This window comes from Ketobacter sp. (genome assembly GCF_003671495.1).
In the GTDB taxonomy this organism is placed as follows: domain Bacteria; phylum Pseudomonadota; class Gammaproteobacteria; order Pseudomonadales; family Ketobacteraceae; genus Ketobacter.
Map to the genome: position 1 here is coordinate 1 of NZ_RCHN01000038.1, position 57,671 is coordinate 57,671.

The 57,671-nt window shown below is 58.4% G+C and carries 48 protein-coding genes; 25 read left to right on the plus strand and 23 right to left on the minus strand.

Translation table 11 applies throughout. From position 1 onward, the window contains the following. Positions 1–527: 527 nt before the first annotated feature. The 3 genes from D9N14_RS17845 to D9N14_RS17855 all read right to left on the minus strand — a co-directional run bounded on the left by D9N14_RS17845 (position 528) and on the right by D9N14_RS17855 (position 5,084). Positions 528–860, minus strand: coding sequence for an Imm3 family immunity protein (locus D9N14_RS17845; protein ID WP_290582246.1), 333 nt, complete (start codon positions 858–860; stop codon positions 528–530). A 2-nt stretch (positions 861–862) separates the two neighbouring features. Next, positions 863–4,159, minus strand: a complete 3,297-nt coding sequence (gene tssI / locus D9N14_RS17850) for a type VI secretion system tip protein TssI/VgrG (RefSeq protein ID WP_290582248.1) — start codon at positions 4,157–4,159, stop codon at positions 863–865. A 148-nt stretch (positions 4,160–4,307) separates the two neighbouring features. Further along, positions 4,308–5,084 carry an alpha/beta fold hydrolase gene (locus D9N14_RS17855; RefSeq protein WP_290582251.1) on the minus strand — a complete coding sequence of 259 codons (777 nt, stop codon included), beginning with the start codon at positions 5,082–5,084 and terminating at the stop codon, positions 4,308–4,310. 276 nt (positions 5,085–5,360) lie between these two features. On the opposite strand from D9N14_RS17855, the gene D9N14_RS17860 reads away from it, so the two are divergent. From D9N14_RS17860 to D9N14_RS17900, 9 genes are all read left to right on the plus strand, one after another. Then, entirely contained in the window at positions 5,361–5,765 is a 405-nt protein-coding gene (locus D9N14_RS17860; protein ID WP_290582253.1) for a hypothetical protein, read from the plus strand. 84 nt (positions 5,766–5,849) lie between these two features. Beyond that, positions 5,850–7,040, plus strand: coding sequence for a GGDEF domain-containing protein (locus D9N14_RS17865; RefSeq protein WP_290582255.1), 1,191 nt, complete (start codon positions 5,850–5,852; stop codon positions 7,038–7,040). A gap of 144 nt (positions 7,041–7,184) precedes the next feature. Beyond that, positions 7,185–9,152, plus strand: coding sequence for a diguanylate cyclase (locus tag D9N14_RS17870; RefSeq protein WP_290582257.1), 1,968 nt, complete (start codon positions 7,185–7,187; stop codon positions 9,150–9,152). 73 nt (positions 9,153–9,225) lie between these two features. Further along, positions 9,226–9,867 (plus strand): TetR/AcrR family transcriptional regulator, encoded by a 642-nt coding sequence (locus tag D9N14_RS17875; protein ID WP_290582259.1) that lies wholly within the window; start codon positions 9,226–9,228, stop codon positions 9,865–9,867. Next, positions 9,864–11,567, plus strand: coding sequence for an acyl-CoA dehydrogenase family protein (locus D9N14_RS17880; RefSeq protein WP_290582261.1), 1,704 nt, complete (start codon positions 9,864–9,866; stop codon positions 11,565–11,567). The genes D9N14_RS17875 and D9N14_RS17880 overlap by 4 nt, the downstream gene beginning before the upstream one ends. Beyond that, the gene (locus D9N14_RS17885) at positions 11,564–11,992 is read left to right on the plus strand and encodes a PaaI family thioesterase (protein ID WP_290582263.1); all 429 of its coding nucleotides are present in this window, start codon (positions 11,564–11,566) and stop codon (positions 11,990–11,992) included. The genes D9N14_RS17880 and D9N14_RS17885 overlap by 4 nt, the downstream gene beginning before the upstream one ends. A gap of 135 nt (positions 11,993–12,127) precedes the next feature. Next, entirely contained in the window at positions 12,128–12,610 is a 483-nt protein-coding gene (locus D9N14_RS17890; protein ID WP_290582265.1) for a DUF3015 domain-containing protein, read from the plus strand. A 71-nt stretch (positions 12,611–12,681) separates the two neighbouring features. Beyond that, positions 12,682–14,565, plus strand: coding sequence for a DUF4105 domain-containing protein (locus tag D9N14_RS17895; RefSeq protein WP_290582267.1), 1,884 nt, complete (start codon positions 12,682–12,684; stop codon positions 14,563–14,565). After that, the gene (locus D9N14_RS17900; protein WP_290582269.1) at positions 14,531–15,499 is read left to right on the plus strand and encodes an alpha/beta hydrolase; all 969 of its coding nucleotides are present in this window, start codon (positions 14,531–14,533) and stop codon (positions 15,497–15,499) included. Before D9N14_RS17895 ends, D9N14_RS17900 begins: the two co-directional genes overlap by 35 nt. Here the strand turns inward: D9N14_RS17900 and D9N14_RS17905 are convergent. Then, on the minus strand, positions 15,444–16,088 hold the full coding sequence (locus tag D9N14_RS17905) for an MBL fold metallo-hydrolase (RefSeq protein WP_317622643.1): 645 nt from the start codon (positions 16,086–16,088) through the stop codon (positions 15,444–15,446). The two genes, D9N14_RS17900 and D9N14_RS17905, sit on opposite strands and share 56 nt — an antisense overlap. A 138-nt stretch (positions 16,089–16,226) precedes the next feature. Here D9N14_RS17905 and D9N14_RS17910 point away from each other — a divergent pair, with 138 nt between their 5' ends. The 7 genes from D9N14_RS17910 to D9N14_RS17940 all read left to right on the plus strand — a co-directional run bounded on the left by D9N14_RS17910 (position 16,227) and on the right by D9N14_RS17940 (position 21,230). Beyond that, positions 16,227–16,820, plus strand: a complete 594-nt coding sequence (locus D9N14_RS17910; RefSeq protein WP_290582271.1) for a DUF4136 domain-containing protein — start codon at positions 16,227–16,229, stop codon at positions 16,818–16,820. Positions 16,821–16,825: 5 nt separating this feature from the next. Beyond that, a complete protein-coding gene (locus tag D9N14_RS17915; RefSeq protein WP_290582273.1) occupies positions 16,826–18,013 on the plus strand; it encodes a M48 family metallopeptidase in 1,188 nt (395 codons plus the stop codon). Further along, positions 18,010–18,672: a TIGR00266 family protein gene (locus tag D9N14_RS17920; protein ID WP_290582275.1), complete on the plus strand. Its 663-nt coding sequence runs from the start codon at positions 18,010–18,012 to the stop codon at positions 18,670–18,672. The genes D9N14_RS17915 and D9N14_RS17920 overlap by 4 nt, the downstream gene beginning before the upstream one ends. Positions 18,673–18,683: 11 nt before the next feature. Then, entirely contained in the window at positions 18,684–19,367 is a 684-nt protein-coding gene (locus tag D9N14_RS17925) for a TIGR00266 family protein (protein WP_290582277.1), read from the plus strand. A gap of 8 nt (positions 19,368–19,375) precedes the next feature. After that, positions 19,376–20,389, plus strand: coding sequence for a TIGR00266 family protein (locus tag D9N14_RS17930; RefSeq protein ID WP_290582279.1), 1,014 nt, complete (start codon positions 19,376–19,378; stop codon positions 20,387–20,389). A 106-nt stretch (positions 20,390–20,495) separates the two neighbouring features. Beyond that, positions 20,496–20,879 carry a hypothetical protein gene (locus tag D9N14_RS17935; protein WP_290582281.1) on the plus strand — a complete coding sequence of 128 codons (384 nt, stop codon included), beginning with the start codon at positions 20,496–20,498 and terminating at the stop codon, positions 20,877–20,879. A gap of 156 nt (positions 20,880–21,035) precedes the next feature. Continuing rightward, positions 21,036–21,230 (plus strand): PA3496 family putative envelope integrity protein, encoded by a 195-nt coding sequence (locus D9N14_RS17940; protein ID WP_290582283.1) that lies wholly within the window; start codon positions 21,036–21,038, stop codon positions 21,228–21,230. Between the two features lie 14 nt (positions 21,231–21,244). Here the strand turns inward: D9N14_RS17940 and D9N14_RS17945 are convergent, their stop codons facing one another. Continuing rightward, entirely contained in the window at positions 21,245–22,090 is an 846-nt protein-coding gene (locus tag D9N14_RS17945) for a LysR family transcriptional regulator (protein WP_290582285.1), read from the minus strand. Between the two features lie 173 nt (positions 22,091–22,263). Here D9N14_RS17945 and D9N14_RS17950 point away from each other — a divergent pair, with 173 nt between their 5' ends. The 7 genes from D9N14_RS17950 (at position 22,264) to D9N14_RS17980 (ending at position 29,752) form a co-directional block, all read left to right on the plus strand. Next, complete coding sequence (locus tag D9N14_RS17950) at positions 22,264–23,169, plus strand: DMT family transporter (protein WP_290582287.1); 906 nt, start codon at positions 22,264–22,266, stop codon at positions 23,167–23,169. Positions 23,170–23,180: 11 nt separating this feature from the next. Beyond that, a complete protein-coding gene (locus D9N14_RS17955) occupies positions 23,181–23,381 on the plus strand; it encodes a SlyX family protein (protein WP_290582289.1) in 201 nt (66 codons plus the stop codon). 41 nt (positions 23,382–23,422) lie between these two features. Further along, a complete protein-coding gene (locus D9N14_RS17960) occupies positions 23,423–24,274 on the plus strand; it encodes an N-acyl homoserine lactonase family protein (RefSeq protein WP_290582291.1) in 852 nt (283 codons plus the stop codon). A 29-nt stretch (positions 24,275–24,303) separates the two neighbouring features. Continuing rightward, positions 24,304–25,782, plus strand: a complete 1,479-nt coding sequence (locus tag D9N14_RS17965; RefSeq protein WP_290582293.1) for an alkaline phosphatase D family protein — start codon at positions 24,304–24,306, stop codon at positions 25,780–25,782. A gap of 20 nt (positions 25,783–25,802) precedes the next feature. Next, positions 25,803–26,138, plus strand: coding sequence for a DUF3302 domain-containing protein (locus tag D9N14_RS17970; RefSeq protein WP_290582295.1), 336 nt, complete (start codon positions 25,803–25,805; stop codon positions 26,136–26,138). Further along, a complete protein-coding gene (locus D9N14_RS17975) occupies positions 26,138–27,091 on the plus strand; it encodes an HlyD family secretion protein (RefSeq protein WP_290582297.1) in 954 nt (317 codons plus the stop codon). The genes D9N14_RS17970 and D9N14_RS17975 overlap by 1 nt, the downstream gene beginning before the upstream one ends. A gap of 123 nt (positions 27,092–27,214) precedes the next feature. Continuing rightward, entirely contained in the window at positions 27,215–29,752 is a 2,538-nt protein-coding gene (locus D9N14_RS17980) for an acylase (RefSeq protein WP_290582299.1), read from the plus strand. A gap of 13 nt (positions 29,753–29,765) precedes the next feature. Here D9N14_RS17980 and D9N14_RS17985 read toward each other — a convergent pair whose 3' ends face one another. The 5 genes from D9N14_RS17985 to D9N14_RS18005 form a co-directional block, all read right to left on the minus strand. Beyond that, complete coding sequence (locus D9N14_RS17985) at positions 29,766–30,941, minus strand: GGDEF domain-containing protein (RefSeq protein WP_290582301.1); 1,176 nt, start codon at positions 30,939–30,941, stop codon at positions 29,766–29,768. A gap of 50 nt (positions 30,942–30,991) precedes the next feature. Continuing rightward, positions 30,992–32,143 carry a sensor domain-containing diguanylate cyclase gene (locus D9N14_RS17990; RefSeq protein ID WP_290582303.1) on the minus strand — a complete coding sequence of 384 codons (1,152 nt, stop codon included), beginning with the start codon at positions 32,141–32,143 and terminating at the stop codon, positions 30,992–30,994. Positions 32,144–32,303: 160 nt separating this feature from the next. Beyond that, positions 32,304–33,764 (minus strand): alpha/beta hydrolase, encoded by a 1,461-nt coding sequence (locus D9N14_RS17995; RefSeq protein WP_290582305.1) that lies wholly within the window; start codon positions 33,762–33,764, stop codon positions 32,304–32,306. A 57-nt stretch (positions 33,765–33,821) separates the two neighbouring features. Further along, entirely contained in the window at positions 33,822–34,298 is a 477-nt protein-coding gene (locus D9N14_RS18000; RefSeq protein WP_290582307.1) for a VOC family protein, read from the minus strand. Positions 34,299–34,412: 114 nt separating this feature from the next. Then, positions 34,413–35,195: a queuosine precursor transporter gene (locus D9N14_RS18005; RefSeq protein WP_290582309.1), complete on the minus strand. Its 783-nt coding sequence runs from the start codon at positions 35,193–35,195 to the stop codon at positions 34,413–34,415. Between the two features lie 178 nt (positions 35,196–35,373). On the opposite strand from D9N14_RS18005, the gene D9N14_RS18010 reads away from it, so the two are divergent. Continuing rightward, a complete protein-coding gene (locus D9N14_RS18010; protein ID WP_290582311.1) occupies positions 35,374–38,673 on the plus strand; it encodes an acetyl-CoA carboxylase family protein in 3,300 nt (1,099 codons plus the stop codon). A gap of 30 nt (positions 38,674–38,703) precedes the next feature. Here D9N14_RS18010 and D9N14_RS18015 read toward each other — a convergent pair whose 3' ends face one another. From D9N14_RS18015 to D9N14_RS18065, 11 genes are read right to left on the minus strand one after another with little or no spacing between them, the layout of a single operon-like run. Then, complete coding sequence (locus tag D9N14_RS18015) at positions 38,704–39,318, minus strand: hypothetical protein (protein WP_290582313.1); 615 nt, start codon at positions 39,316–39,318, stop codon at positions 38,704–38,706. Further along, a complete protein-coding gene (locus tag D9N14_RS18020; RefSeq protein ID WP_290582315.1) occupies positions 39,315–39,803 on the minus strand; it encodes a hypothetical protein in 489 nt (162 codons plus the stop codon). The genes D9N14_RS18015 and D9N14_RS18020 overlap by 4 nt, the downstream gene beginning before the upstream one ends. Before the next feature lie 5 nt (positions 39,804–39,808). Then, positions 39,809–40,558, minus strand: a complete 750-nt coding sequence (locus tag D9N14_RS18025) for a hypothetical protein (RefSeq protein WP_290582317.1) — start codon at positions 40,556–40,558, stop codon at positions 39,809–39,811. A gap of 34 nt (positions 40,559–40,592) precedes the next feature. Further along, positions 40,593–42,146 (minus strand): SUMF1/EgtB/PvdO family nonheme iron enzyme, encoded by a 1,554-nt coding sequence (locus D9N14_RS18030; RefSeq protein ID WP_290582319.1) that lies wholly within the window; start codon positions 42,144–42,146, stop codon positions 40,593–40,595. Next, entirely contained in the window at positions 42,103–43,335 is a 1,233-nt protein-coding gene (locus D9N14_RS18035; RefSeq protein ID WP_290582321.1) for an ABC transporter permease, read from the minus strand. Before D9N14_RS18035 ends, D9N14_RS18030 begins: the two co-directional genes overlap by 44 nt. Then, the gene (locus D9N14_RS18040; RefSeq protein WP_290582347.1) at positions 43,336–44,049 is read right to left on the minus strand and encodes an ABC transporter ATP-binding protein; all 714 of its coding nucleotides are present in this window, start codon (positions 44,047–44,049) and stop codon (positions 43,336–43,338) included. 3 nt (positions 44,050–44,052) lie between these two features. Then, positions 44,053–46,104: a vWA domain-containing protein gene (locus D9N14_RS18045; RefSeq protein WP_411267957.1), complete on the minus strand. Its 2,052-nt coding sequence runs from the start codon at positions 46,102–46,104 to the stop codon at positions 44,053–44,055. A gap of 41 nt (positions 46,105–46,145) precedes the next feature. Continuing rightward, positions 46,146–47,177 (minus strand): hypothetical protein, encoded by a 1,032-nt coding sequence (locus D9N14_RS18050; RefSeq protein ID WP_290582325.1) that lies wholly within the window; start codon positions 47,175–47,177, stop codon positions 46,146–46,148. Positions 47,178–47,194: 17 nt separating this feature from the next. Next, positions 47,195–49,903 (minus strand): putative virulence factor, encoded by a 2,709-nt coding sequence (locus tag D9N14_RS18055; RefSeq protein ID WP_290582327.1) that lies wholly within the window; start codon positions 49,901–49,903, stop codon positions 47,195–47,197. Then, positions 49,900–52,860, minus strand: coding sequence for a virulence factor SrfB (locus D9N14_RS18060; RefSeq protein WP_290582329.1), 2,961 nt, complete (start codon positions 52,858–52,860; stop codon positions 49,900–49,902). The genes D9N14_RS18055 and D9N14_RS18060 overlap by 4 nt, the downstream gene beginning before the upstream one ends. A 20-nt stretch (positions 52,861–52,880) precedes the next feature. Next, positions 52,881–54,260, minus strand: a complete 1,380-nt coding sequence (locus D9N14_RS18065; RefSeq protein WP_317622644.1) for an SrfA family protein — start codon at positions 54,258–54,260, stop codon at positions 52,881–52,883. 159 nt (positions 54,261–54,419) lie between these two features. Here D9N14_RS18065 and D9N14_RS18070 point away from each other — a divergent pair, with 159 nt between their 5' ends. After that, on the plus strand, positions 54,420–56,003 hold the full coding sequence (locus tag D9N14_RS18070) for a hypothetical protein (RefSeq protein WP_290582333.1): 1,584 nt from the start codon (positions 54,420–54,422) through the stop codon (positions 56,001–56,003). Positions 56,004–56,011: 8 nt separating this feature from the next. Here D9N14_RS18070 and D9N14_RS18075 read toward each other — a convergent pair whose 3' ends face one another. Then, positions 56,012–57,262: a hypothetical protein gene (locus D9N14_RS18075; RefSeq protein ID WP_290582335.1), complete on the minus strand. Its 1,251-nt coding sequence runs from the start codon at positions 57,260–57,262 to the stop codon at positions 56,012–56,014. A 145-nt stretch (positions 57,263–57,407) separates the two neighbouring features. Beyond that, the gene (locus D9N14_RS18080; protein ID WP_290582337.1) at positions 57,408–57,644 is read right to left on the minus strand and encodes a hypothetical protein; all 237 of its coding nucleotides are present in this window, start codon (positions 57,642–57,644) and stop codon (positions 57,408–57,410) included. Between the last annotated feature and the right edge of the window lie 27 nt (positions 57,645–57,671).

Below are 57,671 nucleotides of genomic sequence, written 5' to 3' on the forward strand. Positions count from 1 at the left end.
GACTCACCCGATTCAGAACTGGAACCTGACGCTGTCACAGCTCACAATCCACTTCCCGGACCGGCTGGAGAAATACATCAGCTTATGACGCCTCTAGGCTGACACAGAATTTTGAACACCCTCGAACTGGAACCTGACGCTGTCACAGCTCACAATCCACTTCCCGGACCGGCTGGAGAAATACATCAGCTTATGACGCCTCTAGGCTGACACAGAATTTTGAACACCCTCTGAAAAGGTAGTGTTCAGAATTCTGTGTCATTTCTTTATCATTAGACCAAAAGGAATGACACAGAATTCTGAACACTACCCAAATTTGGCCATCACACATAGATATCATCTACAGTTGTTTCAAACTCAGTGCCCCTTGCTTCCAGCTTATATGGTAGCTGCCAATAAGGTAGCATTACCATCGCCTGCAGCTCTGCAGACACATCTGTACGACGCGCATATTTACCAGTTGATGATTGAGTAGAAACTGAATCAACACTGCCTAGAACAACAAAACTGCCATTAGCGGGTTAACTTTATGACAGTAGAGATAATGTACGCTTTATATCATCTCTTAGCTTAAGCCGCTCCTCATCACTAAGTTGTTGATCACAATACCCAAGATCGATTCGCCCCAACAATTCCTGCGTTTGCTCTTTGATATCATCCCTGAGAAATCCATGCTTCACGCCTTCTTCACACAAAGCCATATAGATAATTAGCTTTTCTAGCTCACTCTCCTTTATTGACTTCGCATACTCAACTTGCACACGTGAAGACGCCTGTCGAATATCGAGCCCATCCCCCAAAAACTCTTCAATATCCTCAAGGATAAATTCTTGTAGTTCTTTGTACGACCATTTATCCACGATTATTCTCCCGCAAACACGTTCAGCTGAATATTAGGGTATCGATCTTTAAAGTCGAATATAACGTCTGTACAACTGGTACAAGTCAACCTTTCTGTAAACAGGTTTATAGAACCTGCTGCATTTCGATTATTTCCAAGTCTTAAAGCCACATCATTCAGAATCTTGAACTCAGTATCCCATTGCCTTGTATATGCATCCGGTGTACCCACCCTAACATTGTCAGGATCGACTGCCTTCGGTTTAAAAATCCAATCAGATTCGTCGGCCAAATGCACGAACCCATCAGCATCTTTATCAGTAGGGTAGTTAATGCGGCTATGAGCTTTCAACTCAGTAGGCAATCCCGGTATATCAAGCTGAGCAACTCCCACGTTGCCGCTACCTCGAAGTTTCTTAGGTAGCCCCACACGAACATCATCGACCCGGGTTTGTAGCGCTTGCTGGATCTCTAGCCTTTCAGCTTTGGTCAACACTTTCGTGTTTGGTACACCCCTCCCAACACCCCGCACCGCCCCCACCACAGGAGCACCACTCAACACCAACCCACCCGTATCCAGCAACAACTCATCCAGCGCCGCATCTTTCAACGCCGCTGACATCTTAGCATTATTCACGGTGAGAATATTATTGGCCTGGCGGGCGCCTTCGGAGAGGCCCGCCACCAAGCCGGGGCCGCCGCCGTAGGCGCTGCCTTCCGGATCAGCAATCGCCGATTCCAGGTTGTCGGTGTAGGCTTTGACTGCCGGATGATCCTGAATATAGGCACGGGCATTGGCTTCGCCTTCGGCCACCGCATCGCTGATCACCATCTGTTGGGCGCCGCTGTCGATATTGTGAGTCAGCGTCTCTGCGGTTTCCTCCGAGATAAAATACCCGGTCTGGCGGAACACCGTATCCTGTTTCTGCTCCCGGGTTAAGCCGCTCAGGTCCACCACGGTATCATCGCTGCCCGCCCCCAGCTCGCGCAGTTGGGCGGCCTCGTCGCGGGCGCCGCTGTGGCGGCTCATCTGTCCCCCAAAGCCCCGCCCTGACAGCAACTGATCAATCCGCTCAGGGCTGAATACCTTGCCTGCCGGATCTGCCTCGCCCTGCTGCACCCGCGCCAGACTGGCGGTCAGCGCCGTCACGGCAGGCGCCACTGACGGGATCTTGTTGGCCTGGTTACTGTTGGCCTGGTTACTGCTGGCATGGCTTTTAGACGGCGCTGCCGAAGCAGAACCGTGCACAAAGGTTTTTTCCAGCGTCTTCACGGCGCTAGCATCCAAGGCCCGCCCCTTGCTTTCATCAAACTCCACCGGCTGTTGCTTGAAGCGGGCGCTGGCTCCCAGGGCCGGCATGGTGGCACCGGGGTTGCCGGGGTCCACTGCTTTTGGTGGCTGCGGGGCCGTGGGTGAGGCGCTTTTGGCGGAACCGGCGCCACCGCCACTGTTGATTCTGACCATGGTTCCGGTGATGGCCACGCCGGACGGATTCAACACGATGGTACCGCCCCCGGCTTTGAGGGTGACCGACATGCCAGCATCCAACACCACGCTGGTACCGGCCTTCATGCTGCATTCGTTGCCCACCTGCTGCAGCCAGTTCTGCCCGGCCTTTTGCTGCACGTTGCCACCCACCGTCTGGGACAGGGTCTGACCAATTTTGAGGTTGCGATTGGCGCCGGTTTTATTGCTGTAGTCCTGGCCAACTTTCTCTTTGGCGGCGGCGATCACGATGCGGTGACGGTCATGATCGATGCTGTCCATGCGATCGTTCTTCACATACAGCTCCACATCTTTCTGGCCGTGAATAAAGATCTGCTCACTGCCCTTTTTATCGTCCAGGCGCAGCTCGTTATAGCCACCGGCGCCAGGGCTGCTCTGGGATTTGAGCGTGGTCCGGGTTTTGTTGGCCGGCAGGTTGTAAGGGGGTTGGGTGGTGGCGTTGTAGAGGGCTCCAGTCACCAGGGGGCGATCCGGATCGCCGTTCAGAAAGCTCACAATCACTTCCTGGCCAATGCGGGGCAACGCCTGCGCGCCCCATTGATTGCCGGCCCAGGCCTGGCTCAGCCGCAGCCAGCAACTGCTGTTCTCATTACGCTTGCCCTCGCGATCCCAATGGAACTGCACTTTGATGCGGCCATGTTGATCGGTATAGATTTCTTCCCCTTTGGGACCGGTCACAAACGCGGTCTGCACGCCGCTGATGCGGGGGCGCTGTTGGGTTGGATTCTGTTGGGTGGGGCAGGGCCGATAGGGGGTTTGAGCGGGTATGGCCTGGGCCCGCACACCAAAGTGACTGCCCTCCTCGGAGGCACCCTCTTCCAACACCTGGGGCTGGCGGCCTTCCACCTGCAGCGAGGAGACCACGTATTCCTGGTTAAACGCCTGGGTGCCGTGTTGGCTCAGGCTAAAACGTCGCCCCACCGCCAGGCGCACACAGTCCGATTCCAGCGTCACGGAGGCCCGTTGAGCCTGGTGACCCTGCAATTGTGCCTGCCCGAACGCGCGCCCCTGGGCCGGGCTCTGAAAACGTCCGGGATAACGGTAGTGTTGCAGCTCGTCAAAGTCGCTCGCGCTGGCACTGCCCTCCAGACTGTTGGCAGGTTTTTGAAAACCGTAGTCCCGCAGCGTCACCGCGCCGCTTTGCAGCTGCTGTTGACTATGGAACTCATAGATCGACTCTTCCCCACTGACCAGGCCACTGCGGCTGCGATAGGGCAACACGGCCCGGCCGGGCAGCGGCTGAAACACGCTGTTGCTGTCGGCAATCACCAGCACATGGCCCGACAGGCTGTGTTCGAAGTGGTAGAACAGCCCTTCCTCAACCAGCAGGCGTTGGACAAAATCCAGATCGGTTTCCCGGTACTGGACACAATATTCCCGCTGCAGCGGTGGCGACTGGATCTGCCAGCGCACCTGCTGGTCGGTGATGCCTGCATCCTTCAACACCTGGGTGATGATCTGCCGGGCGGTCTTGTCCTGAAAGATGCGCATGCCACTGCGCAGCCCCAGCAGGCTGATTTTAGGCCGCAACAGCATGCGGTATGACGTGAAACGTTTACCGATGGCGCCCTGGGTCAGCTGCACCAGCTCGCCGTGAATGTGACGGGGATGCCTGGCATCGAACAGGGTCAACACACCGCTCTTGCCGAGCAGATCCGCCAACGGCAGGTCGCGGCGTTCACAGGCGACATCCAGCCAGCACTCAAAGGGCGTGGACAGTGCACCCTGATACTGGAACGACACCACCCGCACCTCATCATCCAGGGCGGGAACCTGCAGGGCAAAACGGCTGTGGTTGGCGGGGGAAGACATGGCACTCCCTGTCTGTGGTATTTAGGCCTTCTACATAGACAGGGAGCGCGCAGATTTTCGCGTGGTTTTCAGGTGGTCTTATCTATTATGCACCTAATTCCAGGCACGTAATTACAGCCACCTGTTTTCAGGAGCCTGCTTTGGCCACTTAATGGGTGCCCCGCAGAATGACGTGGCTCACCAGCCCGGGGGCATCCCACATGGGCACATGGCCACAGCCGGGCAGGCGCACCCAGTGGGTATGGGCCGGGGCCCGACTGCGGTCGCGGGTGCCCAGGGGGAACACCATGTCCAGGTCACCAAAGGCGATGGTACAGGGCACCGACACCTCGGCGGCCCGGGCAAACGGTGGGCGGAAGGCGTCGAACACCGCGTCAAAGTGATGGGATTGCGCAAACATGCGGGCGGAGCGGATGGCGTCCCGGGCCGGCATTTTCCAGCCACGGGCCGACACCGCGCCCGCCATGATGAGGGTGCGACCCACCGAGGTTTTCAACAATTGGTCGGTCAGGCCCGGCGCCACCTGATAGGCCTTACGCATGGCGCCGAACAGGGGCTCCAGGTGACCGGGCCCGGTTTCCCGCCACAATCCGGCCGGCGAGATCCCCACCACGGAGCGCGCCAGGCCCTCTGCGGCGGCGTCCAGCATGATGCGCCCCCCCAGGGAATTGCCCACCATGTCCACCGGCTCGTCGATGCCCATCTTCCTCAAACTCTGGCCCAGGCTCTCCACCATGGCCTCGGAGCCGGGCTCCCGCCCCTCGATGCCCGGCGTTTGGCCAAAGCCTGGGATATCAAAGGCAATGACCCGACGCTGCACCGCCAATCGGTCCATCACCGGCGCCCAGGCTTCACTGTTCATGCCAATACCGTGCAGAAGGATTAGGGGGCGCCCGTGGCCCTTCTCGATGTGATGCCAGATCATACGTTCCTCTCACTAAATCAGTTTGTTTTTGTTCAACCAGCCTGCATTAACCGAATCGCACGCCCAAATTAAATCACATGGCTTAATTGAGCTCGAGGATACCACGCCAGCCAGGCCGATGGATTTGCCCGGGGGACGCAGGCTGACGGCGGCGCGCCCTGTACCTTCACCGTACCTTCATAACCAAACGGGGTTTTGCGACGGTATGTTATTGGACGCTCAAGGGGAGATTGACTATGTTGAGGGGACGTATTGACGTCACCACAGGTCAGGCAGATGGAACCTATTAACAGCAACAGCTCCACCACGCTGATTCAGCCTAAAACCAATGCCGAAAAGCAGGGTCGGGATGCGGCGCAGGCCGAAACTCAGAATCAGACCCAGCGGGCGGCGGAAGACCGTTTCAGCAGCAGCAACCCGGTGAGCGAGCTGCAACTGCAGCGCAGCCAGGTGGTGGAAAGCCTGGGCCAATCCCAGCAGAGTGACCTGGACGGGGTCCAAACCAGCGGGGAGGCCGAATTCCCGGCCGCCGCCAACCGTGACATTCAGACCGAACAACAGGCCGCTGCCGCTACTGACGCCCTGCGGCAACGCATCAGCGAACAACCGGGCAATGCCCTGCAAGCGCAGGCGGATCAGGCCAGCCGGGATGCGGCGCTCACCCTGTTCCAGCAAAGCTGAGGCCCGTGGCAAACCGCGCCCGGTTTCGCTTAATGGATTAATTAGTTGCTATACTGACACTAATTAATTTCGTGTATTGGTGAAATGCCAGAGTTCGACTCGGATCTACAAAAGTACGATAGGCAACTCGCAAAAGGATTCAAGTCTCTTACCTTCTCGGATGAGTTGGAATCGGAGTTCCGCACTTTTTTTCACGCCCGCAATGTGGTCAAACAGCGGGGCGCGATCATTGTGGGCATTCTGCTGTTGCTGCTCCTGATTCCACTGGATATGGCTCATCTGAATGGCGAGATTCGTGAGTTCTATCTGATCGCCCGTGCCTGGATCACCATCCCGATTCTGGTGCTGGCCCTGGTGTTCACCTTTCGCGAAGGCTTTCGCCGTTACTTCTCTGTATTCAGTTTTCTCATCATCACCTTTATCGGCATCACCACCAACATCCAGGTTGTGTACGGCTTGCAGGCCGGGGTTTATGCGCCCTATGAAGGCGCCATGCTGTTGATCATGGTGGCCTTTTTTCTGGGTGGCATGTACTTCCGCCAATCCCTTGCCTGCATCATCCTGGTGGCGTTGAGTTACCTCATCCTCAGTGAAACGTACCTGGGGCCACACCCGTCCAAATTGCACCAGTACTTTTTTATCTTCGCCACCTGTCTGATCGGCGGTGTCAGCGCCTACACCCTGGAATATCAGGTGCGTATCTCGTTTTTGCAGCGGGGTGCACTGAAATCGCTGGCCAAGACCGATCCCTTGACGGGGCTATACAATCGCGGCGCACTCAACCAGAAACTCACTCACCTCACCGAGTACGCATTCCGTGAAAAGAAACCCATTACCCTGTTGCTGGTGGATGTGGATTTTTTCAAAAACTTCAATGATCAGTATGGCCATATCAAAGGCGATCAATGTCTGGTGGAAGTGGCCGCTGCGCTGGCCAAGAACTGCCAGCGACCGCTGGATTTTGCCGGGCGCTATGGTGGCGAGGAATTCCTGCTGATGTGGTTCGATGCCGCTCCCAATGAAGCGCGCACCTTTGCTGAAAAAACCAAACGCAGCGTGGACTTATTGCAACTGGCCCACGAAGCATCCGCCATCAGCAACACCGTCACCCTCTCCGGCGGCATGGTAACCGGCATTCCCACCCGCCCGGATCAGGCAGAAGCCATCGTGCATCAGGCGGATCAGAATCTGTATCGAGCCAAGGACAGCGGCCGCAACCGCATCATCATTCAGGATCTTGGGGATGAGCACAACATCGCAGACATCGTGAAGTAATCGCACGTAACAAAACGTATTGCCTAAACCTCTTTTGTTATTATTTGAAACCGGACACTTTTTCTGCCCACCAGGGTCTAAACTGAGTACGTAAGCAAGCGATTCAGATCTCGATCGCTCACTGAAGTAACGGAAGGCCCCTGTTTGAGCACATTGACCCGATTACCCCTGCTCCTGCTCTTATTGCTCGCCAGCACCCTGGCCCGGGCAGCTGATACGTTGTTGATATCCGATCACACCGACCGGCTCAACCTGCTGCCTTATCTGGAGTACCTGCCGGATTCCGCCCACACCCTGTCATTCGATGACGCCCGCCGGAACGCCGACCGCTGGCGGGATGCACCGCGCCATCGGGAGAGCCTGAATTTCGGTTACACCGACGACGTGTACTGGTTTCGTTTCAAGGTCAAGAACACCGCCAATTCCACCCAGTCCGCCAATATTGAAATCGGCTATACCGTGCTGGACAACGTGGATGTGTACGTTGAGCAGGCCGACCGCGAAACCCTGCTGTATGAGCTGGGGGACAAACACCCCTTCCATGATCGCCTGGTTGAGCATCGTAATTTTGTCGTGCCGCTGAACCTGGAGGCCAACAGTGCCGCCACCTATTACCTGCGCATACAGACCACTAGCTCCATGCAGGTGCCCCTGTTCCTGTGGCGGGATGCCAGCCTGCTGAAGAACAGCCAGGCGGAAATGCTCGGCCTGGGCATTTACTTCGGCACCATGGGGGTAATGGTGCTCTACAACCTGTTTGTGTTTTTCTCCGTGCGGGAATCCAATTACCTGTACTACGTTCTGTACGTGGCCAGCGTGTCGCTGTTCTTTGCCAGCCTGAGTGGCATCTCCTTCCAGTACCTGTGGCCCAACAACACCTGGTGGAATGATCAGAGCATTGTGTTCTTCCTGGCCTGCGTGGTGCTGTTCGCAGCCCTGTTCACCATTCGGTTTTTACGCATCGAAGAAACTTTTCCGCGCCTGCACCATGTGGGCACGGCGGTGGTGCTCATCAGTGCCCTGATCGCGGCATCCACGTTGCTGTTTGATTATCGCACCATGATTGCCGTGGTCATCACCTGGGCCATCATCGGCATCACCCTGGCGCTGGGGGTGGGCATGTATCGCTGGGTGCTGGGGGATTCCTCCGCCAAGTACTATTGCATTTCCTGGTTCACCTTTCTGATCGGCGGCATCATTCTGGCATTGAATAAGTTCGATGTGATTCCCCGCAATTTTCTCACGGAAAACGCCACCCAGTTCGGCTCCGCCATGGAAGTGATCCTGTTGTCCTTTGCGTTGGCGGATCGCCTCAACATCGAGAAGCGCCGCCGCTTTGAAGCTCAGCTGCACGCCCTGGAAAATGAACGGGTGGCACGACTGGCGCAAGCAGAAGCCCTGCAACAGGAGAAGAACGCGCGCAAGGCCCAGGAGCAGGCGCTGGTGCACGAACGGGAGGCCCGGGAAGCCCAGGCCGCCGCGCTGGCGGTACAACGTCAGGCCACCGAAACCCTGGAACACAAGGTGCGCGAGCGCACCCACGAGCTGGAGATCGCCAACCAACGGCTGGAAGAACTCACCTATACCGACGGCCTCACCGGAATTCGCAACCGGCGCTATCTGAACCGGGCACTGGAACGGGAGTTCTCCCGGGCCCGGCGGGAAAAATCCCCGGTGGCCACGCTCCTCATCGACATTGATCACTTCAAACAATTCAACGATACCCACGGCCACCTGGTGGGTGATGACTGCCTGCGGGAAGTGGCGCAAACCATCCAGCAGTGCGCATTGCGGGAGAACGATGTGGTGGCCCGTTATGGTGGTGAGGAGTTCTGCATCCTGCTGCCCAACACCGACCAGCCGGGTGCCATGCGGGTGGCCGACCAGGTGTGCGAGGCCATCCGCGATATCCTTTTCGATGTGGAAGGCCAGCGGGTCATGATCACCGCCAGTATCGGAGTCACCTCCTGCATTCCCGAGCGACACCAGGATGTGGACCGCTTCATCGCCGCCGCCGACAGCGCCCTGTACGCCTCCAAGGCCAACGGCCGCAATCAGGTCAATTTCGCCCTGCCCAATTTTTCCTCTCCCCTGAATCAGCACAACGGCTGACCCGGGCTCCGCTCTTGACCGGAACCCACCGCCGTGCTTTACTGAAACCAAGAAATGAACATGGATTCACTTTATGGCATACCGGGCTACCGAGTTCACCGAACAGCGCAAGGCCCAGACCCGGGCCAGACTGCTGAAGGAGGCCAAAAAACTGGTTTCCGCCGGCGGTTTTCGCAGCCTCTCCATCGCTGAAGTGGCTCGTCGCAGCGCCATTGCCACCGGCACGGTGTATCGTTATTTCCCGTCCAAATCCGAACTCTGTGTTGCCGTTTTTGAAGCCGCCACCCAGCGGGAGATCGAGGCCGTGTCCCATGCCGGCCTGGATGCCGGGGATGCAGTGCAACAACTGCAGCAAGCGTTGGAATGCTTCATCCAGCGGGCCATGCGCAATCCCAACCTGGCCTATGCCCTGATCGCCGAACCGGTGGACCCGGAGCTGGAGCAGACCCGTCTGAACTACCGGGCCCAATGGGCAGAGGTGTTTGCGCAACGGCTGGAACAGGGCATGCAGCAGGGCGTATTCATTTCGCAACCGGCCACGTTGTGTGCCACCGCACTGGTAGGTGCCATGGCGGAAACCGTGATCCTGCCCCTGCAGCAGGCCCGCTCGCAAAACCCAACCTATGCCACCAATCACCCCCTGAACCAGGACCACTGCTTGCACATCATTGCATTCTGCCTGCGGGCTGTGGTGAAACCGGAGAACCACCGATGAACCCACGCAACCCGTCTTTTCAACCCTCACCCGAGACCCCATCGGCGCACACCCTGGCGGACACCCACACCGTGGAAAACCAGTCCTACGCGCTGGAAGATTACAACCTGTATCTGGCCGACGTGGCCCTGCAGGAGGCGGTGAAACGGGAAGGCGCCGCTGCGTCGCACATGGACCTCACCGCGTTCGGCCAGCTCACCGGCTCCGCCCAGGTGATCCAGTGGGGATTTCAGGCCAACAAAGTCAAACCGGAATTCCGCAGCCACGACCGATTCGGCCGCCGGGTGGACCTCATTGAATTTCACCCGGCCTATCACAAACTGATGGAAACGGCGATCGTCAACGGCATCCACTCGATTCCCTGGTGCGACCCGCGCCCCGGCAGCAATGTCTATCGCGCTGCCCTGTTTTACCTGCAGTCCCAGGTGGAGGCGGGCCATGGCTGCCCCATCACCATGACCTTTGCCTCAATCCCCACCATCCGCAAGCAGGCCTCCATCGCCAGTGTGTGGGAGCCCCTGATCACCAGCCGCCACTACGACCCCCGCAATGTGCCGGTGGCCGAAAAATCCGGGGTCACCATCGGCATGGCCATGACCGAAAAGCAGGGGGGCTCCGATGTGCGCGCCAACACCACCCGCGCCTATCCGGTGGGTCAATGGGGTGCTGGCGAAATCTATGAACTGGTGGGCCACAAGTATTTTGTCTCTGCCCCCATGTGTGATGCTTTTCTGGTTCTGGCGCAGGCAGAAGGCGGTATTTCCTGTTTTCTGGTGCCCCGCTGGCGCCCGGACGGCAGCAAGAATCCGCTGCAGATTCAGCAGCTGAAAAACAAAATGGGTAACGTGTCCAACGCCTCGTCGGAGACAGAATTGCGCGGCGCCATGGGTTGGCTCATCGGCGATGAAGGCCGTGGTATCGCCAACATTCTGGAGATGGTGGCATTGACCCGATTCGATTGCATGATCGGCTCGTCCTCTGGCATGCGCCAGGCCATGGCGCAGATTCTTCATCACTGCAGCCAGCGCAAAGCCTTTGGCAAATTACTGACCGATCAACCCTTGATGCAAAACGTGCTGGCGGATCTGGCCATTGAAAGCGAAGCCGCCATGGCGCTGACCCTGCGCATGGCCCGGGCGCTGGACAACCCGGAAGACGAACACGAAAAACTCGTAGCCCGCATCGGCACCGCCATCGGCAAGTACTGGATCTGCAAGCGCACGCCGGGGCACGCCTACGAGGCCATGGAGTGCATTGGCGGCAGTGCCGTTATGGAGGACAGCATCATGCCGCGCCTGTATCGGGAAGCGCCGGTCAATGCCATCTGGGAAGGCAGCGGCAATGTGCAGTGCCTGGACATGCTGCGGGCCATGAGCCGCACCCCGGGATCGTTGGAAGCGTTGTTTGCTGAAATCGACGAAGCCAAAGGTTTGCATCCGGCCTTTGACCGGTTTGTCTCCACCACCAAAAATCTGTTCGCCGATTTATCCGATGTGGAATTCCAGGCCCGCGTATTGGTGGAGCATCTGGCACTGTCACTGCAGGCCAGCGTCTTGTTGCGAGCAGACAACGCAGCGGTAGCCGATGCGTTTTGCGCTACCCGCCTGCAAAGCGGCAGTCATCACATGTACGGCACCATGCCCAAAGGCGTCGACTGCCAGAGCATTATCCAACGGGCACAGCCACAGGTGGGTGTATGACGGTAACCACACTGACCCCGAACCAGGTGCAAACCTACCTGGCGGAAATCTTCCCACAGTTTGACGCCACCATCACCCACATCGATCGTGACGGCGCCACCCTGGAATTGCCCACTAATGAACGCCATCTGCGCCCCGGTGGCACCGTCTCCGGACCCACGTTGATGGCATTGGCAGACGCCGCCATGTACGTGGCCATTCTGGGTAACCTGGGCAAAGTGGCCCTGGCGGTGACCACTAACCTCAATATCAACTTCTATCGTAAACCACTGCCCGGTCGCTTGCGGGCCGAAGCCCGCATCCTGAAAATGGGCGCGCGTCTGGCGGTGGGGGATGTGCTGATCTACAGCGAGGGACTGGACGATTCTGTGGCTCACGTCACCCTCACTTACTCCATTCCACCGAATTCCGAAGCCACAGATTAAGGGTGGACATTTTTCTGAAATATCCTTTACTTACAAGGATGTTTCGATCAATATCGGGGATGTTATTGTTTGCGGTGCAGTACCGATACGGATACCGAGACATACCAAAACCAACAATATTGGAGATCAATGGATATGAAAAAGTTACTAATCGGCGCAGTATTAATGGGTTCCACTACCATCGCCATGGCAGAAGCGCCCGGCGGCCCGGACTGCGGTTGGGGTAACATGCTGTTTGAAGGCCAGAGCGGCCTGGGTCCCCACTTTCTGGCTTCCTGGACCAACGGTACTTCAGGCAACGCCACTTTTGGTATGACTACCGGAACCAACGGTTGCTCCTCCAACGGCACCCTGACCTATGGCGGCCAGTCTCTGGTGAACCTGACTCAGGTTATGGATGAATTCGTGGCCGACGCCGCCAAAGGTGAAGGCGAAGCCATGACTGCGGTTGCCGTTTCCATGGGTATTGCACCGGAAGATCGTGCTCATTTCGCCGATGCCATCCACAGCAATTTCTCCAGCATTTTTGTATCCGCTGACGCCACAGCAGAAGACGTGCTGAACAACATCGTCAGCGTAATGAAAGCAGACCAGCGTCTGTCCAAGTACGTAGCGTAATTCAGCCACGCTGAACAAAAGGGGGCACTGCCCCCTTTTTATTTGATCATCCAGATAATATTCCCACCACCATGACATCACCTTTGCGCTTTGCAGCGGTCTGCTGGCTGCTTTTCGTTTGCGTCACGAGCCCGGCCCAGGCCCTTGAGCTGGACGCTCAACAGAGCACATCACTGTCTGAATCCACAACCTGGCAGCGCCTACTTCATTATGAACCCACCTATGGCCAACAGCGTGTTGAGAGCCAGGTGGACGACGACGAATTTTTTCTGGCTGCCAATGGCAAAACCGATCCCGCCGCAGAATTGAACGCCACCCTGGCCGCGTTTTACCAACCGGTAGACGATGCCGACCAGCATCCGGTGTGCCGCTTTCCGGCCCGCTGGCATTTTCTGAATTCAGAACTCGAGTTACCGGAGCCACCGCTCACACCACCGCACTGCCCCGAATTCAACCAGTGGATGGGCACGTTGAAACCGCACAGTGCCAGCCTGGTATTTGCGTCCTCCTATCTGAACAGCCCCTCCTCCATGTTCGGCCATACGTTCCTCCGCATTGACCCCGAAAATGTGGAGGAGGGCTCCACCTGGTTATCGTACGCGGTCAATTTCGGCGCGGAGTTAAACGCGGAAGACAATTCCATTTTATACGCCTACAAAGGCCTGTTCGGTGGCTACCCCGGTTTTTTCAGCGTCATCAAATATTACGAGAAGATCAAGGAATACAGCCGCATCGAAAACCGTGACCTGTGGGAATACAACCTGAATCTGACACCGCAGGAAACCCGGCGCATGACCACCCATTTGTGGGAACTGCGTAATGTGGACTTTGAATATTATTTCTTTGACGAGAACTGTTCATACCGGCTCTTGGAACTGCTGGAGTTTGCCCGTCCGGGCAGCTCGTTGCGGGATGAGTTTGGTGTACGCGCCATTCCCATCGACACTGTGCGGGCGGTGATCGACGGCGACTTCGTTGCAAGCACCACCTACCGGCCCTCAGTGGCCACCCAACTGGAATTCAACGTTAATCAGCTGAGTGATGAACACCAACAGCTTACCTGGCAGTTGGCACGCCGCGAAATCACTCTGGATGACGCTCGCTTGACGGCACTGACGCCGGAGCAGCAAGGCCGCATCGTTGCCGCCGCTTACGAATATCTGCGCTATCTGGAACTGGACCAGCCCCGCACCGCAGAGGGCGCCCGCTACAGCCTGCAACTGTTGCAGCGGGTCAGCCAGTTACCGGTACAGCAAAGCGTGGTGCCCACACCGGAACACTCCCCCGAACAGGGCCACAAAACCTTGCTGCTGGGACTCACCGGTGGCCAGTCAGACAGCACCGGCTTTGCCGATCTGCGCCTGCGCATGAGTTACCACGATCTGGCGGACAACCGCATCGGTTATCTGGACGGCGCGGCCATCAACCTGTTTGAATTGCGCCTGCGCCAGCAGGAAAACGATTCCCTGCAGATTGAGCAGATCAATTTTGTGGACATCAACTCCCACGCACCCCGCAACCGCTTCCTGAAGCCCATCACCTGGCGGGTGCAGGCAGGTTTTGAGCGGTTGTATGCCCACGACGACGATGATCTGGTGGCCCAGGTGCACGGCGGCGCCGGGGTGACCTACGGTGTTGACGTGAATGGCCAGGGCGCGGATATTCTGCTGTACACCATGGCCATGGGCCGACTGGAATACAACGAACTGCTGGAGCACAACTGGGCGGTGGGCGCCGGCGCACTGGTGGGGGCATTAGCCTATCTGCCCTTCGGCACCCTGCAGCTGGAATCCGATTATTATCAGTTCAGTGACGGACTGGAGCGTTACCAGCATCAGTTGATCCAGAATATTCCCATCGGCCGGGATAATGCCGTACGATTGTTTGCCACCCATCGTAAAGAAGTGGATACCCTGATCGATGAAGTCAGCCTGGAATTCCGCCACTATTTTTAACGTCCTGAAATCGAGGGTACTGATCTACGGTGCCCTGAGCCTGTTTCTGGTGACGCAGATGAGCGCCTGTTCAAGCTATTTTTTCTATCCGTCAAAAAAGATTCTGCACACACCGGATGAGGGCGGGCTGGTGTATGAGGATGTGGTGGTGAAAACCCGGGATCACCTGAGCATTCACGGCTGGCTGCTGCCGGCCCAACAGCCCAAGGGCATCGTCTTTTTTCTCCATGGCAACGCGGAGAACATCAGCACCCACATTAACAGCGTTTACTGGTTGCCGGAGCAGGGCTATGACGTTTTGCTGATGGACTACCGGGGTTACGGCCGCTCACAGGGATCGCCGGATTTTCCTGACGTGTTTCTGGATGTGGATGCCATGTACCGCTGGCTGGAAGCCTATGCCCGGGACAAACAGTTACCGGTTTACGTGCTGGGCCAGAGCCTGGGGGCCGCCATCTCCAGCGTTTATTTCAGTCAACTGCCGCCGGACCAGCGTATCTATCGGGCGGTAGCACTGGATGCGGTGTTCGCCGGGCACCGGGACATTGCCAAAGACGTGCTCGATCGCCATGTGATCACCTGGCCCCTGCAATTCATCGTGCCCTGGTTTTTGCCCACGGAATATAACCCCAAGGACCACGTGGCGGATTTCAGTCCGGTGCCGTTGCTGTTCATCCACAGCCCGGAAGATCAGATCATCCCCTTTGCCCAGGGCCAGACGGTGTTTGAACAGGCACAGGCACCGAAATATTGGGTGACCAGTCACGGCCCCCACATTGCCACCTTCGGGCATCCCCGCTATCGCCGCATCCTGCTCAATTTTCTGGAGGACCCGGCGCAGGACCCCATGCGCGATCTGGAATCCAGCCGCTCCGAATCTAGCCCCACTGGCCCCGCACAAACGGATTCGTCTTCTTCTCGTAACCAAAAGTAGACATGGGACCATGGCCGGGAATGAATTCCACATCGTCCCCCAGGGAGAACAGCTTGTCTTTGATGGAGCTGATCAGGGTGGCGTGATCCCCGCCGGGAAAGTCGGTGCGGCCGATGGAGCCGTTGAACAGAACGTCCCCCACAATCGCCAGTTTGCTCACCGGATCAAAGAACACCACGTGGCCGGGGGTATGCCCCGGGCAATGCAGCACACTCAGAGTCACATTACCCACCTGGACCGACTCCCCGTCCTGCAGCCAATGGGTGGGCTCAAACACCCGGGCCGCTTTGAAGCCGAACATTTTTCCCTGCTCCGGCAAGCCCTGAATCCAGAAATCATCCCCCTGATGGGGGCCGATAATGGGCAGGGAATGTTCTTCAGACAGGTCCGCGGTGGCGCCGGCATGATCGATATGGGCGTGGGTCAGCAGAATCTTGTCCAGCGTCACCCCCTCGGCCTGCACCGCCGCATACACCCGGTCCAGGTCCCCGCCGGGGTCCACCACCGCCGCCTTCAGGGTTTCATCACACCAGATCAGGGAACAGTTCTGGTCAAAGGGGGTCACAGGAATAATTCTATATTTCAACATGCTAGACTCTCTTTCACAGGCCACGAGGAAGGCACATGTCCTACATCAATCGACAATAAGATCCGTATCATATCACTTCCCGATCGCCGACCCTAAACTGCCACAGACCGAGAGACCCGATCCCCAGTGAGGACCAGAATGCAGACATCCTACTTCATGCGCACAATTTGTCCGGCTGCCCTTATATGCCTGAGCCTGCTGAGCGGCGGCTGCGTGACCGAGCCCGTTGAGCAGAGCATCAATCCGGCCCTGCGCCAGACCTCGGTGGTGTCCACCAGTGCCCCGGAGTTCGCCCCTCAGCAAGGGGAAACCCTGGCCTGGAAGGACGCCATCAGTGTGCACGCCCCCGATGGCATGACGGTGCCGCAAAAGCTGGTGGACGACCTGAAAGCCAAAATCGACACCCGCCTGGTGGCCAAGGGTTATGCCTTCACCCCCATGGGCCAGCAACCGGACTACCTGATTCACGGCCTGATCGTTATGGGCAACGAGTTGAACGAACACCAGCTGCGGGACGTGCTGGGCTTTGAACCCGGACTGGTGAGCAGCAGCCAAAAATACGAAAAAGGCAGCCTGCTGCTGATGCTGGTGGACCCCAACACCCAGTACACGGACTGGCGGGCGGTGGTGCAGGTGTTCACGTCCCAGGAGCTGAGCGACGAAGAGCGGGATCAACGCTTTGACTACATCATCCGCAGCCTGCTGCGCCCCCTGCCTGACCTGAAACGCTGAACCCCATGAGTCAGTCATCCGACAACCTGGCGCGCTACGCCGGTCAGGCCTTCCACGAGTCCTTCCGCAACGGCAAGGCCTCCGGTGAGATCAGCCTCACTGACGTGCATGTGCAGTTCCACAACGACCAGGGCCAGGTGCGTTTCAGCATCCGGGGTGCCCGCTTTACGTTAGGGGGCGCCAGCGACCGTCTGTTGTTCATCAGCCACCCCTCACAGCCGGACTGGAACCTGTACACCAGCGACCTCAGCATCCTCAAACACCCGGCCCTGCAGAACGACCCCGAGGTACAGCAGCAGGTACGGCAGGCCCGCAATACCAAACGCTGGGCCTGGGGGGTGTTTGGCTCGATGGGTGCCCTGATCATTGCCATTCCCCTGTGCATCCTTCTGTTCATGGACAGCATTACGGGGCTGCTGGCACCCCAGGTGCCGGTGGAATGGGAGACCTCCATGGGGGAGAAAGCCTTTGAGCGATACACCCTGGGCCAGGAACTGTTGGACCCAGAAGCCACCGACACCCTGTTGATGCCCTTGGTGCAGCCACTGCTGCAGCACCTGGACGATGACCGCTATGAGTACCGTTTTCACATCAGCCGCGATGAGCAGGTCAACGCCTTCGCCCTCCCCGGCGGCTTTATCATCATCAACAGCGGCCTGATCCTGAAAGCCGATTCCGCCGCCGAAGTGCTGGGGGTTGTCGCCCATGAAATCGCCCACGTCGCCGAGCAGCACAGCGTGCGCAACATCATGGGCACCGCCGGCGTCTACATCACCGTCAATGCGTTGCTGGGGGACATGACCGGCCTGCTGTCGGTGATGGTCAGCGCAGCTCCCCTGCTGTTGAACCAGAGTTATTCCCGGGGCTTTGAATCCGAGGCTGATGAGCTGGGGCTGGCGCTGCTGCACCGGGCCGCCATTGACCCGGAGGGGCTGATCACGTTCTTTGAAAAATTGCGTGCGCTGGAACAGAAGCAATTGCAGGAGATGGCCGGTGAGGACACCCGTGACACGGTGGAAACCACTCTGCAGTTTCTCAGCACCCACCCTGCCACGGACAAGCGCATCAAAAACCTGCGCGAACGCATCGACGCCTTGCCCCACCAAAGGCACCGGGATCTGCAAACCGAATTTGAAGCATTACAGGAACGGGTCAAACTGTTCGTAGCCGAAGAGGACCAACCATCATCATGAAAACGGAAATCAAGGGCCAACCGGCCTTCTCCTACATCGACGTTGAACTGGAGCCGGGAGAAACCATCACCACCGAGGCCGACGCCATGTCCAGCATGGACGCCGATCTGGAATTGCGCTCCCGTTTCAACGGCGGCTTCTTTGTCGGCCTGTTGCGCAAGTTTCTGGGGGGCGAAACCCTGTTCATCAACGACTTCAGCAATCACAGCGACGGCCCCCGCCGCATGACCATCGTGCAACCCACCCCCGGCGAGGTACGCGAACTGGCATTGCAGGATGAAACGCTGTACATGCAACCGGGCGCATTCCTGGCCTGCACCGAAGGCGTCAAGGTCGGGGTCAAGTTCGCCGGGATCATTTCCTGGATTGCGCGGGAAGGCCTGTTCCGCATCGCCGTCAGCGGCACCGGCAAGGTCTGGTACGGAGCCTTCGGCGCCCTGCTGGACCGGGAAGTGGACGGCGAATACATCGTGGACACCAGCCACCTGGTGGCCTATGACCCCGGTATCAAACTCAAACTGCAGCTGGCCGGCGGCCTCTTCTCCAGCCTGTTCGGCGGCGAAGGCCTGGTCACCCGGGTGGTGGGCAAAGGCAAGATTGTCATTCAGTCCCGCAGCATTTCCGGCATCGCCAGCTGGATCAACCCCCGCCTGCCATAAGGAGCCCGACCATGGACATTGAATTGGTGAACCGCCCCGGCAACACGGCGGCCAAAGTGTTGTTGCAACCCGGGGAAACCTGTACCGCGGAATCCGGCGCCATGATCGCCATGAGCGGCCACATGGACATCACCACCAGCACGCACAAGAAGAAAAGCGGCAGCTTCATGAAAGCCATCAAGCGCATGGTGGCCGGCGAATCCCTGTTCCTGAACCACTTCGAGCCCAAGGGCAAGGCCGGCGAGGTCTGGCTGGGCACTGCCCTGGCGGGGGACATGGAAGTGATGGAGCTGGATCAGGACAGCCTGATTGCGCAGGGCAGTTCCTTTCTGGCGTGTGAGGAAGGCGTCGACATCGACCTGGGCTGGCAGGGCTTTAAATCCGTGTTCTCCGGCGAACGGGTGTTCTGGGTCAACCTGAAGGGCAAAGGCAAGGTCATTGTCTCCTCCTTCGGTGCTATTTACCCGGTGCAGGTGAACGGCGAGTACATCGTCGACACCGGCCACATTGTGGCCTTCAACGAAACCCTGAATTTCAGCATCACCAAGGCCGGTTCCAGCTGGCTGCACTCCATGCTGGGCGGAGAAGGCCTGGTCTGCAAATTCAGTGGCCAGGGCACCGTGTGGTGCCAATCCCACAACCCCATCAGCTTCGGCCAGTCCCTCACCAGCGGACTGCGCCCGCGCCGCGTTTAGGAGCCCACATGACTACATACAACGTCAGCGTCACCGGCGAAATCAGCCCCTACGCCCAACGCGAGAGCGTGATCCAGGCCTTCGCCAAAATGGCCAAAATCGATGTCGAAAAAGCAGAGGCCATCTTCAGCAATGGCCCCGTGGCCATCAAGAAAGGCGTGGATGAAGACACCGCGGTGAAATTCCAGCAAGCCCTGCAGCAGATCGGGGCCATCGCCGTGATAGATCCCCCCCTGGCCGAGGCCATCTCCCTCAGCTTTGACGAGCCCGAGTCGTTGGCGGCGGACTCTGCAACGCCCGTGGCTTCCTCCGAACCTACACCCCAGCCGCAACGCCAGGAGCCGGACCCACGGGGTTATCGTTTCAGTATCGAGGGCCGGCCGGACTACGCATTCCTCACCGTGCAGGTACCGGCCAATGAAACCCTGAAGGTGGAAGCCTCCTCCATGGCCACCATGGACACCCACATGAAGATGAAGACCAAATTCCGCGGCGGCTTCAGCCGATTTCTGTCCGGGGAATCCATCTTCATCAACGAGTTCACCGCCGAAGGCGGCCCCGGCGAAATCGGCATCGCCCCCGGCTCCCCCGGCGACATGACCCATCTGTATCTGGACAACAACATCGTCTATCTGCAGAACTCCGCCTTCGTGGCCAGCACCATGGGCGTGGCGATCGAAACCAAGTGGCAGGGCTTCACCAAAGGCTTCTTCTCCGGCGAAAGCCTGTTCCTGATCCGCGCCAGCGGCCAGGGGGATCTGTGGTTCAACACCTACGGGGCATTGATCGAGATTGATGTGGAAGAGGACTACGTGGTGGACACCGGCAACATCGTGGCCTTCACCGACGGCCTGGACTACAGCATCACCAAGGTGGGGGGCTACAAATCCCTGTTCTTCTCCGGTGAAGGCTTTGTCTGCCGCTTCAAGGGCCAGGGCAAGGTCTGGATTCAGACCCGCGGGGTGTCGGCCTTTGCCTGGTGGGCCCACTGGTACCGCCCGGTGGAGAAATCCAGCGGCTAGGCTCATCATCAAAAATTATTGAATCTCACGAATGGGGTTTTTTGATACACATACCCGGGGTCAGCGTCCAGAATGAATACAAAGCTGTACCCCGTGGAGTCCTGTCGTGCTGCGTTTGCGTTTTACCCTGTTGTTCCTGCTGACACTGATCTGCTGCCGGCCGCTGCTGGCCAACGAGCCGGACTATGAAGAGCCTGTGTACGAGGATGCCTATCAGGAAGAGTCGTACACTGAGCAAACCTATCAGGAACAGACCTACCAGGAAGAGACGTTCACCGAGGAGTACTACGCCGAGGAGCCCCAGGAGCAAGACGAGGCCCCAGTGTACAACGAGCCCGCTTACCAGGACCTGCCACTGGACAACGAGCAGGCGGCCATGGTGAAGGAGGCCCGCACCAGTTGCCAGCAATGGGCTCAGGAGTCCGGCCTGGAAGGGGAAGACAAAACCCTGTTTGTGGAAGACTGCGTGTACAGCCAGACCGGCCTTTGAGCCGGCAATCCGTTCAATATCCTTTTACCTCAGAGCAAATATTTTTTGCTGTTCTTATGCCGCGGGCGTGTTTTCTAATGCGCATGTCTGCAGCGGCCCCGGGGCACGCCTGCACCTTTACCGAATGATTACGCCTTTTTGTCATTGAGGTTACACATGAGCAATCCGGCCACCAGCGACTGGGATGACGACCTCTTCGAAGACGACGATTCCTCGTCTGTCTCCAACCTGGACGACTCCCAATCCTCTCGCAAACAGAAACTGGATATCCGCCGTAAACTGGAAGACCGCATGGAAATGAAACGCCTGCGGGCAGAGATCGACGACCTGGACCTGTCCTGGCTGGATTAAGCCGGCCGCTCCCGCTATACCGCCAGCGGCTTCAGCAGGTGCACCACTTCTTCCACGATATCCCGGCGGTCACTGGACGCCCGATACACCGCATATAACGGACGGGAAAACGTGGGCACCCCCTGGATCTGATGCAGGGGCCGCGGGTGCTCCTGTTCCAGCACACTGTGCGGTAGATAGGCGGCGCCATCCAGGTGCTGCAGATAGTCCAGCGCGATGGCACCCATGTTGGTGTGCAACACCGGCTTGGGCAGATCCCCGAAACGCTTGGCGTGAAACATCTCAAACGACACGCCCCAATCCACATACACATAACCGGATTGCAATGCGGTTTTGTGATTCAGCTCCGGATCATTACTCACCAGCACCAGCTTGACCTGACCGATCTTGTCGGCCCGGAAATCCGCCAGGGTGGGCGGCTCCAACAGAAACGCCACATCCAGCGTGCGCTCCACCAGCATACGGGTCAGCAGATCGGAAGGATGGGAGATGGCGCGGATGGCCGCCGTGGGCAGCAGTTGAAACAGTTTTGAAAGCTGCTTGTGCAAACCGAAACTCCACAGGCTGTGGGTGGTGCCCACGTTCACCTGCTGCTCCTGATCGTTCTTCAGCGACACATCCTGCAGCGCCCGTGACCAGGACAACAACATGGTTTCCGCATGGGGCAGCAGGCGCTCCCCTTCCAGGGTCAACTGGATGTTATTGCGGGTGCGGATGAACAACTCCACCCCCAGGGTCTGCTCCAGCTGGCGCACCCGGGCACTGACCGCCGCCGGGGTCAGGTACAGGTTATCCGCCGCCCGACCAAAGTGGCGGGTCTTGTTCACTTCCAAAAACGTTTTAAGTAAGTCGATGTCCATCCGAAGGGTGCCTGCAGCTGTGACCCCGGCAGCTTAGGGCAATGATCCAGCGGAAAGCAAGCACTCCCCAAGGGGTCTGTGGTACTGTAGTGGCCTTTTTTTAATTGCCCGGCGCACAGCAGGAGCCTGCCTCATGGGGTTTGAAGTTTATCCAATCATTGCGGAAGGTGACGGTGAGCAAGCGCATTGACCGCACCCTGTTATCCGACAGCCTGTTGCTGGTGGTCACCGTCCTGGCCGCCCTGGGCTGGATATTCTCCAAGGAAGCCTTGCAGGGCATCGCCCCGTTGTCGTTCCTGGGCATCCGCTTCCTGCTGGCCGGCCTGTTGCTGGGCTGCCTGTGCCTGCCCCAGCTGCGCCGCATGAGCGGGGCCCACTGGCGCCTCGCCCTGGCCATGGGGGCACTGTTCTCCCTGGCGCTGATGCTGTGGGTGAACGGACTGTTCCTGAGTACCCATGTGGGGGAAGGAGCATTCATCACCAGCCTGGGCGTGGTGCTGGTGCCGGTGGTGGCGACCCTGATTTTTCGCGATACGCCGGAGGGCAGCACCTGGCTGGCACTGCCGGTGGCGGTGGCCGGATTGGCCTGCCTGTCTCTGGGCAACACCCGGGGCAACGGCTTCCATTTTGAACAGGCTCAGATCCTGTTCATTGTGGCTGCGACAATGTTCGCGGTCCACTTCAATCTGATCAGCAAGGCCCTGGCGAAAATTCCCGCGTTCGCCCTCACCGCCATCCAACTGTTCATGGTGGGGGCGGTGTCGCTGCTGGTGGCCATGCTTCGGGAACCCTGGCCACCGCAGATCAGCCCAGACATCTGGGGCTGGATCCTGGCCAGTGCCCTGTTGGCCAGCGCGGCCCGTTTCCTGATCCAGGCCTATGCCCAGTCCATGGCCAGTGCCAGTCACGCCGCCATCATCATGGTGCTGGAGCCCCTGTGGGCCTCCCTGCTGGCGGCCTTCTGGTTCGACGAATCCATGAACCTGCAGCAACTGCTCGGTTGCTCGCTTATTTTTATCGCCCTATTAATCAACCGCTGGCGGGCATTGCGCCAACTGTTGAAAAGCCGGTTGCCCTGAGGAGAACAACAATGGAAGACAAAATTGTGGACATTGAAACCCGCCTGGCCTTTCAGGATGATACCATCCAGCAATTGAGTGACATCATTTACCGGCAACAGCAGCAAATCGACCAGTTGGACAAAACCGTCAAAATGCTGGTGGAGCGAATGCAGGATGTGATGCACGCGTTGCCCGGGAAAATTGTGGATGAGAAACCACCACACTATTGAGCTGAACCCTCAAGGCACGTTAATCCATCTAAGGAAAGACCATGGAATCTGTGAATGTACTGTTTCGATTGGCCGTCCTCGGCACCCTGCTGACATTGAGTGCCTGCGCCTCACCTCCCTCGTCGGTACCGGACATCAAACTCTATGTGTTCCACTGCGGGAATATTGAAGTGCGGGATGTATCGGTGTTTTCCCCCGGGGTGAACCAGGGCCAGCCCAAAACGCTCACCGACAGCTGCTACCTGATTCGCCACCCGAAAGGGGATCTGATCTGGGATGCCGGTCTGGCGGATCAACTGGGCCCCCAGGGGCAGGAATTCTACGACGGCCTATTTTATATGAGCATGCCCACCCCCTTGCTGGCGCAATTGCAGGCCATCGGTGTACAACCAGAGGACATCGAATGGCTGGGCCTCTCCCATTTCCATTCAGATCACACCGGCAATGCCAATCTGTTCACCCAGGCCACCCTGCTGCTGCAGCAAGAGGAATATGAGGCTGCCTTTGGTGCGCAGGCCCGGGAATACGGATTTGATCCGGACTCCTACAGCCAATTCAATGCGGACAACAGTCAGCCGTTGCAGGGCGACCACGACCTGTTCGGTGACGGCCGCGTGGTGATCAAGCGCGCCATTGGCCACACCCCGGGGCACCAGATGCTGTACCTGGATATGCCCAAGAGTGGCCCCATTCTGCTGTCCGGCGATCTGTACCATTTCACCAGCAACCGCGAGCACCAGCGGGTGCCCTCCTTCAATTTCAGCAAGGAACAAACCCTGGACAGCATGAAGCACATGGAGGATTTCATCGACCGCACCGGTGCGCAATTGTGGATTCAGCATGACAAGGAACAGAACGCAGATATCCGGCATGCGCCGGCCTTCTATCAATAAATCTATGGTCATCAGACTCAGGGGGAGTCATGGGCAGCAAAATTCTGGTAGGGCCATTACTGGGCCTGGAATCCGAGGATCTCTATACGGTTTGCTTCAGCACCGACCAGCACGTACAACAGGCACAGGTCAACCTCAATGGCCACAGCGTAGACGCCGTTCAGGTGGGCACCACCAGCGGCAGCCTGTTCTGGCGGGCACAACACAGGGAGGCGCCCCACAGCAGCGCGAAAGTGGTCCACTACCGTGTTCACCTGGATGGTGAGCCGGCCGCCAACGGACACGAGCAAAGCGAGTGGCATTTCTATGTGCCCGCGGCCGACGAAGCACCCCGTTTTGCCTATGCCTCCTGTAATGGTTTTTCCAGCGCCGATCTGGTGAACAAAACCGAACACCCCTATGCCCTCTGGCAACGCATGCGCGAATCCCACGAAAAAGAACCGTTCGCCCTGCTGCTGATGGGCGGCGACCAGCTCTATGCGGACGAAATGTGGGGCAGCGTGTCCAGCCTGAAAGCCTGGGGCAAGTTACCCCGTTCCAAAAAAACCGCCCGCAACACCCGCTTTACCAAAACCATGCAGCAGCAGGTGGAGCGCTTTTATGAAGACCTGTACCGCAGCCGTTGGAGTGACCCGGATATGGCGTATATGTACGCCAGCGTGCCCAACGTGATGATGTGGGATGACCACGATATTTTCGACGGCTGGGGCAGCTTCCCCAAAGACATGCACGAGTGCAATGTGTTCCAGGGTATATTCCAGATTGCCCGTCACTACTTTGAGCTGTTCCAGATTCGTTCCCGTCACAACACCAGCCTGCTGAACCCGGCGGCGGAACACTATGCCTTTGCCTTCCAATTCCGGGGTTACCATATTCTCGCCCTGGATAACCGGGCGGAACGCACGCTGCAACAGGTGATGAGCGCCACCCAATGGCAGGACCTGATCCACTATTTCAACCAACACGCCAACAGCGGTCATCTGTTGCTGCTTTCTGCAGTGCCGGTGGTCTACCGGGATTTTTCTTTCACGGAATCCGTAGTGGACGCCACCCCCTGGGAAGAGGAACTCACCGACGACCTGAAGGACCACTGGCGAGCCAAGGAACATCAGTGTGAGCGAGCCCGGTTGGTGATGCGCCTGCTGGAAAACCACAAGCGGCGCCAGGGCAAAACCGTGATTCTTTCCGGCGATGTCCACATCGGTTGTCTGGGTGTGATCAATGATCGTCGGGATGGCGGCCATCGCATCCATCAGGTGGTGTCCTCAGGCATCGTCCACCCGGCACCCAGCCGCATCGCCTGGCTGGGTATCATGGCGGTCACCAATGATAAGAAAGAATACCTGACCGAAGATCACAGCGTGGAAATTGCCATGTTACAGCCCTATCATTCCGACAAATATTTGCGCAGTCGCAACTACGTGCAGCTCAAGGAAGGCAGCGACCAGAAACTTTGGGTGACATGGGAGTGTGAATCCAAAGATAAACCCGTTTATCCTATGGCCTAAACTACAGAACCGGAGTCCTTATGCTGGAATACGCAGCGTTATTCGTCTTGATCTTTGTCGCCGTGGTGTTGTTCTACGGCATCATCGCCGTTCACGACATTCCCTATGAGATCGCCAAGGAGCGCCAACACCCCCATCAGGATGCCATCAACGTGGCGGGCTGGATCAGCCTGTTAACCTTACACGTGATCTGGCCTTTTCTGTGGATCTGGGCAACCCTGTACCGACCGGATCGGGGCTGGGGCTTCAAGGACGGAAAAAGCGGCAAAGAACATATTGAACGCCTGGAGCAGCAGGTGGCCCAACTGGCCGACCGCCTGCAACAACTGGAACAGAAACAGGAGGGCAGCAACTGATGGAAACCTTATTGCTGCTGACCTACGGTGCGATCTGTTATTTCATTTTCAAGGTGTTCAAGGTTCCGGTGAATAAATGGACCGTCCCCACGGCGGTGCTGGGGGGGGTTGTGCTGGTAGGCGCCCTGGTCACCCTGATGAACTACAACCATCCGTATTCCGAGCGGGTGCGCAAATACGCCGTCACCACCCCCATCGTGCCGACCGTCAATGGGCGGGTGATCGAGGTGCCGGTCACCGCCAACGTGATGTTGGAGCAAGGGGATGTGCTGTTCCGCCTGGACGACACCCAGTACAAAGCCAAGGTGGAATCCCTGACCGCACAACTGACCTCTGCCCAAGAAGATCTGGAGCGGGCCACCAAGCTGGCCAGCACCGGCGCCGGCCCCCGGCGCAACCAGGATATTGCCCAGGCCAATGTCGATGACCTCACCGCCCAGTTGATGGGCGCCCAGGACAATCTGGATGAAACGGTGGTGCGTGCGCCCACCCGGGGCTACGTAACCCAACTGTTCCTGCATCCGGGGATGATGGCAGTGAGCCTGCCCTTGCGCCCGGTAATGGTGTTTGTCCACCAGGAAGAGGATTTGTTTGCAGGCTGGTTCCGCCAGAACAACCTGCTGCGCATTGACGTGGGCAGCGAAGCGGAAATCGCCTTCGACAGCATTCCCGGCGAGGTGTTTACCGGCCGGGTCACCCGCGTGTTACCCGCCACCTTTGAAGGCCAGCTGCAACCCACCGGTAACCTGATGACGGATCACAATATGCCCGGGCGCATTCCGGTCACCATTGAGATCACCGACCCGGATTTCGAGCCCTACCGGGGCCAGGTGCCAGGGGGCGCCTTCGGGCAGGCCGCGGTGTACAGCGAACACGTTCATCATGTGGCCATCATGCGCAAAATTCTGCTGCGCATGGCCGCCTGGTTGAACTACTTCTTCCCCTTCCATTAAGTTAGCGTTGCATTAAAGGGCGCCGCTGGTCGCCTTACACCACCAGCCCTATACGCCATCGGAAATCTGCGTTATAAAAACCCTTCCCAATGAAGGGAATAATAATCACAAGACAGGGATTTCATGATGGCTGCACGATACCCAATGGGCACAGTGGGAGTGCTTGCGCTCCTGCTTTCCACCCTCCCCCTCACCGGCTGCCCCAAAAAGCAACTGGTGACCTTCGACAATGATGGCGTGCTCAACGCCAAGATACGCCGCACCGACTACGGTGTTCCCCACATCAAAGCGGACAACCTGGAAAGCCTGTCCTTTGGCATCGGCTATGCCTTTGCGCAGGACAACGCCTGCATGCTGCTGGACATCGTCGCCCGCTATAACAGCCGACGCTCCCAGTATTACGGCCCGGACAAAGTGCCCGGCTCCGGTGACAGTGCCAACCTGATTACGGATTTCAGTTACCTGGCCCTGGGCATTCGTGAGCAGGCGGAAGCGGGTTACGATCAGCTCACCGATACCACCCAAGCCATGCTTTCAGGCTACAGCAAGGGCTTTAACCTGTATCTGGACCATACCGGCAGCGACAACCTGGACCCGCAATGCGCCGGCCAGCCCTGGGTTCAACCCATAGACGACCTGGACATGCTGACCGCACTGCTGGGTACGGCACTACTGCCCGGCGCGGGGAATTTTCTGGCCCCCATCTTCCTGGCGGCCCCTCCCAACACCAGTTATCTTCCCACCCCGGTCACCCCGGCGGGCGCCGCCGCACTCCGTCCTGAGCGGACGTTACCCCAAGTGGATGCCCAGGCCGTGGCTCAGCAAGCCACGCTGCCATCCACTGCCGGCGCCAACCCGCAGGAACTGGGTTCCAATGCCTGGGCCATTGGCGGGGATCTCAGCGCCAATGGTCGCGGCCTGCTGCTGGCCAACCCCCACTTCCCCCATAGCGGCATTCTGCGCTTCTGGCAGTTCCACTCCACCATCCCCGGCGTGCTGGATGTACTGGGGGCTTCCCTCTCCGGCACACCGGGCATGGTGAACCTGGGTTTCAACAAGCACCTGGCCTGGTCCCACACCTACTCCACCGCGGAGCATTTCATTGTCTACCAACTGGACTTGGCTGACAGTGATCCATCCGGCATGACCTATCTGGTGGACGGCGAACCCCGCACCATCGAACAACGCACCCTGACGCTGAACGTGGCGGTGGGGCCCAATACGGTGCTGCCGTTTTCGAAGACGGTGTACTACAGCGACTTTGGCCCCATGCTGGTGGCGCCGGAGGTGCTGCCCTGGGGCAACGACCAACCGGGTCGCTTCGTGGCCTACAGCATCAAAGACGTGAACAGGGAAAACTTCGACATTGTGGACCATTGGATGGCCATGAACCTGGCCCGCAATATGGAGGAATTCAAGCAAAGCTTTGTGAATTTCGACGGCGTGCTGTTCAACAACACCCTGGCGGTGGACCGGGTGGGCAACAGCTTCTATATCGACGATTCCACGGTGCCGGATTTATCTGCAGTGGCGGAACAGGCGTTGCGCACCGACCCCACCCTGCAGCAGGCACGGGAGCTGCTGGGGTTTTCGGTGTTACCGGGCAACGCCTCCGTGTTTGATTTCAGCGGGCCGGTGCCATACGAACGCGCGCCCAAACTGGAGCGCCGTGATTTCGTGCAGAACTCTAACGACAGCTACTGGCTGACCAATCCCGCGGAGCCCCTCGCCGACCACTCCATTCTGTACGGCAAAACCGGTGTGACCCAGAGCCTGCGCTCCCGCATGTCACAGGCCATGCTGCGCGACAGCACAGGACCCGATGGCCGCTTCAACCTGGACGACCTGCAGGCGTCCCTGTTCAGCGAGCGGGCCTATCTGGCGGAAGCCGTGTTGGCGGACCTGGTGACTCTGTGCCAAGCCCAGGGTGACACGCCGGTTGAAGTGGAGACAAGCGTGGAAGATGAATCCACCACCGTGGCGGTGAACATTGCCGACGCCTGTTCCAGCTTGAGCCAGTGGGACGGCCGCTACCAGAAAGACCGGCGCGGTGCCCATGTGTTCCGGGAGTTTGCCCAGCAATTCGCTTTGGCGCCGCAATGGGTTAACCCCTTTGACCCCAACGATCCCACCAACACCCCCAACACCCTGGACCCCAACCCCAGCGTGCTGCAGCAACTGGCCAAAGCCGTCCTGGTGCTGGAGGCGGCCGGCGTGGCGCCGGATGCCACCCTGGGAGAGGTTCAGTTTGTGGAATACACCCAGCCGGACGGCACCCCCAGCGGCGAGAAGCTGCCCTGGGAAGGGGCCAATAACGTGGAAGGTGGCTTTAACGTATTTCGTTCCATTGCCGAGGACAGTTCCCTGATCCCCAGACATGTATATCCGCCCCTTCCCGGCAGCCAGATCAGTGCGGAAGGGCAAGGCTATCAGGTCTCCCAGGGCAGCAGTTGGATCATGTTGGTGAACTTCACCCGTAAAGGACCAGTGGCGCGCGGCCTGATGACCTATTCCCAGTCCATCGACCCCCGCTCACCCCATCGTGATGACCAGACACGGCTTTATTCTGAAGCACCCCGGTTGCGCCCGCTGTACTTCTCGGAAAAAGACATCCGGGCGCACACCATCAGCGAAATAAACCTGAGTTACCCGTTGCCCTGAGGCAACGGCGTGCTCACTCACCGTCGATAACAACCCGGTTGCGGCCGGCGTCCTTGGCCCGATACATGGCCCGGTCCGCCCGCCGCAACAGTTCATCCACATCCATATGCACATCACCCTCGTTACACACCAGACCGAAGCTGCCGGTCAGCGTCAGCCGTTCGCCGCTTTCCAGTACCACGTTGGTGGATTCCAGCTGCTGGCGACAGCGCTCCGCCAAACGACGGGCCCCATCGCGATCGGTTCCGGGCAGTACAATCAGAAATTCTTCTCCGCCATAGCGCCCCACCCGATCGTTCTGGCGCAAACTCTGTTGCAGGGCATCGGCGGCAGCAATCAAGGCGTAATCGCCGGCTTCATGCCCCTTGTCGTCGTTGATGGTTTTGAAATTATCCAGGTCCACCATCAGCAGGGACAGGGCCGGTCCTTTCTTGCGACTGCGCTCCTGTTCCTGCTCCAGGTGCACCAGGATACTGCGCCGGTTGAACAGCCCGGTGAGGGGATCGGTAATGCTCAGCAGGCGCACTCGTTCCTCCCGATCCCGCCAACGGCGCAACACCAGATAAGAGACAAAGATCAAAAAAATCATATGGGGAAAAGTGAACAGATACAGCTGAAACACACTGAACGCCGATGGCGCGACCAGTTGGCGGGCACCCTCAACGAAAATGGGTGCATAGGGCCACAGTTGCCAGGCGGCGCCAAACGACAGCACCAACTGAATGATCACCGATACGAACAGCGCCAGCATCACCGCCGTACGATTGAAGAAGATAAATCCCACCACCGGAGCGCCCACCAGAACCGAGCCCACCGGTAACGACAGCGTTCCAATGTGATAACTGAAATAACTGAGCGACAGGGCAAAATAGAGGGAGGCCACGTACTCGAACAACACGCTGTCGCCTTTGAGCCGATGCATCAGGTAGGTGCCAATGATCAGCAGCACCGACAACCCGATAAAGCCATAGAACCAGGGGATCTGCCGGGCCAGGTAGGCGCTGTCCACCCAGACACTTTCATTGCCCGGCAGCAGCAGGAACTCGGCGAGAAACGCATAATGCAAATACAGCAGCCCGGTGACCACACCCAGCAGCATGGACTTGGAACTGGACTGCCATTCCAGGGGGTTGCCTATACGACGATTCAGCTTGGCCGTGAATCGTTTTGTGCGCGTGAACACAGTCATTTACGCCCCAATTTTATCGTTGTTCAAATACCCAAATAAGGTGGCAAAGATCAGGCGGCGATCACCAGCCGGTCGCGGCCGGCGTCTTTGGCCTGGTACAACGCCAGATCCGCCTGTTTGATCAGGCGGTCCACCGTGACGGGCTTGGACACCGCGTTACAACTCATCCCCAAACTGGCAGACAACGATATTCCCGCACCATTGGGCAGCATCACCTCCACAGCCGCAATGGCACCCCGCACCCGCTCAGCCAACAGCTTTGCCTGTGCAGCGTCGAGCCCCGGCAGCACCACCAGAAACTCCTCACCACCATAGCGCCCCACGTGATCGTGCTGACGCACCGCCCGGCATAACGCTTCAGCAGCGGATACCAGGGCCCGGTCACCCACATCATGTCCCCATTCATCATTGATGCGTTTGAAGTGATCCAGGTCCACCATAACAATGGAAAGCGGCAGCTGTTTGGCCGCACAGTCCGCCACTTCCAGTTCCAGCAGAGACATGATGTGGCGGCGATTCACCAACCCGGTGAGGGCGTCGGTGCGGCTCAGCAAGGTCACTTCCTGTTCCCGCATGCGCCAGCGCTGCAACACATAATAAGCCAATGCAAAAATGAATAGAATGTGCGGCATGGCCAGTGTCCAGTAGGAAATCACCCATACTGTTGCCATATTGCCGTCGGGGGCCATCATATTCCGCGCCACCGGCGCATAGGGCAACCAGCCGGCATCGGTGGCGGCACTGATGGCAAACAGCAGCAACAGGCTGGTACCAAAGGCAATGGCCACCGGCCAGCGGTTCAACAGAATAAAGCCCACCACCGGGGCTCCCACCAACACCACCCCCACCGGGATCGACATCAGCCCCACGCAGTATCCGTAGTAGACATGGGTCAGTCCGAAATACAAACACCCCATGTACTCATAAAGCACGTTATCCTGATAGCGTTGGGGCGCCAGTTGCGCCACCATCAGCAATACGATTGTCAGCGCCGTCAGCCACACATAGAACACGCTGTGATAGGCCAGCTGCGCCAAGTCAAACCAGGGTGCCATCGCATCAATTTTCTGCGCCGCCAGCACAAACAGCAGGTAAAACACCTGGTCGAACAGATACATCCACAACAACAGAGCGGCCTTGCGGGCGGCACTCCACTCCAGTGGATCACTGACGAACTGAGACAATTTTTCGTTTATGTTCATTGGGCTACGCTTGCTGTGCTCTTATGTATACTTTTTAGCCCGGATTGTGGGGACACGCAGTTATAAATTGGTGTGCGTGTTTTGCGATAAGTAAGTAGCCGATTACCAAAAACGCACCAAGAAACCATGCAGTTTCAGAAATATGGTCTACACAAACGAATTAGGGGAAAGATCTGTCCAGAAAGGTCAATATGCGTTGCTCCTGATCGTCATAGAACGGGTTATAACGCAGTCGCATCAGTTGGTTCAAGGGTACCTGCAGGACACCCCGCTCCCCCCGTAGGGTCACATTGCCCAGGGACTGGGGCCGCCCTTCCAGAGTTGGCACATCGCCATACACCGGGTCAGAGGGCGCGAAGGGCAAGGCCACGTGGGACAGCGAGTACAGGGAGGCGGGCCAGACCAGATCGGTTGCCTGCTCCAACACCTCATCTGCACCCGCCGCCTTGACCTGGCGCACCAGGCGGGCGGAATCCGTAGGCCCGTTGGTCAACACTTCCAGCCGGAAGGGCAGGGTCTGCGCCAGCAGCTGCTCCACCACCGCCACCGCATGCGGGGCAAACAGGAAACGGGTATTGGATTCCTGATTAACGTCGTACATCACCAATTGATATTGGTCGCCGGACAGTTTACCCATCAGCCCCTGCACCGTAGCAGCCACGGACACCGTGGCATCCACCGCCGAGGTGAACACCTGGGTGGGCGGAAACCGCTCCAATTGACCCGTCTGCCGGGCCTGTTCCAGCCGTTGGGTGATGCTTTGCGTGAGCCGGTACACCTGCTCGGCCGCGTTAAGGCTAAACGAATTGTATTTGAAGGGATCGTACTCCGGCTGCACGGACTGCCAGGCCAGTTTCCCGAATCCGGGCAGCGCTGCCACCCGCCGTTGCCAGGGCGCCAGTTCCGCCAGCCGGGAAACACCGATGGCGGGGGAAATCAACACCAGTCGGGCAACCGCCGGCAAAGGTTCTACTGGCGATGCCTGCAGCCCATCCAGGGCATAATCCACCGCCAGGGCCGCGCCATTGGAATAACCCACCATATGGATGGGGAGCGCCGGCGCCAGGCTCTGCCGTAAATGACGCATCGCCAACCGGACCGCCGCGCGGAAATCCTCAGCGCTGGCATTGAGCAGGCCGCTGGGCACGGTGCCGTGCCCCGGCAAACGCAGCACCACCACATGATAGCCATGCCGGTTCAGGCTCCTGGCCAGGGTCAACAAGCTGTAAGGTGAATCCGACAGGCCGTGCAGCAGCAGCACGCCACCACGGGGCTCGGCCGCCGTTAATTCCAGGGTACGATTGCCGTTTTCCGGATACGCAGTGGGGTCCACCCGGCTGCCATGCCGGTAGCGACTCAACTCCGGCAGGGGGCCGGGGGCTGAATAGATCGTCTGTTCCAGTTCAGCGAACAGCTCGGCTTCCAATTGCTGGTACTGGGCCAGGGACTGAAAATCGCGGTGTCGGTGATGATCGTATTCCTGCTGCAGGACCACCTCATGCCAAGGCTCCAGATCCGGGCGGGCATCCACCACATAGCCCAGCAACCAAGCGCCACCGGCCAGCAATCCCAGTACCCAGTACAGGCAGGCCAGCATCAGGTGCCGCAGCAGCGGCTTCACGTGTTTCATACCCGGCAAGAAAAAGCCCATTGAGATCAATGGGCTTTAAGAGGCGTTCTACTGGGCTGCCAGCTTGGCGAAGGCATCCACCACCGCCTCGGGGGCCTGCACCAGCTCGATGAGCACCCCTTCGCCGCCAATGGGGAATTCCTCATTGCCTTTGGGGTGAAGGAAGGTGATGTCAAAACCGGCCGCCCCTTTGCGGATGCCACCGGGGGCGAAGCGTACGCCATTGGCGCTCAGCCATTCCACCGCCTTGGGCAGATCATCAATCCACAGGCCCACGTGATTGAGGGGGGTAGCGTGTACGGCAGGCTTTTTGTCCGGGTCCACCGGTTGCATCAGGTCCACTTCCACCTTGAACGGGCCCGCCCCCATGGCACAGATGTCCTCGTCCACGTTTTCCCGCTCGGATACAAAGGTCCCGGTCACTTCCAGGCCCAACATATCCACCCACAGTTTCTTCAGTTGGTCTTTGGAGGGGCCACCGATGGCGATTTGCTGGATACCCAGCACTTTAAAAGGACGTTCCATAATTCATTCCTGCTGATTCTGAGACTGTAAGAAAGGGGCCATTATACGGGGCGGCGCCGCGCATGGAAATGACCGGTCGGACACAGGCTCAGCACCCCAAGCGGCACCGGCGTCTCAATCGCTCACCGAGAACGGGGTAAAGTTGGTGTCGGTGTCGTAGAAATCCTCTCCCTCGCGCTTTTTCAACCACCCCACCACCGCGTAGGTCACCGGTGTCATGATCACTTCAACAGTGATCTTGAACAGGCCGTTGAACAGAATCACATAACCGAGAGTGCTGTTTTCCCAGATGCCGTAAAACGCAATGGGATAGAAAATGATGCTGTCCACGAACTGGCCGCACAGGGTGGAGCCGATGGTGCGGCTCCACAGGTGTTTCCCCCGGGTCAGCAGCTTCATCTTGGCCATCACATACGCATTCACGAAATCCCCCACCCAGAACGCCAGAATGGACGCCACCACAATGCGCCAGGTATTACCGAAAACGGTTTCCAGGGAGGACTGCAGTGCCACGTTGAAGGGTTCAGCGCCGGACATGGGCAAATGAATGATGATGGTGCTCATGATGGAAGCAAAAATGATGGCAAAGAATCCCGCCCAGATCACCTTGCGGGCGCGAGCGTAGCCATACACCTCCGTCAACACGTCACCGAAAATATAACTGATGGGAAAGAAAATATTGCCGGCACCAAACACCAGCACACCGCCGATCAACGGCAACCAACTGAAATCCACTTCGCTGACTTTGGCCGGGCCAATCAGGTTGGAGCACAACAACACCGTGACAAATCCCGCCATCAGATAATCGTAGTACCGGTAATGGCGATGCCGATTGTGCTGAGCGCCGCGATCAATGTCGTGCTGAGCACGAACCGGGGGTGTGCCGCTGGATTCCACTGCAACTCCTGAACCTGGGTCAACGCGGGTGAACGCGGATCAGAGGGACGCGTCCTGAAACCCAGAGCATACGGAAAATAGCGCCGGAAAACACCCCAATTCTGCCCCGGGATTTTTTGCTCCCACGCCAATTCGTGGTACAACCAATGGCCAGCATTTCTCTTCGGGCACAGCCAACATGAACGTTCAACCCATTGAAAAACCGCATGATTCTGTAACACCGCCGTTTACCCGCTTACTCATCGCCAATCGCGGGGAAATCGCGGTGCGCATCGCCCGCAGCGCCGCCGACCTGGGCCTGGAAACCGTGGCGGTGTTCAGCGAGGACGATCGTCACAGCGGCCACCTGGGGGCCGCCGACCGGGCCTGCCCGTTACAAGGTCAGGGCGTCGCGGCCTATCTGGATGGGCAGCAGATTCTTGCCATCGCCCAGCAACAGGGCTGTGACGCCATCCATCCGGGCTACGGATTTTTGAGCGAGAACAGCGCCTTTGCCGCCCAGTGCGCTGCCGCCGGTGTGGTGTTCGTGGGTCCCAGCGCGGAGCACCTGGCCCTGTTCGGCGACAAACTGCAGGCCAGGGCTCTGGCCCAGCAATGCGGCATTGCGGTGAACGCCGGCACCGACGGAGTCACCTCGCTGCAACAGGCGCAGGCGTTCTTTGCACGCTTGCCGCCGGGGGCCGCCATGATGATCAAAGCCGTGGCCGGCGGTGGTGGCAAGGGCATGCGCATCGTGCGCCACGCCCATGAACTGGAAGCAGCATTTGCGCGCTGCACGGCGGAAGCCCTGCGGGCGTTCGGCAACGGCGATCTGTATGTGGAACGCTTGATTCAGCGGGCACGTCACATCGAAGTGCAGATCATCGCCGACGGCGAGGAGGTGAGCCATCTGTGGGAGCGGGAGTGCACCCTGCAACGGCAACAGCAGAAGCTGGTGGAATATGCCCCCAGCATGAGCCTGACACCGCAACAGCGGCAATGGGTGTTGGAGGCCGCAACCCGGATGGCCCGGGCCAGCGGTTATCGCAACCTGGGCACTTTTGAGTTTTTGCTGGACCTGGAGCGCCCGCCGACAGAGGAGGCCATCCTGTTTCTGGAGGCCAACCCGCGCCTGCAGGTGGAACACACGGTGACGGAAGCGGTACTGGGTCTGGACCTGGTGCAGATCCAGCTGGAACTGGCGGCCGGTCGGCGGCTGGCGGAGTTGTCGATGAGCCAATCCCGGATTCCCCTGCCCCGCGGTTACGCCGCCCAGTTGCGGATTAATCTGGAAACTCTGGACCCACAGGGCCGGCCCCTGCCCACCATCGGCACCATTCAGGCCTTTACTGCGCCCCTGGGCCCGGGCGTGCGGGTGGACAGTTTCGCCACCCCCGGTTATGACACCGTGCCCGGTTACGATTCCTTGCTGGCCAAACTGATCGTACATTCCCCGCGTCCGGATTTTGCAACCCTGCTCCACAAGCTGGCCCGGGCCGCGGCGGAACTCCGCATCGACGGCGTCACCACCAACCTGCCATTCCTGCAACGACTGTTGGCGCACCCGGCGGTCATCAGCAACCAGATTCATACCCGCTTTATCGAGGATCATCTGCACGAGTTACAGCCAGAGGTTACAGACACCAGCGGTGCCTCCGGCCGTGACGGAGCAGGCGCCGTGATCCAGGCCCCCCTGCAGGGGGTCGTGGTGGAACTGGCGGTGGCGGTGGGCGACCGGGTCCAGGCGGACACAGAACTGCTGTTGATCGAGGCCATGAAACTGCAGCATGAACTGCGTGCCGGTGACAGCGGCGTGGTGGCATCGATTCTGGTCAAACCCGGCGACAGCGTGAACCCGGGGGATGCCCTGTTGATTCTCAGCCCCTGTGATGTGGCCGACGCGATAGAGCCAGGCGCAAAGCCAGGCCACAGCGACACAGGCCTTCGGGAGTACATTCGTGAAGACCTGCAACAGGTGCGCGACCGGGTGCAGGCCACCCTGGACCCGGCCCGCCCGCAGGCGGTGGCGCGCCGCCATCAACGCGGCCAACGCACCGCCCGGGAAAACCTCGACCACCTGTGTGATGCCGACAGCTTTATCGAGTACGGCCAGCTGGCGGTGGCCTACCTGCACGCCCGCCACAGTGATGCAGAGCTGCGGGACAAAACTCCGGCGGATGGCTTTGTGATGGGCCTTGCCACCGTCAACGCGGCCCTGTTCGGCGACACTCAGGCCCAGGTGGCCGTGGGCAGCTACGACGCCACGGTGATGGCCGGCACCCAGGGCCACAAGAATCACCAGAAAACCGATCGCCTGTTCGACCTGGCCCGGGAACATCGCATTCCCCTGATCCTGTTTGCCGAAGGTGGCGGTGGCCGGCCAAGGGAAGACCCGGTCACCATCGCCGCACTGGAGAACCAGAACTTTTACAAACTGGCGGAACTGAGCGGTACCGTGCCCGTCATCGGCATCGTGTCCGGCCGCTGCTTTGCCGGGAACGCGGTGTTGCTGGGCATGGCGGATGTGATCATCGCCACGGACAACAGCAACATCGGCATGGCTGGCCCGGCGTTGATCGAAGCCGGTGGCCTGGGCACCTTCACGCCGGAACAGGTGGGCCCCATCCAGGTCCAGCACCGCAACGGCGTGGTGGACATCCGGGTGCGGGATGAAGCCGAAGCGGTGACCGTGGCAAAACAGTACCTCAGTTATTTTCAGGGGCCATTAGCCACCTGGCAGGCCCACGATCCGCAGCAGTTGCGTCACCTGATTCCGGAAAACCGCGTGCGGGCCTATGACGTGCGCCGGATCATCCATGCCCTGGCGGATCAGGATTCCGTATTGGAATTGCGCGCGGCCTTTGGAGCCGCCTATGTCACCGCATTGATGCGCGTGGAAGGCCGCCCCGTGGGGGTCATTGCCAACAATCCCATGTTCAATGCCGGTGCCATCGATGCCGAGGGTGCCGACAAGGCCGCCCGTTTTATGCGACTGTGTGATGCCCACGGCTTACCCATTCTCACCCTCATTGACACGCCGGGCATCATGGTGGGGCCGGAGGCGGAACACACCGCGCTGGTGCGCCATTCCTCCCGCCTGTTCCTGACCGCAGCGTCTGTGCAGGTCCCCCTGTTTGCCATCGTCTTGCGCAAGGCCTATGGCCTGGGTGCCATGGCCGCCGCCGGTGGCCATTTCAAGCGCCCGTTCTTTACCATTGCCTGGCCCAGCGGTGAATTGGGTGGCATGGGGCTGGAAGGGGGCGTGCGCCTGGCGTACAAAAAAGAGCTGGAGGCCATTACCGACCCGGAGGCGCGGCAGGCTTTTTTTGAAGAACGGGTAGCATCCCGTTATCGGAAAGGTAAAGCCAGTTATCTGGCCAGCTACTTTGAACTGGATGCGGTGATTGACCCGGCGGACTCCCGGCAATGGCTGGTGCGGGGCCTGGATGCCACCGCCCCCTGCAGAAAAAACAGCGGTCGCTTTATTGATGCCTGGTGAGTGGAGAGTACGGTGGGTTGAGGCCGGTCACTAGCGTTCATTGGCCCGGATCGGCTCGGCCGCACCGGGGGAGAAAGCGGTGATCACCCGGATATAATCCCCCGGACTGGCGGCCACCCAATTCACGGATATGGATTGCAAACCGGTGATCGTGACCATGTCCGCCGGCTCCAGCCCACGCAACCCCGGGTTCAGGTAGTTGACGCCGGTGTTGGCCAGGTGGTCGCTGAGCGCCAGGTTCTTTCCCTTGGTGATGACGCCGATGATCATGGAATCAAACTGGATCTCGCCCTGCTGCCTTTGCTTTTTAGCGGGGTCAAAAAAGACATAGTGACTGGCAACGGTAATACCGACAGGTATCACGCCTTTTTTACCGCCGCCGCCTTTGCCATCGGCCATGATGTCCACCGCCAGGGGTGCGGTGATTTCGATGTTCTGATCCTCATCAAACCCGTACAGGTTGACATCATTGAAGGTATTGGCCCCCACCGTGTTAGGGGGCGATGAACGGGCGAAAGGGACAGCAAGCTTGATGAATTGCCCACCCAGTTGCAACGAATCGCCCCCGGTGACGGTTCCCTCCACAATGGTGGCGAATACCAGGCAGGGCATCCACAGCAGGAGCAGACTGGCCCCCCATTTCACTGAATGAACACTTCTTCCAGCTCCGTCACCCGGATGCGCAGGGATTCCAACTCCGCCTGCTTCTCGATCATCACCGGATCACGGTCGGATTCCATCTTCAGCAATTCCGCTTTGATGTCAGCAATTTCCTGTTCCAGTTTCTTATTGCCATCGGTGCGCTTTTCCAACTCACCCAACAGATTCTGCAGCGCGGTATTCAACTGCTTGTACTCAGACTGCTTGTTGCGATACTCCATGAGCACTTCGGATTTTTCTTTCTCCACCGCCGCATACACTTCGCGGAACAGAGCGTTCAACCGCTGTTCCTCTTCCAGGGTCAGTTGCTTTTGCTGCACATTGTGGGCGTAACCCCCATGAATATCACAGCGCGCTTTGGTGAACATCCCGGCATCGGCGTTCATGGTATTGCACTGGGAAGGATCAATGGCACAACCCGCCAACACCGCCGCCGCAGACATCACACCCAGTTTGAAAACATTCTTCATCAGGTTCACCCCAGTTGAATGGCAGAACGCTGGCCGTAGAGGGCATCGATATCCGATTCCAATACCGCGATCTGCTGTTGCATACGATTGATTTCGGAGTTGAGCGCATCCAGGCGGGCGCCACCACCGGTTTCCTTGGCAGCCACCTCCCGCCATTCCTGCTCCCGCTTTTTAAGGTCGGCCAAGGTGGTTTTCAGGTACTTGGCATTGGCATCCACTTCCTGCAAGGTACGGGAGGCCTCAGCGGTGTCCACTTTATTCTGGGCGATATCGCTCTTGATCTTTGCCAACTGTTTTTTGTTCTCTGCCAGCACGGTTTTGGCGGTGTTGTTCAGGCTTTGCAGTTTGCGGTTATCCTCCTGCACGTCGGCGATCATTGCATCCAGCAACTGTTCCTGGGAGGCATATTGAGCGCGACGATAGTCGTAATAATAATTCGCCCCCATGGCCACACCGCAGCCCACAAAGGCGGCCTTCAGCATGCAGTCGTTTTTATCACTGGCGTTACTGGCCTGGCAGATCACCGCCCCCACAAAGGCACCCCCAATACAGGCTTCGAATCCGGAGCGGCTGAAGAAGCTGGCTTCAGTACTGTTCTGCAGCCGCGGATCAGCCTGCGGCTGCTGGCCACTTTGCTTGCCGCCGAACAAACCCTCCGGCATGGACAACGGCGAATTGTTACAGCCGGTGGTGAACCCCAACTGCAGCACCAGGGCAAAGGCCACTGCAAATTTCAGGATGATGCGCATGTTCATGTTACGTCCCCAAGTTGATTGCGTTCTCAAAAGATTAAATGACTTTGCATGACTCCAGCCACTGCTGACGGGAAACCCGCCCGTTATCCATATACTGTTCCAGGTTCTGCCAGTGCACTTTGAGGAAGGATTTCAAATTGGAAACCCCTCGGGCACCCAGCTCCTTGTCGGCCACCGGCACCTGCTTTTCAATGGCACCTTTACCGTAGTTCAAGCCAGTATCCACCACGGTATCAGCATAATATTGCAAGGTGAATTCCAACAGATTTTCACTGTTGGTGAGGCTTTCGCGACGTTTCAGGCAGCGCTCATCTCCGGCGGGTGCACTGCCACAATGGCGGTCGTACAGCCCGCTCATAAGATCCACGTACTTGCCGTCGTCCTGCAGTTTGGTGCACAAAAACGCGCCTAACCGTAAATTCGAGCGGATGGCCCGGTTCATCTGCTCATCCCGGGTCTGGGTGTTGGCCCGCAACTCTGCCTCCAGTTTCTGCAGTTTCTTCTTCAGGGCCTGATCGGTGACACCCGCCTGCACCGCCTCCAGTTCTTTCATCGGGTCCGCACCTTGGGCCGGCTTGCTTTTGCCCAGGGATTTCCAGTCCTTCTCTATGGCCAGCACCCGCTCCCGGGAGGTCAGCGATGGTGCCACCAACACCAAACGAAAGCCCACGGTTTTGGCGGTGTATTCCTGTTTATCCTGATAGAAGTTGTTCTCCTGCCGCAGCGACGTGCGCAGCTCACTGGCCGGCGTAAGGTAATTACCGCCCCGTACCACAAAGCCACCGTATTGTCCGTGCATACGATCCAGCTTGTTAAGACGGAACGGCTCCAGCATCATCTCATCCACGTTCCCCAGCATATCGTGCAAGCCCAGCGGATTGGGTTGCAAACGCCCCACCAGATTCAACTTACCGTTGGCCGATGCGCTGCCCGCATACCAGGCATATTGATTAAGGCCTTCCGGTACCGGGAAGGTGTTGTCGCGGAACTGGGACTGGGTCACGGCCAGGCCACCCCGGGCGGCAAATTCCCACTCGGTTTCCGTCGGCAATCGCACAAAGCCGTAATTGCCGTCCTCCTGGGGAATCTGCTGCAGATGATGCTCCCGCAGCCACAGGTTGTAGCCGTTGGCAAAGGCCACGGCATCGTACCAACTGATGCTCACCTGGGGCATCAAACCCTTCATGCCCGCCTTGCCGCATTCCGGCGCATGCACAGCCTGGTATTGCAGCTCTGTGGTTTCGTACTTGGCAATCAGGTAATAACGGCTGCTCTTATCCGCGTTGCTGAAACTGCCGGCAATGTGGGCCGGGCGGGAATATTCGATGTAACCCCAGTCATCACCATCGCGCCCCAGAGTGACACCATAGTCTGCCAGGGGTGACTCCGCAGGCACCTCCACCTTGCGAAACACCATGCCACCACCACAGGGCATGGGCAGCACCACATCACCGTCGGCAGGCTCGGGGTTGATGTACTTGTCTTTCCACTCTGCATAACCGTTGCCGGACAACAGCAACCAGAACAATCCCAATACAATGAAATCAGAAATCCCGCAGGCTTTCCGACGGTTCAACGTTAAGTGCACGGAGCCCCCCTAAACTTGAAACAATGGCAGCCAGGATCAGCGTTGCGGCAAACGCAACCGCCAGATCCATCGGGCCCAGATAACACACATAGGCCGACTGCGGCAGATAACTCGCCAAGGCCTGGTCGAATGTGGCCTGCCCAATACCGAACAGGAGCAACGCCACCACAAAGGCGATGCCGGCCAACACCGTGGTCTGCGCCATGATGAAGAATACGATATCCTGCCCAATCAATCCCATCAAGCGCAACATGGCCAGGCTTTTCCGTTTACGGTCGATATTGGACAGCAGGGCACCAATGAGCGCGGCCACCGCGCCTAACACCGCCGTCCAGGCGATGATGCTGAAGATGATGGTCAACAAGCGATCAACCGCTTTCACCGATTCAATCTCCGAGCGCTGTGTCAGCGCATCGATATTGTGGCCGCCAAGCCAATCATCCAAACGCGCCACATCGTCCAGGGTGTTTGCGTACAGGCGCACTTTGGCAAATTGAGTACGCTCAGCCTCCTGCAGTCGGCCGGTGGTGACCCCAAAGGCATCCACCCGATAGCCGTCCTTGAAATCTTCAATCGCCACCAGTAATGTCAACGACACCAACGCCACCGGCCGGGGGAAGACCTCCTGGGGCACGATGGCCACCACCACCAATTCCCGTTTGCCGCGCTCGCGCTGCCCATCCAATTGCCGCACCACCACCAGCTGCACTGTCTCCCCGGGCTGCACGCCCAAGCGGGTGGCAACGGCTTGGCTGATGACAATCTCGTCTCGGCCTTGCGGCGGCGCCAATATCGTATCCCTGGATTGCAACAGCGGGTCTCCGGCGCCGGAGGGCAGTAACTCCACGTTCTCCAGAAAATGCCGATGGTCTTTGAGTAAACTCACTTCCAGGTTCAGGGAGCGGGTCATGGGCATCACAAACCCGACGGCGGGCTGTTTTTGCAGTGTTGCGATCCAGTCCCGGGTCAGGCGGTGATTGCCCACGATTTTCACCGCGCGGATTTCCGGGTTACTCAACAGCTCCTGCCGCAGCTGGGTCACCACACCATTCTTCAGCCCGAACAACAACATCAACGGGGCAATCACCGCCACCAGCGAGGCCACCACACACAGGGACACAAACTTATCATCCCACAGGTCCTTCAATGCCAGACCCCAGCTTAGGCCTATGTGCTGCAAACGGCGCATTTAACGAAACACCGCGCCGCTGCCAGCAGCGCCCGTCAGATGGTCACCACGCAGGACCGGCAAACCAAAATGTTCGATCAGCGCTTCGTTGTGAGTCACCACGATCGCACTGACCTGATGGCGCCCCACCACATCCAACATTTTCTCGAACAGCCGCTGGCCATGGTAGGGGTCCAGTGCAGCCGTGGGTTCATCCGCCAGCAACAACGAGGGCTCATGGGACAAGGCCCGCACAAACGCCACCCGTTGCCGCTGGCCCACAGACAATTCCCGGGGTTTGCGGGCCATCAGTTCCGTCACCCCCAGGGCGTCCGACAACTCCGCCAGCAACGCGCTTTTGGGCGGCAGGCCATTGAGTTGCCGCGGCAGCAATAAATTTTGCGCCACCGTCAGAAAGGGCAGCAAGCCACCGGTCTGCAGTACAAAACCAATGTGACGGGCCCGAATCTGTGCCAGCTGATCCTGACGGGAACCCCGGATCAGCTGCGCGATATCGAAGGAGGATGCAGCGCTTGATGGTGTGAACTGAAAACGTTCAATACGGTGCGGGGCCAGGACCAGGCCGATCATTTCCAGAAGGGTGCTTTTTCCGGTGCCGCTCAAGCCGGCGATGGCCAGGGTTTCTCCCTGCGCCAGCTGCAGGCTGGGGAGCTGGATGGAAAAGGCATCGCCACCCTGCCCCCTGGTCATGTTGAGCCCCGCGATCTCCAGCATCACTCAGGGCAACATTTCCAGTGGCACCGGATAGACATGCTCACGGGGATCACTGCCCTCCGCCAGCGACACCCAGCGATCCACATCGTCGTTGTACTTGCGATAATATTTCAGCTTGGTGTTCAGGCGCCGGATGAATTTTTCCTGTTGCAGGCCGCTCCAGCTTTTCCAGGTTTCTTCATCCAGCATGAGCACTTCACTCAGATAAGGCAGGCCTTCAATATACTCCCCCATTAACCCCATTTCACTGAGGGCGGTGGATTCCGCCTGCTTGACCTGATTCGCGTCCTTACCCATGGTGGCAGACAAGGACTGCAGTTTCTTGAACATGTCGGTGGGCGAGATCAAACCCTGGTTGGCGGCATCGGCGATCTGCTTCACGATGTCGCTGAGATCACTCAGCTGACTTTTGGTTAACAGCACCCGCACGTCCACCGTGGGCTTGGTCTGCTCGACAATATCACGATCGCTGATCCAGCCTTCAAACACATTGGGGGCTTTCGCCCCGGTGACTTCCCCCAGGTAAGCCAACTGCATGGCGTGCCCGAGCAACAAGGTGTCCTGCAGCAGCTGTTCGTCTTCGGTATTGTCCGCACTCACCGGTGGCGCAGGCTTTTTGCTGCGGCCATATTCCGGATTGGCATTCAAGGCACTGCCCGCCGCCTGCTCACCGGAGTAGGCCAGTTTCACCTGGGCGGCGATGGCTTCCGCCAGGGCATCCACCTTGCGGCCGAAACGATCCACATCTCCGGCTTCCACCGGAAAGTAGAGGGGCTTGTTAAGAACAGCATTGTGGGTCAGCTCGGAATATTGCTGTTCCGCTTCAGCGTGATTGTTTTTCCCACTGGGGGTTTTCAGGTGCAGGGCATAGATGGCCACCCCACGATAGTCCGCCTCCAGCTTCACCTGGCTGGCACTGAGTCCGGTGCCGGACAGCGCGTCGTCCCCGTCCAGCGCGCCGGCGTCCGTCACCAGAATCAGGTAGCGGGCGCCAAACTCGTTCCACTTAACATCATCCAGGGCCTGCATGACACCGGCATAGGCGTCTTCATTAAACGCCTTGCTGGAAACCGAGGCCGGCTTCAGGGTTTTCACTTTCTCCAGAAAATCCTTGCCGTCCTTGACCGTCACCGGGTCCACATACATTTTTGACACGTATTCCAAACCGGGGGCCGCCGCCACACTGGAACGATAAGCCACCAGCCCGAACTTCACCTTGTCCAGCAGTTCTTTCTTTTCAATCACCTGATAGATGTTGTTGATTGCCTCTTTGGTGCGTTCGATGTACGGGCCCATGGAGATGGTGGAATCAATCACAAACACGATGGAGGCGGAAAAACCCTTGAACAGGTTTTTCGCGTTTTCATTGCTGGCCTTGGGTTTGGCATTGCCGTTGGTAGCGGACTTGGCACCGGCGCCGTTCTGTTTGGAAACCGACGCCACTTTCAGAATCCGGGCCCGATAGCCCTGCTCAGTGAAGGTTTCTTCCGCTTCCATCACCGGTAACAGATAAAAATTTTCTTCCAGGCTGACCTGGTATTCCGGCTCGCGGGAAACCACCTGCGGATGCCGCCCCTTGGTGTCCACTGCCTGCAAAATGGCCTGGAAAGGCGCCTCTGGCTCCTCCTCGGCGAACAGGTCATCCAATGGCGCCCGATCTTTAAAAAACAGCAGAGGGTGGCGGTCCGCCGGATTGGTGAAGGCCAGGGTCATTTGCATATTCCAGGGCACCGTGCAGTCTGCCTTCATCCAGCCGCTGGTGTTGCCATAACTGTCGGGGCCCACCTGCAACCACTTTGCGCCGTTGAACTCCTGTCGCTGGTAGACATAAAAACGGGTGAAAGCCGGCTGCGGCTTACCGCTGCGGCTGCTCATCTGCTCCGCCAGCTCGCAGCCGGGTACGGTCAATACCCGCTGGTAGATGGAGGTTTTGTTTTCCACTTTGAGCGGGGTTGCCCCATGAGCATGGTGAGCACTGAACAGACTGGCCCCCAACACGACAGGGGCCAGAATCAGCGGGGTTAACCGGGCAGGATTCAGGATCGCAGCGGCCATTCGATGGGCAATGTGTTTCATGTAAACAGGTTCCTCGGTGCTCAGGGCCTCAATGCTTGGATACGCTCTTTGGCAAACGCATTTTCAGCGTCACGCTCGAGTACCATTTCGTACCAATAGATGGCCGTTTCCCCATCCGGTTTGTCGATACAGCCGCCTTCCTGGTGGAACTCCGGATCGTATTCCTTGCCGTAGGCCAGCGCCACATCCGCATCCCCACCCTGGGCTTTGAAGGCATAGATGCGCTGCACCACACCACAGCGCTCCGCTTGCTTGGCCATGTCAATCACGGCGAATACGGCGTCCGGGTCCGGTGCGCTTCTCAGGCAGCCCTGCACAAACAACAGGTCGTCCAGATCGTTGAGTGATTCGACGCTGCACTCGCCAACGACGCTGGGATTGGCGCCATTGTCACCGCTCAAGGTGGACTTATCCTTTAACAGGAAAAACCAGGCCAGCCCGGCCAGGATCGCCAACAACAGCAACACCCCCAGAACCCAGGGCAATTTGGATTTCTTTTGCGTCGGTTCAGCCGCAGGCGGCTCCACCACCGGGGGTGGCACAGGCGTCGGTGGCTCGGCTTCCTGCGCTTCCTTTTCTTCCTCAGGTTCCGGCGCCGGCGGTTCGGGCTCGGGAATGGGTTCCGGTGCGGGCGGTTCGGGCTCGGGCTCGGGCACGCTGACCGGCGGGGGCACTGGAGGCGCCGGCTCCGGAGGCACAGTGGACCTGGCGGCTTCTGAAGACAGAATATTGCCCCGGATCAACACCCCACCCACATCCACGTGACTGCCGCATTTCAGCTCCAGGCGAAATTGGGATTGGGAGTTCTTCACCAGCGGATCAATCAGCCAGGGGCCCACAGTGCCTTGCAATAACTCATCGGTGAAGCTGAGCCCGGCGATGCTGTGCCACTCCTGTGACGTGGTCCAGTCGCCGCTGACCGCCAGATAACGCTCATCCTGATTGCGTTGTATCGATAACTCCAGGTCGTCTTCACCCTGGCTCCAGCCCTTGATTTTGATGTCGCCGTAGCCGGGCCCCCGGGCGGAGGGATGCAATTCAATTCTTAACATTATGCTGTCATTAACTCCTAACACTCACTGGCGGTGAATTTGCCGATGATCAATCCCAACTGCTGATTCTGATCCGGGGTGATTTCACGCCCTGCGCTGTGACCGGCATTGGCTTGGGCCACCTGGGAGAACGCCACCAGCCAGTCCGCCAGATAGGCCGCGGAAAAGTTATAGGGTTGCGGGGTGAGTTCCGGCAACTTGCCGTTGGCGATGGCCGCCGGCGGCTGGAAAATTTTGGTGCCGCGATTCACCAGACTGGCCGGCCGCTGCTCCAGTGCCATGCCCAGAAATCCCAACCAGGCAATAAAGTCACCCAGTTGCGTGCGCACGGCCAGAATTTGCCGCTCCACCAGCAGGTCCCGCTTGGTGGCATCCTGATCCACCTGGCCCACGGTGCGCAGCAGCATGGCCTCCAGGTTCATTCGGTTTGCCGCCGTCACCAGTTCATCCACAATGGCTTCCACACTGCCCACCGGAAATCCCAGATAACGGATCAGACTGTGCTGTTCTGTGATGCTACGGATGTGATTGATCCATTCCCGCACCACCGCTTTCGCAAACTGGGCATCACCGGAACTGGTGGTCTGGGTAGGCGTCTCTTCCAGGGCAGCGTCGTCGGAGGCACCGCTCAAATCCATGTCGAAATCCATATTGAGAAAATCACCGCCGATGGAGATGGCACCATCATCTTCCACCGCCTCCGGATCCGAGGCCTGGGACTGGGCCGCCATCTCATCATCCACCCGCAGGTACAGGGATCGCAGCATGTCCTCCGGCAATTGCAGGCGTGCCATAAACTCCCCCAGCAGCATGATTCTGGGTTTCACCTCATCGAACACCTGCTGAGCCAGCTTCTTTTTCTTCTCCACTTCGCTGGCGCCTTCGGACATGAACCAGGGACTCAGGCGCAGATCCACCAGGTCGTGCAACAAATTCTGCAACTGCTCGTTCAGACGCTCCAGCTTCACCGATTGCAACGCCACGGTTTTCAGGTACGCCGCCACCCGGCCAATACCACCGTCGTTTGCCGCCAGCATGGCTTCCCAGGCGGCTTCCGGGTCGCTGACGTGCTGCTTCACGTTTTCCTCATGGGCAAAGGTACGCTTCATGATCTCCAGCTGTGGCTTGGCAGAGGCGGCCACGCCGATTTCGCGGGCGCCTTCCAGCTCCAGAAACGCCACCGGAAAACCGGGCTTGCGCACCAGGAAGGTATTGGCGAATGGCTTTTGATCCACCCACTCCTGCATCCAGGCAAAGGAACCGAATTTCTCCAGCATGGCGGCTTTCATCATGCCGTCCCAGGCACCGGGCAGATTCTCCTCGCTCATGTTGAGCTGATTCACCACCCGCTTGTCGAACATGGTGACGGCCCACAGCAAGCCGGATTGCCGCTTGGCGCGCACGTCGGGCGTTTCCCCCTGGGTGCGGTTGATCCACTCCGTCAGCACCGGCCCCACGTCTTCCACATCAGACTGCTTGTCCGACGGTGTACACACAATCAGGATGTTCATCTCCTGGGAATCGGTGTAGCGCTCAAACAGATAGGCCACCTTGCCCCGCAGCAGCAATTCCGACACCGGGTTGACGCCGGCCTTGGCTGCGGAGCTGCGCATTTCATCAATGGAACCGTGATCCTTGCGGCCGCGATACCCCGGAAAATCCAGCAGGTCCACGTCCTCAAAAATGGGCTCCTTGGTTTTTTCCACCAGGGGGAACACCATTTCCACCGTCAGCGCTGCCAGCATGGCCGCCGACACACTCACCGGGGCCAGCACCTCAGCTGCCACAACGGGGCACACCGACAACGAGTGGTCGTCGCTGGTACCGATACGGCCGAGCATGTCCACGTTCATGATGCTGTCCGCCTGGGACAAAGTGCCCTGTGGCGTGGCAGACACCAGCGCCTCCAGCGGTGCATAAACGGTATCGGCGTTGTTCAGGCTATCCAACAGTGTGGAAAACTGTACGTAGGTCTCCGAAAATTCCGGGATCTCGCCCCACAAAACCGAAAACAGCTCAGCACGATCCCGGGCCGACAAATAAGGCGCCAGCCCCACCGCCGTCGGCCAGTAATATCCGGACAACGCTCTTGAGGTGGAAGAAAACCGATCGCTGAGATAATCCCAGATATCCACCACATCGTCTTCGTTGATGCCTTTACAGGGGGCCGCCTGCTTGCGCTGCGACAACGCCTTCAGCTTGGTGCGAATGTGCTGGTCGTTGTAGTCGTAATTGAACTTCTCGTGATTGAAATCCTTGAAGAACGAGTTGGTAAACACCTTCACCAGATCCGCTTCGGAAAACAACTTCAGCTCGATGGGAAAATCCGCGGGCCCGGCGTTGGCGGTACGACTGAAGCGGGTCACCAGGCCGGTGGCTTCCTTACCGCCCCCGGGGGGATTCACATGATCAATAAAGTCCAGTCGTTGGGGACCGTACTGGGTTTCCAGCTTGCCGTTGTCACCGGCCGCCAGGGCCGAGATCAGATAGGATTTACCCGCCTGGGACAGGCCGAAAAATCCCACCGTCATGGGTCGATTGGAAACCGTGCCCAAACGCCGCGCCATATTGCGGGCTTTGCGCAGACGCAGAATCAGGTGATCGGCCTCGTTGTCCAGCCGTGGTGCGTTGACTCTTACTTTCTCAACCCAACTGACCGCTTCACCGGCCGCATCCCGAATGGAGGCCCAGCGCTGGGTTAATTGTTCGGCGTTGATATTGCTCATCGAATTACGCTTCCACTATCCAACCAATATTGAGTTTCGCCCAGCCCGGCGTCCGTAAGGGTGTTGAGTTGCAGCTTCAGGCTTTTGGTTTTCACCGCCCCGGCATCCGACTCCACCGCCACAATCACAAACTTCTCGGTGCCCGCGGCATCGCCACGGCGACTGCGTTCATTCCGCAGGCGCACTTTCAGCACCGTGCCCTGCTCCGCCATTTGCCGCTTCACTTTGTCGTCTTCGATGCTCAGGGTGTACAGCGGTGCCGCCCCCCAACGTTCAGCACCCAATTGACGGAAGCCCAGGCGCATGGGCCCACGCACTTCAAAGCTGGTTTCCGGCAATTCGTAATCCGGGTCATCCAGATCGATATCCTCATAGAACACGTTACTGTTCTTCAGCATGTTGTTGTTGTCGATCAGACCCAGGTGGCGCACGGTGGAATAGGGTTTCAACGCCGCCGCCCGGAAGAAAAACTGGGACAGGTTAGGCGCCATGGCACACAACATGGCCCCCACAGCCGCGGTGGTTTTGGGGTCGTCGATGCGCCCCTGCTTATGGAAGGGATACCAGCCTCCGGCGCGATAGCCGTGCAAAGGAAAAATCCGATTCACCGGCACGGGCAGCAGGGATTTCAATACCGCCTGCACCCCGGGCAGGCGGGAGGGTCTGCCGGTCAGTAACAGCACATCACACTGGTAGTAATACACAATCTCACCCAGTGCTTTCAGGGTTTTACAGATATTGAAGCGCCCCTTCAGGAACGCCTCGTGCACCTTGCGCAGATTGATGGGCAGCTCCACATTGAGGATATTGAACTCCGTCACCGTGCACTCAGGATGGGTCATCACCGCGTTATTGAAATAATGCAACACGCGATCCGTTGGGTGTTCATAACGGGAAATAAAGTCACCAATGGTGACCGCGCCCAGGTTGCCCGGCTCAATGGGATCAAACTTTTCATAGGCGGACAACATTTCCAAACCAATAGGGCTCAGAATCTGCAATGACAGTTGCTGCCGCAGCACCGCCTCCTGCACCACCACCGGCTCACTGCCGATCAGCCGTGACAGCAATGGCTGCGGATCACGAATTCCGGCTTCCTTCAGGCGCTGCGCCAACACCGGCACCACAAACAATTGCAGCATTTCCAGCAGGATGTCATCCCCGGCCACTTTAAAGCCATCGCGGAAGCGCTGTTCCGGCACGATAAAGGCGTTACTGCTGCGGTCGTCATCCAGGCCATAATCATTGACCACCAGATCCGTGGTACCGCCGCCGATGTCGATGGAGGCAATGGTTAGCTTTTTACCGCCCTGCCGTGCCAGAGTGGCAAAAAACTCCTCGCGGCGACCGGCAAAGTTGTTCTGGATTTCACTGAACAGATACACCACCTGTCCGCAGGTGGCTTCGTCCCATTGGATGTGCACATCCGGAAAAGCAGGCCAGGCTTTTTGCTTACCCTCTTCATCCATGCCTTCATCTTCCGGATGCCAGCCCAGGCTCTTCCAGACAATACCCAGCGCCTGCTCCACCCGTTTGCGCAGAATTTCCTTTTCCGGTTTGGGCATGGAGGGCGGCACGGTCAACACGATGGTGCGCAAATGGCGCGGCATCTGCGCATGGCTCATTTTATTGCGCTGGCTGGGGCTGTTGATTTGCATCAGGGCCTGGGCGATCACCTCCGACAACATGAACGTCATCACCGAGCTGCGGGAATAATGCGGCCGGAACACCGGCAGACGGTCCGCTTCCGGCACCGCAAACAAGGCTTCCCCCTGCTCGTTGATCAGGTTCGCCACCGGCGCCGCGGTGGCATAGGGCTCGGAGTCAGACTTCACAAACGCGCAATTGAAACGCCAGCCGGGCTCGTAATTGTTTTCATCCCACAGATAGCGTTTCGGGCTGGATAATCCGGTGGAGCCCTCTGTGCCTTTGCGCTGGCTCGCCAGGCGCCGTGCTTCGGCCCCCACCCGCACGATGGTGGGCCACAGGAACGCATTACTGCGACCGCTTTGTACCGAATAATGATCCTTGCCGAAATTTGCCTGACTGAATTCCACCCGGCTTTCGAATGGCTCCGAATACACCTGGGACGGATTGGTTAAGTCCCTCAACTCCAGCTCATAGCGCTTGTGCAACGTATCCTTTTCCTGGGGATGATTTTCAATGAGGATGCCACAGGTGCGGGAGTTGCCCACATCCAGCACCATGTCCACCGGAATGGGTTTCTCCAGGTCGGTGGCGGTGTTGGTGGTGATCTTGTATTCGTGATCCGGCAGTTTGCTGCCGATCAGATACAGCAGGTTGAGATAATGGGCCTGGTAGTAGAACTCCTTACACTCGTCCTCAATGTCATCCTCCTGCATGCCAAAGCGGGAGCCGGCCTGTTCCGAGAACACCTCCTGCAGCCAACTGTTGACCCAGGGCAATTCCAGAAACCAGCCCATTTCATTGGCACGGTGGGCCAGGCTGAACACATGCCCGGCACTTACATCATCCCGGGTCGGGGCCAGATAGGACGTGTCCCGCAACACGTCAAACACCTGGGTATCAAAAGCAATGGTGATCCAATGGGTGTTACCGTCCCGGTCCTCGCCTTCTGCCAGTTCACGAATCCGCGCCCGCGCCCAGTTGGTGGGCCCTTCGGCAAACCGCCGCGGTGGGGTCAGACGGAAGAACGGCACCGGCAGCCAGGTGTCCGACAGCAGCTTCAGCGACTGGTCGATGGGCACACTGATGGAGGGCTTGATGGACTCGCCGGGTTGCGACGGGTGGAAAAAAATATCCTTGCGATCATCGTATTCCAGCCGGGCCACAGACAGATTACTGATCTGCGGCGCGAACTCGCCAATGGCCTCACGTTTCAGATCCAGCTTCACCGCAAAGTCGACAAACTGAATACTGCTGCCCTGAATCAGGGTAATCACTTTGTCTTCAAATGCTTTAATGGTTGGCAGCATAGGGTTTCCTTATTCCGTCATTACTGACGCTTGATCGACATGGGGAAGGCGTTTTCACCGTCATAGCTTCCGCTGCAATCCGCTTTCGAGGTTGCGCCCGGTTTGCATTCGATGTTCGGCAGACGATAGGTGGCCCCATTGGGACATTTCACAGCGCCCTCCGAAGCAATACTCAAACTGCCGCCGCTTGCGCGGGTGGAAACGTTGCCGACACAATCCACGCCTTGGGCGTCTTTCACTTTGACCTTGCCCTGGCCATCGGAGAAATCGTACTCCAGCTGCAACGGCCGGCCGGTTTCCGCGTCCTGAATGCCGGCGCCGGCGTTCCAACTGCCGTTCAGGAAACTGGCTTTCTCATCCTGCAACTGCTCTGCGCCCAATTGCAGGGGCTCGCCTGACTGCGGCTCGGGCACGGGTGGTTCTTCCGGAAGCGGCAACGGACCCTGCTCATCTGCGGGGGTCTCTTCCGGTGACGGAGGTTCTTCTAACGGAGGTTCTTCTGACGCAGGATCTTCTAACGGGGGCTCTTCCGGGTTCTGGGCAGGATCGACGGGCATCTCATCCGCAGGGGTCTCCGTCTCGGTTAACGGTTCAGCACTGTCCACATCGTTCACCGTATCCAACCCTGGATTCACCCCGTTGAGACGATCTACATCATCCACCAGAGTACGACGCCGAAGCTCAGGGTCTTGCTGTTCTGGCACAGGCTCATCGGTCACCGCCTCAGGCAGCGGTGGCGCGATCACCTCAGGCTCCGCACAACTGCGCCAGAGGAACAGCAGGGCCAACAACAGCAACAATGCCAACAGTATCCACCACCAGGGAAAACGCTTTTTGGTGGGCACGGGCACAGGCAGCGGGGTCTCGAGCACGGGTTCCGTCACCGGCGCGGTGGGGCGTGGGCCCATCGCACTGAGGCAGGCCAGGGGATTGGCCGGAATCACACCATCGGCACCGGTGAAACCCCAAAAGGTGATCACCGGTTTGTCATTCACCAGATACACATGCTGACTGTCAGGAAAAAAAATCACCTTATCCAGCAAGCGGCCAAAAATTTTCTGTTCCCGGTTTTCGCTGCGGCTCATTTTCTCCGCTTCCCCTTGCAGGGATTGCTGGAGAAATTCCAGATCCTTGATGGCCTGCTGCCGCTCATCATCGGTGGCGGTGGACCAGGGGATCACCTCATCCCCCTCTGCTGCATACCAGTCGATGTTGTCGCCGGTATCATTCTGCTGAGGAATCGCCAGGCAGTTGGCAACGTCTTTGCCAAGCTTCAAGCGCACCGCTTCACGCAACTGTAACGCCGAGCGATACACCGGTCTGCCGTCATCCCCAAGTGCCTTATATGACTCTAACTTGCCACTTCTTAAGAGAGCCCCCGCCATAATCCCCGCATCCATGTATCTGATTAGTCAACGTATAGTACTTGAATACCCTTGTGATCAAAAGATCAAAAACTGCTCAGAACCGCAGACAATTTTGCTAAACACCGCGAAAAAATATGATAGCCTGCGGCAATTGCTCTGACTTCATTCCCATCACATTGGCATTGGGTTGCTATGAAACGTATCGCACGATCGCTGACAGATAAGTATGTCGCCACCGACGCACTGGCTCAGTTCGAACCGCTCCAGCAGATTCTGAGGCAACACCTTCCCGCCAGTACCGCTGCGCTGTTTTCGCGCCCCAAACAGAAAAACGAAGATGCCGTGGAATGGTATTCCGATCTGGGCGGAGAACCCATTCCCTATGCCCAGTTAAGCCCGGAACAGAGCGCCAACCTGGATCGACTGCTGAACGAAAGACTGGACTCCATCAAACAACTCTCCAGCACCTTACGTGCCCGGGGCGAGACGGCAGCGGCGGACATCCTGGACAATGCCGTCCGCTATCCCAACCAGGATAACCTGTACTCCCTGAACGGCGAGCCAGTCATCACCTTTTGGGGTTATGGTCTGGCCCCCCAGGCGGCACTGCCGGTAAACGATACCCCGCCCTTGGTTCCCCCGCTGGAGACACCAGCGCCTGCAGCCACCAGCACCACACCCAAGCGACGATCCTGGCTGCGTTGGTTGCTGTTGCTGCTTCTGCTGTTGTTACTGTTAGGCCTGTTATATTACTTTTTCTGCCCGCTGGCAAAAGATACCCCCCCCGAGGAACCGGTGGTGGAGGAGGTGGAGCCCGAACCGGAAGCCCCACCCGAGCCTGAACCGGAACCCGAGCCCGACCCCTTTGAAGAGCTGCTGGCACTGATCAATGCTGCAGGCGACGATTGCGCGCAGTTGCAGGCCATCTTCCGCACCCATCCACTGCTGAACAGCGACGCCCCCCGGGCCATTGCCCTGAAAGCGGAGCTGGACACCAAACTGCAACAGGACTGCCGGGAAGAGCTGATCAAGGATGCCAAGAACCTGTGCCCGGAAGAACGCCCGGAAAACCTGGCACCGGAACTGGTCATCGTATTCGACGCGTCGGGCTCCATGGGTTACAGCATCAATATCACCACCCAGGAAGCCCGCCGGGCGGAAGAAATGATGCAGCGTGAGAAAATGGCCAACGCATTGTCTCAACTGTTTGGCGGCCGCCGTCAGAGCAGCAGCAACTATGATTACATTTTCAAGAACCCCAGGATCATTCCGGCCCGCGAAGCAGCGAATAGCGTGATCAGCAAAACCCCCAGCGACGTCAACGTGGGGTTGGTGCTGGTGGGCAGCTGCCCCGCCGCCCAGAGTTACGGCTTCTTCGCCCCCGGCCGGCGCTCAGAACTGCAACGCTCCATCAGCAGCATCCAGCCCAAACAGGGCACCCCGTTAGCGGATGGTGTGCTCAAGGCGGGCCAACTGGTGGACGGGGTGAACAAAGAATCCACCATTCTGGTGGTGTCCGACGGCGAGGAAAGCTGTGAAGGCAATCCCTGTGCCGTGGCCAATGCCCTGGCCCGCTCCAAACCCAATCTCACCATCAACGTGGTGGACATCCTGGGCACCGGGGCCGGCAACTGCCTGGCCAGCGCCACCGGCGGCAAGGTCTACACCGCAAAAAATGCGGATGATGTTCTGAAGATGGCCACCGAGGCCGCCCGGGACGTACTGGGGCCGGAGCATTGCGTCAAGCCTGAGGCCAACGCAGCACCACCGCCTTGAGGCGACCGCTAGCTTTTCTTCATCGGTCGGCCCCGGACCACGGTGAAATTGCTGCCTTTCTTGTAGGCATCATAGATGTCTTTTGACATGTCGTAATAATACAGGGCATAGGTTTTGCCAGGTGCTGCCATCGCGATTTTTACGCAGTATTCAGCGGTAAACGCCTTTTGCTGTTGCCGATTCCAGCCATCCTTCAGGGTATGGCTTCTCAATCGGCTAATGTGTTCAGCCACACTGATTGCGCCATTGGATTTAAGGTCATCTCGGCACTTGTTCTTAGTGGTAGCCATCATCGGAATCGAGTACTTCGTGGCGGCGGTGATTTCAGATGCCCCAAACCAGGCATAAATCCAACCTTCTGCTTCGCTGTTCAGCAAGTGCTCCCGGTTGGCTGAAGCAAACTGCTTCGATGTACTGTAGTCCTTCGGATGCGGCCAGCCGGTTTGTGTTCGGTTGGTGTGGGCAATCTCTTCCAGCATCATCCGCACGAAGCTTTCAAACTTGCGTGGACTCTCCTGCGCCTCCACCAGCCGGATAACATCCACAGCATCAATGTAGGCAGTACCGGATGCAAGACCGTCACAGATATAGATCTTGCCGCCCCGCTTCTCAAATGCCGCCAACTGGCCTTTACTTGCGCTGGTGTGTTGGCGAATCAGATCCAGGGCCCGTTGGGTTTGTTTGCTCAACGACTGATACCTGGATTTCGTGTACTCCTTGCATCCGTCATCCTGATTGGTGGGTGGCGAGGTGGGGGCGGGAGTGGGCGCAGGCGTGGGCAGCGGCTTCGCCACCGGCAGATAAAACGTGGCCTGATTGGCATGAGGTATGACACCCAGGAAAAATCCGCTGATGGGATTTTTCAGACAACGCTTTTCTTGCGGACGGGGCAGATGGGTAATCTCCACCCGAATCCCGCGGGCAGCAAACAGCTTTGAGCGCTCGATGGCAACGCACTGATCGAAATTGTTGATGGCCAGGGTCAGGATGTAGCCCGTTTTATCCGCCTTCAGATTCACCCCCGGCTGGTTACAGCCCTGCACCCGGGTAAAGAATCCTGCTTGATACGCCAGGGCACTGATGTCCTTTTCGGCGCTGTATTGATGGGGAATAGAGGTTTGGATGGCCAGCAGGGTGTCAAACACCTGTTGCGGCAGCCGGTTACCCAGTTTGGGCAAAGAACATTCTGGTAAAGACGGCCGGGCGGAAACCGGAAACGACAACACCCCAAGCAACAAGCACAACACTACCCGCGTCACTGCGACTTCCCCCTATCAATCCGTGCAGCCCGTATGAACAGTCAACCCACCCTGGGCGACGCTTGGGGCAACATCACCGATTTAAGGCGAAGATGCAAGGAATTGAAGGCAGTAATCCTGACTACTGGGGTGTTTTCGGGAAATTTCAGCGCTTTACCAGGGCACCGGAGTCCACCGAGGGACGTTCCACGGTGGTGGATCCCGTGGTTGGCGCCTGCAGAGCCACACTATTCAGACTGCGGATTTTCGCTTCCACTTCCGCCTCCAGGCCCGCAGCCAGACGGGCGTCCATGGCGCGGGTATCCAACTCAGCCTCAGTGAGGGACTCAGCAAAAACAGATGTGGTGATCAGTAACAGCGGCAACAGCAACAGGGGTTTCATAAGATGGATTCTCCAAATACAACGTTA

What these genes read in the sequence shown, in the direction of transcription:
- tssI (WP_290582248.1), bottom strand. Translation starts at nt 4,159, where the DNA reads ATGTCTTCCCCCGCCAACCACAGCCGTTTTGCCCTGCAGGTTCCCGCC.
- D9N14_RS17855 (WP_290582251.1), bottom strand. Translation starts at nt 5,084, where the DNA reads ATGATCTGGCATCACATCGAGAAGGGCCACGGGCGCCCCCTAATCCTT.
- D9N14_RS17860 (WP_290582253.1), top strand. Translation starts at nt 5,361, where the DNA reads ATGGAACCTATTAACAGCAACAGCTCCACCACGCTGATTCAGCCTAAA.
- D9N14_RS17865 (WP_290582255.1), top strand. Translation starts at nt 5,850, where the DNA reads ATGCCAGAGTTCGACTCGGATCTACAAAAGTACGATAGGCAACTCGCA.
- D9N14_RS17875 (WP_290582259.1), top strand. Translation starts at nt 9,226, where the DNA reads ATGGCATACCGGGCTACCGAGTTCACCGAACAGCGCAAGGCCCAGACC.
- D9N14_RS17880 (WP_290582261.1), top strand. Translation starts at nt 9,864, where the DNA reads ATGAACCCACGCAACCCGTCTTTTCAACCCTCACCCGAGACCCCATCG.
- D9N14_RS17885 (WP_290582263.1), top strand. Translation starts at nt 11,564, where the DNA reads ATGACGGTAACCACACTGACCCCGAACCAGGTGCAAACCTACCTGGCG.
- D9N14_RS17890 (WP_290582265.1), top strand. Translation starts at nt 12,128, where the DNA reads ATGAAAAAGTTACTAATCGGCGCAGTATTAATGGGTTCCACTACCATC.
- D9N14_RS17895 (WP_290582267.1), top strand. Translation starts at nt 12,682, where the DNA reads ATGACATCACCTTTGCGCTTTGCAGCGGTCTGCTGGCTGCTTTTCGTT.
- D9N14_RS17900 (WP_290582269.1), top strand. Translation starts at nt 14,531, where the DNA reads ATGAAGTCAGCCTGGAATTCCGCCACTATTTTTAACGTCCTGAAATCG.
- D9N14_RS17905 (WP_317622643.1), bottom strand. Translation starts at nt 16,088, where the DNA reads ATGTTGAAATATAGAATTATTCCTGTGACCCCCTTTGACCAGAACTGT.
- D9N14_RS17910 (WP_290582271.1), top strand. Translation starts at nt 16,227, where the DNA reads ATGCAGACATCCTACTTCATGCGCACAATTTGTCCGGCTGCCCTTATA.
- D9N14_RS17915 (WP_290582273.1), top strand. Translation starts at nt 16,826, where the DNA reads ATGAGTCAGTCATCCGACAACCTGGCGCGCTACGCCGGTCAGGCCTTC.
- D9N14_RS17920 (WP_290582275.1), top strand. Translation starts at nt 18,010, where the DNA reads ATGAAAACGGAAATCAAGGGCCAACCGGCCTTCTCCTACATCGACGTT.
- D9N14_RS17925 (WP_290582277.1), top strand. Translation starts at nt 18,684, where the DNA reads ATGGACATTGAATTGGTGAACCGCCCCGGCAACACGGCGGCCAAAGTG.
- D9N14_RS17930 (WP_290582279.1), top strand. Translation starts at nt 19,376, where the DNA reads ATGACTACATACAACGTCAGCGTCACCGGCGAAATCAGCCCCTACGCC.
- D9N14_RS17940 (WP_290582283.1), top strand. Translation starts at nt 21,036, where the DNA reads ATGAGCAATCCGGCCACCAGCGACTGGGATGACGACCTCTTCGAAGAC.
- D9N14_RS17945 (WP_290582285.1), bottom strand. Translation starts at nt 22,090, where the DNA reads ATGGACATCGACTTACTTAAAACGTTTTTGGAAGTGAACAAGACCCGC.
- D9N14_RS17955 (WP_290582289.1), top strand. Translation starts at nt 23,181, where the DNA reads ATGGAAGACAAAATTGTGGACATTGAAACCCGCCTGGCCTTTCAGGAT.
- D9N14_RS17960 (WP_290582291.1), top strand. Translation starts at nt 23,423, where the DNA reads ATGGAATCTGTGAATGTACTGTTTCGATTGGCCGTCCTCGGCACCCTG.
- D9N14_RS17965 (WP_290582293.1), top strand. Translation starts at nt 24,304, where the DNA reads ATGGGCAGCAAAATTCTGGTAGGGCCATTACTGGGCCTGGAATCCGAG.
- D9N14_RS17970 (WP_290582295.1), top strand. Translation starts at nt 25,803, where the DNA reads ATGCTGGAATACGCAGCGTTATTCGTCTTGATCTTTGTCGCCGTGGTG.
- D9N14_RS17975 (WP_290582297.1), top strand. Translation starts at nt 26,138, where the DNA reads ATGGAAACCTTATTGCTGCTGACCTACGGTGCGATCTGTTATTTCATT.
- D9N14_RS17980 (WP_290582299.1), top strand. Translation starts at nt 27,215, where the DNA reads ATGATGGCTGCACGATACCCAATGGGCACAGTGGGAGTGCTTGCGCTC.
- D9N14_RS17985 (WP_290582301.1), bottom strand. Translation starts at nt 30,941, where the DNA reads ATGACTGTGTTCACGCGCACAAAACGATTCACGGCCAAGCTGAATCGT.
- D9N14_RS17990 (WP_290582303.1), bottom strand. Translation starts at nt 32,143, where the DNA reads ATGAACATAAACGAAAAATTGTCTCAGTTCGTCAGTGATCCACTGGAG.
- D9N14_RS18000 (WP_290582307.1), bottom strand. Translation starts at nt 34,298, where the DNA reads ATGGAACGTCCTTTTAAAGTGCTGGGTATCCAGCAAATCGCCATCGGT.
- D9N14_RS18010 (WP_290582311.1), top strand. Translation starts at nt 35,374, where the DNA reads ATGAACGTTCAACCCATTGAAAAACCGCATGATTCTGTAACACCGCCG.
- D9N14_RS18020 (WP_290582315.1), bottom strand. Translation starts at nt 39,803, where the DNA reads ATGAAGAATGTTTTCAAACTGGGTGTGATGTCTGCGGCGGCGGTGTTG.
- D9N14_RS18025 (WP_290582317.1), bottom strand. Translation starts at nt 40,558, where the DNA reads ATGAACATGCGCATCATCCTGAAATTTGCAGTGGCCTTTGCCCTGGTG.
- D9N14_RS18035 (WP_290582321.1), bottom strand. Translation starts at nt 43,335, where the DNA reads ATGCGCCGTTTGCAGCACATAGGCCTAAGCTGGGGTCTGGCATTGAAG.
- D9N14_RS18040 (WP_290582347.1), bottom strand. Translation starts at nt 44,049, where the DNA reads ATGCTGGAGATCGCGGGGCTCAACATGACCAGGGGGCAGGGTGGCGAT.
- D9N14_RS18045 (WP_411267957.1), bottom strand. Translation starts at nt 46,104, where the DNA reads ATGGCCGCTGCGATCCTGAATCCTGCCCGGTTAACCCCGCTGATTCTG.
- D9N14_RS18050 (WP_290582325.1), bottom strand. Translation starts at nt 47,177, where the DNA reads ATGTTAAGAATTGAATTGCATCCCTCCGCCCGGGGGCCCGGCTACGGC.
- D9N14_RS18055 (WP_290582327.1), bottom strand. Translation starts at nt 49,903, where the DNA reads ATGAGCAATATCAACGCCGAACAATTAACCCAGCGCTGGGCCTCCATT.
- D9N14_RS18060 (WP_290582329.1), bottom strand. Translation starts at nt 52,860, where the DNA reads ATGCTGCCAACCATTAAAGCATTTGAAGACAAAGTGATTACCCTGATT.
- D9N14_RS18065 (WP_317622644.1), bottom strand. Translation starts at nt 54,260, where the DNA reads ATGGATGCGGGGATTATGGCGGGGGCTCTCTTAAGAAGTGGCAAGTTA.
- D9N14_RS18070 (WP_290582333.1), top strand. Translation starts at nt 54,420, where the DNA reads ATGAAACGTATCGCACGATCGCTGACAGATAAGTATGTCGCCACCGAC.
- D9N14_RS18080 (WP_290582337.1), bottom strand. Translation starts at nt 57,644, where the DNA reads ATGAAACCCCTGTTGCTGTTGCCGCTGTTACTGATCACCACATCTGTT.